The organism is Streptomyces sp. MS191, assembly GCF_008042125.1.
Classification (GTDB): Bacteria; Actinomycetota; Actinomycetes; order Streptomycetales; family Streptomycetaceae; genus Streptomyces.
This window is the reverse complement of record NZ_RDBI01000066.1, coordinates 383698-424225: the sequence shown is the minus strand read 5'-3', so window position 1 is coordinate 424225 and position 40528 is coordinate 383698. Positions and strand designations below refer to the sequence as shown.

At 68.4% G+C, this 40528-nt stretch carries 38 protein-coding genes and 2 pseudogenes; 21 read left to right on the top strand and 19 right to left on the bottom strand.

Translation table 11 applies throughout. From position 1 onward, the window contains the following. The first annotated feature begins 192 nt into the window (after positions 1–192). The 3 genes from EAO71_RS30540 to EAO71_RS30530 all read left to right on the top strand — a co-directional run bounded on the left by EAO71_RS30540 (position 193) and on the right by EAO71_RS30530 (position 2724). Positions 193–1089, top strand: coding sequence for a hypothetical protein (locus EAO71_RS30540; RefSeq protein ID WP_147981026.1), 897 nt, complete (start codon positions 193–195; stop codon positions 1087–1089). Between the two features lie 17 nt (positions 1090–1106). Then, the gene (locus EAO71_RS30535) at positions 1107–1487 is read left to right on the top strand and encodes a hypothetical protein (protein ID WP_187282885.1); all 381 of its coding nucleotides are present in this window, start codon (positions 1107–1109) and stop codon (positions 1485–1487) included. A 283-nt stretch (positions 1488–1770) separates the two neighbouring features. Then, on the top strand, positions 1771–2724 hold the full coding sequence (locus tag EAO71_RS30530) for a hypothetical protein (protein ID WP_147981024.1): 954 nt from the start codon (positions 1771–1773) through the stop codon (positions 2722–2724). Positions 2725–3450: 726 nt separating this feature from the next. On the opposite strand, the gene EAO71_RS30525 is transcribed toward EAO71_RS30530, so the two are convergent. The 3 genes from EAO71_RS30525 to EAO71_RS30515 form a co-directional block, all read right to left on the bottom strand. Then, on the bottom strand, positions 3451–4269 hold the full coding sequence (locus EAO71_RS30525) for a barstar family protein (RefSeq protein ID WP_147981023.1): 819 nt from the start codon (positions 4267–4269) through the stop codon (positions 3451–3453). A 276-nt stretch (positions 4270–4545) separates the two neighbouring features. Then, positions 4546–5745 carry a tyrosine-type recombinase/integrase gene (locus EAO71_RS30520; protein WP_147981022.1) on the bottom strand — a complete coding sequence of 400 codons (1200 nt, stop codon included), beginning with the start codon at positions 5743–5745 and terminating at the stop codon, positions 4546–4548. Further along, on the bottom strand, positions 5720–6238 hold the full coding sequence (locus EAO71_RS30515; protein WP_147981021.1) for a hypothetical protein: 519 nt from the start codon (positions 6236–6238) through the stop codon (positions 5720–5722). Before EAO71_RS30515 ends, EAO71_RS30520 begins: the two co-directional genes overlap by 26 nt. A gap of 187 nt (positions 6239–6425) precedes the next feature. Here EAO71_RS30515 and EAO71_RS30510 point away from each other — a divergent pair, with 187 nt between their 5' ends. Then, the gene (locus tag EAO71_RS30510; RefSeq protein WP_147981020.1) at positions 6426–6590 is read left to right on the top strand and encodes a helix-turn-helix domain-containing protein; all 165 of its coding nucleotides are present in this window, start codon (positions 6426–6428) and stop codon (positions 6588–6590) included. Positions 6591–6699: 109 nt separating this feature from the next. Then, positions 6700–7659, top strand: a complete 960-nt coding sequence (locus EAO71_RS30505) for an AAA family ATPase (RefSeq protein WP_147981019.1) — start codon at positions 6700–6702, stop codon at positions 7657–7659. Positions 7660–8146: 487 nt separating this feature from the next. Here EAO71_RS30505 and EAO71_RS30500 read toward each other — a convergent pair whose 3' ends face one another. The 4 genes from EAO71_RS30500 to EAO71_RS30485 form a co-directional block, all read right to left on the bottom strand. Beyond that, a complete protein-coding gene (locus EAO71_RS30500; RefSeq protein ID WP_147981018.1) occupies positions 8147–10141 on the bottom strand; it encodes an ATP-binding protein in 1995 nt (664 codons plus the stop codon). A 168-nt stretch (positions 10142–10309) separates the two neighbouring features. Next, positions 10310–13780, bottom strand: a complete 3471-nt coding sequence (locus EAO71_RS30495; RefSeq protein WP_147981017.1) for a DEAD/DEAH box helicase family protein — start codon at positions 13778–13780, stop codon at positions 10310–10312. Between the two features lie 65 nt (positions 13781–13845). Next, the gene (locus EAO71_RS30490) at positions 13846–15063 is read right to left on the bottom strand and encodes a restriction endonuclease subunit S (RefSeq protein ID WP_147981016.1); all 1218 of its coding nucleotides are present in this window, start codon (positions 15061–15063) and stop codon (positions 13846–13848) included. Then, on the bottom strand, positions 15064–16581 hold the full coding sequence (locus EAO71_RS30485; RefSeq protein WP_147981015.1) for a type I restriction-modification system subunit M: 1518 nt from the start codon (positions 16579–16581) through the stop codon (positions 15064–15066). It lies immediately after the preceding gene. A gap of 658 nt (positions 16582–17239) precedes the next feature. Here EAO71_RS30485 and EAO71_RS30480 point away from each other — a divergent pair. Beyond that, complete coding sequence (locus tag EAO71_RS30480; RefSeq protein WP_147981014.1) at positions 17240–17725, top strand: hypothetical protein; 486 nt, start codon at positions 17240–17242, stop codon at positions 17723–17725. A 268-nt stretch (positions 17726–17993) separates the two neighbouring features. Next, on the top strand, positions 17994–18266 hold the full coding sequence (locus EAO71_RS30475; protein ID WP_147981013.1) for a hypothetical protein: 273 nt from the start codon (positions 17994–17996) through the stop codon (positions 18264–18266). A gap of 224 nt (positions 18267–18490) precedes the next feature. Here the strand turns inward: EAO71_RS30475 and EAO71_RS40335 are convergent, their stop codons facing one another. The 6 genes from EAO71_RS40335 to ychF all read right to left on the bottom strand — a co-directional run bounded on the left by EAO71_RS40335 (position 18491) and on the right by ychF (position 22088). Further along, the gene (locus EAO71_RS40335) at positions 18491–18862 is read right to left on the bottom strand and encodes a DUF7848 domain-containing protein (RefSeq protein WP_459112786.1); all 372 of its coding nucleotides are present in this window, start codon (positions 18860–18862) and stop codon (positions 18491–18493) included. Next, on the bottom strand, positions 18859–19041 hold the full coding sequence (locus tag EAO71_RS30465) for a hypothetical protein (RefSeq protein WP_261992447.1): 183 nt from the start codon (positions 19039–19041) through the stop codon (positions 18859–18861). Before EAO71_RS30465 ends, EAO71_RS40335 begins: the two co-directional genes overlap by 4 nt. Positions 19042–19123: 82 nt before the next feature. Further along, positions 19124–19954, bottom strand: a complete 831-nt coding sequence (locus tag EAO71_RS30460) for a helix-turn-helix domain-containing protein (protein ID WP_147981011.1) — start codon at positions 19952–19954, stop codon at positions 19124–19126. Next, complete coding sequence (locus EAO71_RS30455; RefSeq protein WP_147981010.1) at positions 19951–20496, bottom strand: DUF6879 family protein; 546 nt, start codon at positions 20494–20496, stop codon at positions 19951–19953. Before EAO71_RS30455 ends, EAO71_RS30460 begins: the two co-directional genes overlap by 4 nt. Next, the gene (locus EAO71_RS30450; protein WP_053690302.1) at positions 20480–20671 is read right to left on the bottom strand and encodes a hypothetical protein; all 192 of its coding nucleotides are present in this window, start codon (positions 20669–20671) and stop codon (positions 20480–20482) included. The genes EAO71_RS30455 and EAO71_RS30450 overlap by 17 nt, the downstream gene beginning before the upstream one ends. A 328-nt stretch (positions 20672–20999) precedes the next feature. Then, positions 21000–22088: a redox-regulated ATPase YchF gene (gene ychF, locus EAO71_RS30445; protein WP_147981009.1), complete on the bottom strand. Its 1089-nt coding sequence runs from the start codon at positions 22086–22088 to the stop codon at positions 21000–21002. 183 nt (positions 22089–22271) lie between these two features. Here ychF and EAO71_RS30440 point away from each other — a divergent pair, with 183 nt between their 5' ends. Further along, positions 22272–22979: a DUF6542 domain-containing protein gene (locus EAO71_RS30440; RefSeq protein ID WP_261992421.1), complete on the top strand. Its 708-nt coding sequence runs from the start codon at positions 22272–22274 to the stop codon at positions 22977–22979. 102 nt (positions 22980–23081) lie between these two features. Here the strand turns inward: EAO71_RS30440 and ppgK are convergent, their stop codons facing one another. Both ppgK and EAO71_RS30430 read right to left on the bottom strand, forming a co-directional pair. Next, positions 23082–23825 carry a polyphosphate--glucose phosphotransferase gene (gene ppgK / locus EAO71_RS30435; protein WP_147981008.1) on the bottom strand — a complete coding sequence of 248 codons (744 nt, stop codon included), beginning with the start codon at positions 23823–23825 and terminating at the stop codon, positions 23082–23084. A 99-nt stretch (positions 23826–23924) separates the two neighbouring features. Continuing rightward, complete coding sequence (locus tag EAO71_RS30430) at positions 23925–24941, bottom strand: 4-hydroxy-3-methylbut-2-enyl diphosphate reductase (protein WP_147981007.1); 1017 nt, start codon at positions 24939–24941, stop codon at positions 23925–23927. A 93-nt stretch (positions 24942–25034) separates the two neighbouring features. On the opposite strand from EAO71_RS30430, the gene EAO71_RS30425 reads away from it, so the two are divergent. From EAO71_RS30425 to EAO71_RS30410, 4 genes are all read left to right on the top strand, one after another. Continuing rightward, complete coding sequence (locus EAO71_RS30425; RefSeq protein ID WP_147981006.1) at positions 25035–26378, top strand: APC family permease; 1344 nt, start codon at positions 25035–25037, stop codon at positions 26376–26378. A gap of 187 nt (positions 26379–26565) precedes the next feature. Then, entirely contained in the window at positions 26566–27780 is a 1215-nt protein-coding gene (gene xseA, locus EAO71_RS30420) for an exodeoxyribonuclease VII large subunit (RefSeq protein WP_147981005.1), read from the top strand. A 216-nt stretch (positions 27781–27996) separates the two neighbouring features. Beyond that, positions 27997–28230: an exodeoxyribonuclease VII small subunit gene (locus EAO71_RS30415; RefSeq protein ID WP_147981004.1), complete on the top strand. Its 234-nt coding sequence runs from the start codon at positions 27997–27999 to the stop codon at positions 28228–28230. Positions 28231–28398: 168 nt separating this feature from the next. After that, positions 28399–28989 (top strand): malonic semialdehyde reductase, encoded by a 591-nt coding sequence (locus tag EAO71_RS30410; protein ID WP_147981003.1) that lies wholly within the window; start codon positions 28399–28401, stop codon positions 28987–28989. A gap of 153 nt (positions 28990–29142) precedes the next feature. Here the strand turns inward: EAO71_RS30410 and EAO71_RS30405 are convergent, their stop codons facing one another. Beyond that, complete coding sequence (locus tag EAO71_RS30405) at positions 29143–29676, bottom strand: DUF4245 domain-containing protein (protein ID WP_187282884.1); 534 nt, start codon at positions 29674–29676, stop codon at positions 29143–29145. A gap of 118 nt (positions 29677–29794) precedes the next feature. Between EAO71_RS30405 and glpX the strand changes: the two genes are divergently transcribed. Beyond that, positions 29795–30826 (top strand): class II fructose-bisphosphatase, encoded by a 1032-nt coding sequence (glpX, locus tag EAO71_RS30400; protein ID WP_147981001.1) that lies wholly within the window; start codon positions 29795–29797, stop codon positions 30824–30826. A 107-nt stretch (positions 30827–30933) separates the two neighbouring features. On the opposite strand, the gene EAO71_RS30395 is transcribed toward glpX, so the two are convergent. Both EAO71_RS30395 and EAO71_RS30390 read right to left on the bottom strand, forming a co-directional pair. Next, positions 30934–31302 carry a WhiB family transcriptional regulator gene (locus EAO71_RS30395; RefSeq protein WP_147981000.1) on the bottom strand — a complete coding sequence of 123 codons (369 nt, stop codon included), beginning with the start codon at positions 31300–31302 and terminating at the stop codon, positions 30934–30936. A gap of 243 nt (positions 31303–31545) precedes the next feature. Further along, positions 31546–32241: a DUF1707 SHOCT-like domain-containing protein gene (locus EAO71_RS30390; RefSeq protein ID WP_147980999.1), complete on the bottom strand. Its 696-nt coding sequence runs from the start codon at positions 32239–32241 to the stop codon at positions 31546–31548. A 129-nt stretch (positions 32242–32370) separates the two neighbouring features. Here EAO71_RS30390 and EAO71_RS30385 point away from each other — a divergent pair, with 129 nt between their 5' ends. The 5 genes and pseudogenes from EAO71_RS30385 to EAO71_RS30370 all read left to right on the top strand — a co-directional run bounded on the left by EAO71_RS30385 (position 32371) and on the right by EAO71_RS30370 (position 36049). Next, positions 32371–32733, top strand: a complete 363-nt coding sequence (locus EAO71_RS30385; RefSeq protein ID WP_261992420.1) for a DUF1304 domain-containing protein — start codon at positions 32371–32373, stop codon at positions 32731–32733. Next, positions 32730–33035, top strand: a pseudogene (locus tag EAO71_RS39805) (TetR/AcrR family transcriptional regulator); the annotation flags it as partial. The gene EAO71_RS30385 and the pseudogene EAO71_RS39805, both read left to right, overlap by 4 nt. Before the next feature lie 39 nt (positions 33036–33074). After that, a complete protein-coding gene (locus EAO71_RS30380) occupies positions 33075–33593 on the top strand; it encodes a TetR/AcrR family transcriptional regulator (protein ID WP_315986626.1) in 519 nt (172 codons plus the stop codon). A gap of 147 nt (positions 33594–33740) precedes the next feature. After that, positions 33741–35408: a fumarate hydratase gene (locus EAO71_RS30375; RefSeq protein WP_187282883.1), complete on the top strand. Its 1668-nt coding sequence runs from the start codon at positions 33741–33743 to the stop codon at positions 35406–35408. Positions 35409–35413: 5 nt separating this feature from the next. Beyond that, positions 35414–36049 (top strand): lipoprotein, encoded by a 636-nt coding sequence (locus EAO71_RS30370; protein WP_147980996.1) that lies wholly within the window; start codon positions 35414–35416, stop codon positions 36047–36049. An 87-nt stretch (positions 36050–36136) separates the two neighbouring features. Here the strand turns inward: EAO71_RS30370 and EAO71_RS30365 are convergent, their stop codons facing one another. Then, positions 36137–37669, bottom strand: a complete 1533-nt coding sequence (locus EAO71_RS30365) for a ricin-type beta-trefoil lectin domain protein (protein WP_147980995.1) — start codon at positions 37667–37669, stop codon at positions 36137–36139. Between the two features lie 105 nt (positions 37670–37774). Between EAO71_RS30365 and EAO71_RS30360 the strand changes: the two genes are divergently transcribed. From EAO71_RS30360 to EAO71_RS39300, 3 genes and pseudogenes are all read left to right on the top strand, one after another. Beyond that, positions 37775–39175 (top strand): class II fumarate hydratase, encoded by a 1401-nt coding sequence (locus EAO71_RS30360; protein ID WP_147980994.1) that lies wholly within the window; start codon positions 37775–37777, stop codon positions 39173–39175. A gap of 108 nt (positions 39176–39283) precedes the next feature. After that, positions 39284–39949, top strand: coding sequence for a cytidylyl-2-hydroxypropylphosphonate hydrolase (gene fomD / locus EAO71_RS30355; RefSeq protein WP_147980993.1), 666 nt, complete (start codon positions 39284–39286; stop codon positions 39947–39949). A gap of 289 nt (positions 39950–40238) precedes the next feature. Then, positions 40239–40528 (top strand): annotated as a pseudogene (locus EAO71_RS39300) (hypothetical protein); the annotation flags it as partial.

Sequence of the window (40528 nt, the reverse complement as noted above, 5' to 3'; positions counted from 1 at the left end):
CCACCCAATCGGGTGAAGCGCAGAGCAGCACCGCAACCCTGAAGCGCGACAAGATCGCCCCGCTGTTCAAACAGATCATCGACGCCCTCGGCGATCAGGCCCTGATCCTCTCCGCCCATGGAATCCGGGCGGCCGGATCCGACAATCCACGGACTCTCGTGGGAGGAACGGCTGCCGTTCTACGATCGGATCGTGAACACGGAACGGGCTTCTGCCCTGCTGCTCGTAGCGATGTACCAGCGACTCAACGGTGTTGCAGGCACCGAGGTCGAGGTGAACGAGCTGCCCGGTTGGGAGGACCTGGGAGACGAACGGCTGCTTACGTTGACGGCCCACCTCGAGCAGGCAGGCATGGCCGCTTCGGGGCCCAAGGCGTCAGGGATGTCGTGGTGCCTCTCCCCCGCTGGCGTGGTGAGGGCAGAGAACCTGCTTGAGCAGCGGAATCGTCCGGTCATCCGGTACGACACGGCGCTCAACGGGCTGATCACCGCGGCAACGGACAAGTTCCCGAAGCACAGGCTCGAGGTTCAGAACTTCCTGTCGTCTGAGCATGCGCAGATCCTCGACGACGTGTTGACACTTGACGAGATCTTCAGCGCGATCGAGTACCTCGAGAATGAACAGCTAGTCAGAGTTGAACGCGACGCCAGCCGCCCAACGGCGATCACACTCACTCCCCTCGGCCGGAAATGCGGCTGGAACAGCAACGTAGACGTTCAGGGATTCTTGGCTGGCCAGCAGCCTGTGGGCATTCAGACTTCCTGGTCCGTCGAGGTCTACGGTGGCGCCAACCAGATCGGCCCGGGCAACGTCCAAAATAACAACTTTGGCCTCAACGCTGAGCAGGTCATGAAGCTTGTGCGCGAGGTCAAGGGTTTGGTTCCGTCCATGGACGTGCCGGAGCCTGTCCGTGAGCGGATCACCGAAGACGTGGAAGCCCTTGAACGTGAGGCGGAGCGTGAAGAGCCGCAGTCTGCCCGGATGCGCCGCCTCATCGAAGGACTCCGAGAGAGCCTCGACCCCTCGAAGGCGACCACCGTGGGGGCCGCCACAACCCTCGCACAGAGCATCATGTCGATCTTGGCGTGAGCGGACCAAGATCCGAAATGACACAACGCAGCCACATGGAGGAAGCCTTGAGCGATCACCAGCACAACAACACCTGGAACGTCACGGTGAACGGCGGGGCACCTCAGATGGGCACCGGCAACGTTCAGCACAACACCTTCGGCTACGACCCGCAGCAGCTGGCTACCTTCACCCGAGAAGTCCTGGAGGCCGCTCACAGGGGAGATCTGCCGGCCGAGGTCGAGGCCGACGCAGAGGCACTCCAGGCTGAGCTTGCCACGACTGAGCCTGACGAAGGGCGCGTGCGTCAGCTGACGCGAAAGGTCTGGGAAGGCACCATGAAGTACGCACCGCCCGTGCTTGCGACGGGCGCCGCGCAGGCTGCGGCAGGCTTCCTCGGGATTCCCATCGGGTTCTGACGTTCCTGCTGTGGTCCGGGCGGTACTGGTCTGGCCGACACCATGCGCGCCCTGGTGTCCCTTCGCGGCGGCGTCACCGGCGTACGCGGCGCCGCTGCCGACTGCCTACGCCCGGGCCCAGCTCGTCTCTCCGGCTGTCCCCGTCCCGCTCCCAGCCAGCCCGGACGCTTGGCCGCTGGCGGGGCCTCGGTCCCGGGCCCTTGCCGTTCTTCAGCGACCCACTGGCCAAGCCCCATGCCCAGGAACCCATCCGGGCCGCAAGCCCAACACATACGATCGGCTCGTGACGTTTGAGACCGAAGCGGACCTACTCCTGCTCTGGATACGCGAAAAGACCGCAGGCATGGACAGCCGCATTTCTGTCGACCCTCACAGGTCGTGCGACTGGTCCGAGGCCGCGAAGGGGGAAGTGTTCAGACTGGTCGCGTGGCTTGCCGAGCGCGGCCTCGTCAACCACGACGGACAGCGCTACGGACAGCGGAACGCCGGGTGCAACAGCTTCACGACCAGGTGCACTTTGACACCCAAGGGGGTCCGCGAGGCGGAGCGTCTCCTCCAGCTGCGCGGCAACAAGCTGCACCGGTTCGACACCGCAGCGAACGGTCTGATCGTCGCTGCAATGGACGATGTCCCCGACTATCACATTGTGGTGCAGGACTTCGCTGCATCCGACCGTGCTGTCCTCCTCGGTCAGCGAATCGACGCGGAAACGATCGAGAAGGCCGCGGCCTTCCTGGTGGACAACAAGCTGGCCACCGTGTACTCCCGATCGGTCGCCATTCGTCCCCGAGAGGCTTTCGACCCGTCGTACGCACTCGCCCTGACCCCGTCTGGAATCCAGTGCGGGGACCAACACATCAACGTGAGGAAATTCGTGGCCAACCAGCAGGACGCCCGCCCGGTCACCACCAACATCTACGGCGGCAACAACCAGATCGGGGACCACAACACCCAGAACAACAACATCGGGTTCCCCCCAGACGACCTCGCCCAGTTCGCCCAGCAGGTCCTCGCCGCCGCCGTCACCATGGACGTCCCTGAGCCGATCCGTGAGCGGATCGCGGAGGACGCTGAGGCGCTGCAGCGCGAAGCGGAGAGAGAGGAACCCCAACCCAGCCGCATGCGACGAGCCCTCGAGGGCATGAGGGAGAGCCTGCTCCAGGCGGGCCAGGACCAAGCCGCGCAGAAGCTCATCGAGATGGCCGGGAACTTCCTCATGACGGCCAGCGGCGGCTGACCAGCGGCATGCGACGCAAGCGCGCCCAGTCGTTCATGGTCCCGTCCTCGCCCGCGCCTTCCTCGTGGTCGCGCCATACGGCCAGGCGCGCGGGCAGGACGGAGATCTTGCCATGGCCCGACGCCGTACCGGCCCGACCGACACCGTGCGCGCTCTGGTGCACTCCCTCGATGAAGGTGCCTGCGTGCGCTACGCCACGGCCCTCGACCTGACGACCCACCACCGGGTGAACCGCGGGATGGACGGCGTTAGGGAGGAGTGGATCAACCAGGCGCACAACCTGGTGCAGGTCTGCACGGTCTGTAACGGCTGGTCCGAGGAAAACCGCGGCTGTCGTACGAGGCCGGGTGGAAGGTCCGCCGGCCGGAGCTGCCCAGCGAGGTGCCGGTGAAGTACGCCGACGGCAGGGATTACCGGCTGACCCCGGATGGTGTTCGCTCTACCGTGATGGCGGTGACCCGATGAGACGCCGGGTCTCGACGACTGGCTCCGTACGACGTCTGCGCGGACAGGGGCTGGGACCGCTCGTGCTGTGGTGTACGCCGATCCCGCAGACGTCAGCTCTCGGCTTCGGCCGAATTGCCGTCACGGACACCCCGCGCAACCCAGCTCCCGACCAGCAGGCCGTGCGCGATGGGCACGCACCCGAGTGAACCAACCGAAGGCAAGTTCGCGCGCCGAACTGGACGCCCGGGTCCAGGACCAATGCCTGGAAGCGACCAGTCGTCACCGAAGGATGACGTTCACGCCCCGTTCCTCGAAGATCTCCAGGAGCAGGTCTAACAGCGCAACCTCACGGTCGCCGACCGGGAGGCTCTCTACCAACCGTGCCCGAGCCTCGGCCGAGGACTCCCAGTGCAAAGTGAATGGAGCAGTGGCGCCCCAGCCTCCGCAAAGGCAGTCATCCAGAGCGTCCAGGTTCCAGCCGAAGTATCCGCCGGGTCCGTTGACGGCCTCACCGATCGCGCAGTAGAAGCTGTCTTCGTCGACGATGTGCTGGCCGTCCAAGGTGAACACCTGGTCGACTGGGGCATCGGGCTTTCCCTGGCGTTGGTACGCGCGGGACCACAGCGCCACCGACAGCCACGCGTGTCTCTCCTCGGGTGCGAGTTCGTGCCACATTCCGGTGCGGTTCAGTTGAGCCGTGCGGACCAGGTCCCACGCTCGTTCCGCTCCGGGCAGGGCGTTCTCGCACCACAGCGTCACCGTGATGTCGACGAGGCCGGCTCCACAGGCGGAAGGCTTGACGTCGACGACGGTGACCTCGTTGACGAAGTAGGACCCCATGGTGGCACCGTCGCCGTCGAGAAGGGCGAGCCAGGCGTTTCCCGCCATGGCGCGACGGCTACCGACATGATCGAGGCTCTTCAGTAGGCCACCCTGCGGGAGGCACCCTTCGAGGTGCACTCGGCGTGCGCCCTCCTCATCCGGCAGAGGTGTGAAGAGCCCCTTGGCCTCGCGAGCGAAGCCCCAGAAGTCGCTGTCGTCCTCGTCCGACGTCAGCGCGTACTTTCGCCCCTCGCCGCCCTGCTCTGATGTTCGCATCGCCCCCCCTGAGAGCGCTGATCTTACCGACGCCCGACAACTCGCCGGGCAGTCGTCGGCGCTGCCYCACCCCTGACCCCATCCCATCCATCTCGGAGGCCCATTGACGAGCCACATAGCCCTGTTCACCCATGAGAGTGAAGTGCAGAGAAGCACCTAGACGTTGAAGCGGAACGTTCACGAAGCCCTCTACTTCCCAGTATTCCCAAGGGTTTCCGCCTCTCACGGAGGCGCCGGGTCAGCACCAAGTCAGCACGGTGTCGAGCAGCCAGCACGTCACGCCGCCAGCGCCGTCGACGGCTCCGCCGCCTGGCGGGGAACCGACGGGCGCAGCGCCTCCTGCATGACGTCGCGGCAGCGGTCCCACGCCTCCGGTACGAGGTGCCCGTACGTGTCGACGGTCGTCTTGATGTTGCGGTGCCCGAGCCAGCGGCTCACCTCGTGGATCGGGACGCCGTTCGCCAACGCCGTCGAGGCGAAGAAGTGCCGCAGCGAGTGCGGCGTGTACTTCGGCTTCCCGTCCGGCGTCGTCACTCCGGCGGCCTTCAGCGCCTTGCGCCAGTGGTAGCCGTACGTCGACGCCGTGGGCATCTTGCCCTTGCCGCGCTCACGCGGGGCGAACAGGACCTCCAGACCATCGAGCACGACCGTCCCCCAGCGCTTTAGGTGCAGTCCGATCTCCTGGTCGAGGAAGGTCGGCGTGGGTACGTCTCGGAACTCCTCCGCCGTGCGGTGCTTCAGCGGCACGAAGCGGGTGACGCAGTCGCCCTGGTTCGCCTTGGCGCTGATCTGGCGTCGCAGCCGGAGGAAACCGTCTCGCTGGCAGTCGGCCGAGAAGCCAAGGGTCTCGCTGATGCGCAGCCCCGCACCCGCCTGGAGCCATACGGTGAGCCGGTACTGCTCAGACATGGCCGCTGCGATGGCGTACACCTCGGCCAGTGTCGGGATCTCGTCGGGATCGACCGCAGCGCCCGCCGCCTTGAGAGGCGGCACCTCGTCGCACGGGCTGTCGGGTATCCGGCGCTCCTTCACGGCTGCCGTCATCATGCTGCGCAGGATGTTCAGGCGGTCGTTGACCGTCGCGGCCGTCAGCCCTCGGCCCACCATCGCGGTCTGGAGCTTCTTCACGTCCGCGACGGTCAGGCCAGCGAGGGTGCGGGAGCCCAGCTCCGGTATCAGGTGGTTGAAGAGGAAGCCCTGGTAGTTGCGCCGCGTGGACTCGTTCACCTGGTGCTGCTCCAGCCACTCCTCGGCCCACTTGCGCAGCGAGATCTGGCCGAGCTGGAGGTCGATGTAGACACCCTGCCGCTTGTCGTTCTCCGCCTTGACGCCGAAGCTCTCGGCTTCCTTCTTCGTGGGGAACGACCTCTCCCGCTGCCGCGCACTCCTCCCTCCTGGCTCCCGGTAGCGGACCGTCCACCGGTGCCCGCACCGGGTCTTGTTCCGGCAGTCACACTTCTTCAGTACCTGCGCCACTCTTCATCCCCCTGAGTATCTGTACAGCCTTGTCCGTGAGCTGTCCGCCCGCTTTCCCTTCGACCTTCGTCAGGAACCCCCTCTGCCGGGCGGCGCGCAGGTGCCCCTTCACGGTGGCCGGGTTCAAGTCGAAGCCCACCGCCAGGCGCTGAGCCGGGGCACGCTCGCCCGCATTCACGAAGTGCACGTAGAGGGCAGACAGCACCGCCAGGCGCTCGTCCGTGAGACCGCTCGGGAGAGAGGCCAGCCGCTTGCCAAGCTGGCGGACATCTATGTCAGCAGCCTCCTCAAGGGACCGCATCGCGGCGAAGTCCCGACTCGGCGTCGTATTGATCCGCCGGAGAACGGTGCTGGAGATACCCCGCGCGACCTCCTGCGGATCAGCGTCGACCGCAGGAACCACATGGACCTCACGCGGCCCTACCGATCCGCCGGTTCCCTCGGGCCAGTGCATAGTCACCACCCATGCACCCGTGCGCTTGATGACGGTCACGCCATTTCGCGGCTCGGGCCCTGGTGGCTGAGGTGTCGAGTTCATATCCGAACCGTAGGCAGGCGCCACAGTATCGTCAAGTCCGGATGCGACAGATCCGGACTTGACCACGCCGAACCTACGCGCTCAAAATGTGCAGGTCCACCCACTCATCGACAGGAGCCCGCCTTTGCACCACCACCGCCTCATGACCGTTGACGAGCTGGCCAAGTACCTGGGCAAGAAGCCCGCGTGGATCTACAACAACCACCGGATGCTCGGCATCCCGTCCCGGAAGGTCGGCGGCAGCCTGCGCTTCCGACTGTCAGAGGTTGACCACTGGATCGATCGGGAGTGCCCGGTCTCGGCCTGACGGGGCCCCCTCATTCCCCACTGACCGAAAGGAGGTCACATGATCCCGTCGCGCGGCGGGAGGACATCGGCGCACCTGAGCGCCGCACACGGAAGGACGGCCACCCATCATGGGAGCCATCAAGGACAAGGGACTCCAGCTCCACCAGATCGAGCGCGTCCCGTACGAGGAAGCGTTCCTCATCGGTGATCTCCTCACCACTCGGATCACCATCCTGTCCGGAGAACCCAAAGCCGGTAAGACCCTGCTCGCCGTAGGCATGAGCACCGCCCTACTCAACGGCGACCCGACGTTCCTCGGGCTCCCCGTACACAAGAAGCTCGACCACATCGTCTTCGGCCTCACCGACGACGGTGCGCCAGCCGAACTGAAGGAGCGCATGGACGGGGCCGTTCCCTACGACTCCGTGACCGTCTTCCCTTTCTCCGACACCGGAGACCCGTGGTACTGGGCAGGCATCTACGAGGACCTTGCCCGCATCAAACCCGGACTTTTCGTCCTGGACAACGTCATTGGAGCGCTCGCCCCCGGTGAGGACATCGCGTCATCCGTAACCGCTCAGCGCCTCGTCAACAGTCTTCGACCGATCAGTGGCCTCGGCATCCCGACGCTCCTCGTCACCCACACCCCCAAGGGGACTGGAGAGGGGATGAGCGTCGCATCCTCCCCGATCGGAGGGCGCGCCATGGGAGCCGCCGCCCGTGGCCTCATCGCCCTGCGCAACTCCGGCAAGCAGGGGCGGCGGCTCCAGACCGCCAGCAACCGAGCCACCGAAGAACTCGACATCCCCGTCACCGTGCGCCGCGCCTCGGCAGAGAACGAGATCCCCCAATGGGAGCGGATCGAGCCCGGCCTGAAGGCCGTCAGCCGGCCCAAGGCGGATCCGTGGGACGAAGTCCTCATCGCCCGCCTCCTCGAAGAACAGCCGCAAGAGACAACCATCAAGGCCCTTGCAAACAAGTACGCGCAGGAGGCAGGCAGGAAGCCGGAGACCCTCCGCCCGAAGCTCAGCGCCGCCCTCGCTCACGTTGGCGGCAGGTGGGTTCGCCGGACCGCCGAAGCGGCGTAAGCCGTGGTGGTGGTGACGCGGCCCCCCTTTTGGGAATGCTCACCACCACCAGCTACCTCGCTCCGCTCGGCAAGCCTCGCTCCTCCCCTACTTACGTAAGCACGCCAGCTCGCTGAACGCTGGCGGCCTGCGGCCGACCAGAACACAGTCCACTGGAGAACTGGAAGGACGGGATCCTGAAAGTGATGGCCCCCCTCAAAAGGGGGCCATCTACAGGGGCAAGACGGCTTACGCGCTGACGAACAGCGGCGGAGCCGGAAGCCTGTGCAGGGGCGAAGAAGATCAGCCAGTATGCGGCCAAGGCCGCTCTTCAGGAAGACGGCATGCTCGGCCTGACTTCCCCTTACGTACCAACCTCTTCGCTGCTGCCTTTCCTCGGGGCCGCGGGGCGCCCCTCTCGTCAGGAACTGTCCAGACTCACATCCTGCCCTGACGCCGTTGACCTTCCCCGTCGCCGCCGCGTACGACCGTCGGCCCAGTCCGGGCCTCACGGGGTGGTGGCAGCTCCAATCGATCCGCTGTCCCCAGTCCTCGCCACCGGCACCACGCCGTCGCTGACCAGGTCCACGACCCCGTCGGCGTGCTCCCTGATCAGATAGTCCATGGCGTGCTCGGTCGACGACTGGTACTCAAGCTGCTCGCTGTAGAAGCGCAGCCGTTCCTGAGCGTCCTCGATGATCTCACCCCAAGTGCGCACCCAGATTCGGTACGCGGGCTGGTTGACGGCGCATCCGGGCATCCGGTCCGGCTGGTGGGCGAGCTGGCGCAGGCCCTCTTCCATGGCATTGCCGACGAGCCAGAAGTCCCAGGTCACCTTGGGGTCCCGGAACCTGTCGTCGTTCATGACCGCCTGCGCGTAGCTGTTGATCTGTGAGAACTCGGTCATACCCAAGGTGACACTCGACCTCTTGAGTTCCACCACGAGATGGTGACGTTCCCCCTTCCGCTGCCGGGCAGCACGGGACAGCATCAGATCGACGATCCCCCGGCTCCCGTCCTCCCGCAGGACAGGGGCCGGTGCCGGCGCATCCCGGTCGAGTAGACGACAGTGCTGTCTCAGCACCTCGTTCAGACTGCGATCGCTGACGTGCAATCCGTACTCCTCACCGAAGATCCAGCACTCGTTCTCCAGGATCCGGTGCAGCTCGGTGCGTTCCTTGACCCGTCCCTTGGCCACGGGCTCGAAGACGAGGTGCTCCAGGGCCGACAGGAAGTCGAGACGTCCAGTCGTCGCTGTTGATGCCTTGATCAGGGCAGACAGCGGCGTACGGTCAAGGAGACGGCTGAGTTCCGTCTGCTCCTGCTTGGAGAGCGCGAAGAGCTCCTCGGCGATGCGCAGCACTTCACCCGGCTCGTGAGTCAGGACGGAGCGCAGAAGCGCGAAGGACACCTTCTGTGCCCTCTTACTCGCCGGCAGGTGCCGGACGACCGCCGTCGCCACGGCGTCGAAGGTCTCACGCTCCGCACGCTCCTGGTCGTTGGCGGGCTCGCCCATGTACGGGTAGAAACCTTCCGCGCGCCACTGTTCGACGAGCTCACGACGACGTTCGTCGGCACGGGAGCGGAAGTGCTCACGCATACGCTCCCGGGCTTCGGCCAGCACCTCGGCAGCAGGCCCCTCCGGTGTCCAGTCGGCAAAGGCGAGGTCGCCGACCGAATCATCCTCGAACCCCGACCAGGACAGGTACGCGGTGAAGTGGAAGCCGGGAGCCTGGATCTCCGGCTTCAGCTGCGCCAAGGACATACCTCGGCCGTCACACAGGATCAGAGCCCGGGAATACGGACGCGACCATTCGATGATCTTCAGCTGGGCCGGCGGGTGAGAGCTGCCCGGCGGGGCCGCCACCTCGTACGTATCGACGTGAACCTGCTCCGACGCCGGGTCAAGCCGCGTCCCGTCGTAGGTGATGCAGATGTCCGGGTACGCCTCCAGGTGAAGCGCGAAGGCAGCGGTGAGTGCGGTACGAGCGGCGTCCTCGGTCAGCTTCTGGAGGTCCTCCCCGCCGAACGCCTCGAAGACCGTCCCCGTCGCGTCAGTCGTCGGCTCGGGATCGCTGACGTCAAACTCGTCCATGGAGCTGCGATCGGACTCGATGACCACACGACGGCGGATCCCCTGCATCCTGCTCACGCTGGTCCAGCGCACCTCGCTGCCGAGCGCGAAGGCCCGGACTCGGCCCCGCCCGTTCTTCCCGTGCAGCACGCGCTTCTTGACCTCGCTGACCTGCGTGCGCTTCTTCCAGGACGTACCGATCTGCTCGAAGTAGTCGCTGCACTTCTCCGCCGCAATACCAGTGCCGTCGTCGATCACGGCTACTCGGTCGACTCCGTCGAAGTCGTTGCGCTCAAGCACGACGGTGACGTTCTCGGCATCCGCGTCAAGAGAGTTCCAGATCAGCTCCTCGACGGCTCCGACAGGATGGCGCAGGCGTGCCAGTTCCTCGACGTGCCCCCGCCCTACGGTCAACCGAAGCTTCGCCATGGGTCACCACCTTTCGCGTCATCTCATGGGGTTTAAAGGGAAGCGGAACGCCTCCCTCGTCATCAACTCGGATACCGGGTGAACGTCACTCGATGATGTCAAGCTGCGGCAGCCCGTCCACGACCTTCATCGTTTCCAGGACGACCGTGAGCCGATCGCTTCTCCGCGCTACGCCACGATGGCAGTGGCACGGATGGACTTGATGACCTCCCCCATCCGGTCGATGTCGGCCTCATCGAACAGGTCCTCCGGGCCGCGAGGGGCAAGGGCGTTGAACGGTGGGTCGTACAGCACGGCGACGTCGGCCATGCCGTTGCGGGCCACGTAGTCGACGAGAAGATCCACATAACGAAGCTGGGCGCTGGAGAAGGTCCGCCCCCGCTGGAACTCTTCGAAAGCGTCCCGGGCGGCCTCTCGCTCCAGGCCGGTCAGGGAACGCAGGAAGATGCCGAGCCCGCCGTCGGCGTTCCGGGTGCGATCGAGGTCTGCCTCGGTGCCGATGCCGGCTTCAAGGAATATCCGTTCCAACTCACTCAGGTCGGTGGCCGTGACTTGACGGTTCCGACGGATCTTCTGAATCGCCAGGTGATCTTCGTGCGCGCGCAGGTAGATCTTGAGCTTCTGCTCGAACCGGGTCAGGTCCGTGCCGATGGCCGTGCCCTGCAACTGCGCGACTCTCAACTCGCCCAGCTCATCCTCGAAGTCCGTATAGACGATGTTGCGGCGGGTTTTCTCGATCAGCTTGACCAGGCTGCGCAGCCGTCGCCGCATCCCCTCCAGCATCGGCAGGGTCACGTCCTGCCACCACTCGTCGCCGACGAGTTCGTCGATCAGCTCCTGCTGGGCCCGCACCACTGGGATCGTGTATTGGTCCTGCAGCGCAGAGGCGATCTCCTGCACCTGCGCACGCAGCCGGTCGTAGCTGGGGTCCGCGTTCACTACCGCAAGCTGCACGCGCAGGGCGAGCAGGTCGAAGCGCTTGGCTTCCTCGGTGTTGTCGTCGTCGCGGAACGCAGTAGGAAGGTCGGCGAGATGGTCCACGACCTGGGCGTGGGTCTCCTGTGTCAGCGAGAGCCAGGCATCCAAGCCGGAGAAGGCATCGACGTACTCACGCTTCGGACGCACCAAGAAGTTGTCCGGGTTCATGGCCGTGACTTCCTGGTGCAGCCGCTCGGCCAGCTCCTGCCGCAGCTCGGTGGTGCTCTGCGTGCCATCAGCGGCAGTCGGCCGCGCCTCAGCATGCTCGCCTTGGTCAGACTGCTCCTGACCGTCAGCCCGCGGGACGGGGTCCTTTGCGTCCAGGGCGAACAGCAGGTCCGCACGGCTAGTGAAGATGCGCTGGGCCAGGGACGGTCCGAGCTTGCCTTCGGCCTTCATCAGGTTCTGGTTGAAGAACTCAATGTTCTGGCAGAGGTCGAAGACAAGGAACCCGTCCTTGTCTCGGTTCGGGCCGAACAGGTCCGGGCACAGGCGTGTGCCGCGACCTATCATCTGCCAGAACTTAGTCTTGGAGCGCACCAGTTTGAAGAAGACCAGATTCACGACCTCCGGCACGTCCACGCCTGTGTCGAGCATGTCGACCGAGATCGCTATGTGCGGTGCCTTCGACGGATCGGAGAACTGGTCGATGAGGCTCTGCGCATACTCCTTGCGGTACGTGATGACCTGGGCAAATTCCCCACGCAGGTGGGGGTAGTTGGCATCGAACCGCTCGGCGATGAACTCGGCGTGGGCGTTGTTCGCCGCGAAGATGATGGTCTTGCCGAGACGGTCTCCACCCGCCACTCGGACCCCCTGCTCCATCAGGGTCGCGAGTGCCTTATCCACCGTGTCGGCGTTGAACAGGTACTTGTTGAGTTCCTCGGAGCTGATCTCGTCCGGGACGCTGCCATCCTCTGCCCAGTCGAGTTCGTCCCAGCGCTCCTTCTCCTCGTCGGAGAGATCGGCGTACCTGATGCCGCCGCGCTGGAACTTCAGGGGCACCTCGACGGCCCTGGCCGGCACGAGGTAACCGTCGGCGACGGCCTCCTCAAGGCTGTACACGTCCGTCGGAACACCATCCTCCAGTTGGAAGCGCCGGTAGGTGTTCCTGTCAATCTCGTCCTTCGGCGTCGCGGTCAGACCGACAAGCAGGGCATCGAAGTAATCGAAGATCGCACCGTACTTCTGGTAGATCGACCGGTGTGCCTCGTCCACCACGATCAGATCGAAATGCCCCGGCCCGAAGCGGCGCGTCCCCGATTCGTCCACCTCGTTGATGAGGTTCATCAGCGTCGGGTACGTGGAGACGTACACCCGAGCGTTGGTGTTCTTCTCATCCAGGAGGTTTACGACCGGCGCGCCCGGCAGCTGGTTCTTGAAGGCGTTCGCGGCCTGCTTGACCAGTACCTTGCGGTCGGCAAGGAAGAGCACGCGCTTGACCCAGTTCGCCCGCATCATCAGGTCGGACAGCGCGATCACGGTCCGGGTCTTGCCCGAGCCGGTGGCCATCACGAGCAGGGCGTGCCGCGCCGCGTCGGACTCGAACGCTTCGGCCAGCCGACGAATCGCATGCGACTGGTAGGCGCGGCCAGCGATTTGGTCGTTGATCGGAAGCTTCGCCAGACTCTGCCGACCGACCCTGCGCTGCACTAGGAGCCGCAGCTCCTCCTTGGTGTAGAAGCCCTGAACCTCGCGCGGGGGGTAGTTCAGGTCATCCCAAATATAGGTGTGGTAACCGTTGGTATAGAAGATGACCGGTCGCTGCCCAAACTGCTTCTCCAACGCGTCCGCGTAGAGCTTGGCCTGGTGCTGCCCAACCCTCGCGTCCTTCGTGGTGCGCTTGGCCTCCACGACCGCCAGGGGCTTCCCGTCGTTGTCCCACAGGACGTAGTCGACCTTGCCCTTGCCCGTCTTGGACACCGACTCCGGCAAGCCAGTGATCGGGAACTCCCGGTCGCTCGGCTGATCCAACGCCCAGCCTGCCTCCTTCAGAAGCAGGTCGATGATCAGTGTCCGGGTCTCGGACTCGTTGTAATCGTGCGTGTCGACCCGCGCCTCGTTGGCAGCCTTCGCGGCCTTGATCTCCGCGCGGAGTGCCTGCAGCTCAGCATCGAGGTCCTGGCTCTTCCGCCGCTCAGCCGCCAGCTCCTCCTGCTGCGCGGCAAACTGCTCCGCCATCTTCTTCAGTTCGGCCTGCTTGGCCAGCCGCACACTGGCCGGCTCTGGGCGCGGCACAAGTGTCGGGTCGAAGGTGAGGCCCGGCGCGGGCAGGTTCGCCTTGTCCACGGAATAGGTGCGAGCAAGCCAGTACATGACGTGAAACAGCTCGCCCACGACCCGCATAGCATCGTTCACCGACACCGGCGTCCTCCGGTGCACTGCGGCGTTCCCCTGCCGCCGGATGATGTCCATCTTCGTGCGGATCGCTGGCCCCACTACTCGCACAAACGTTGGCTCCGAGAGCATCGCCGCTATGTCATCCCGGTACGGACGCTGAAGCGCCTCGTCCACCTCGAACATCCACGTGATACTGAGCTCCACCGACCGTCGCGCATAGAACACCGCCGCGCGCGGATCAGCCATCGCCAGCCGCTCCGCGCGTATCGCCTCGCCGCAGAGGTCAGGCCACTCGGCCTTGAGGAAACCGAAGTTGCTCACGTGGTGCCCTTTCCTGGTACTCAAGTCACAAGGGTGGAAGGAACAATCTGGCCCCGCCCAACTCGTCAGACCGCCGCGGCGTCAGCCCACAGCTCACCCCGGAACGCGCGATGCCGGACAGAGACAAACAGTGCATCCAATGCAGCCAAGTGGGTCTCATGGGTCTTCTGGAACATCTTCACTCGCTCAATCCGGCGCGCAAACTCCTTCTGCAGCCCGACCGGAGGCATCATCAGCGGGACCTCCCCAAGCCCTTGAATATTGATGTTGTACTGACCGGCCGAAGTCTTCGACTTGGAGAGCAGCACCGCTCGCCCGGATGCGCTGAGCAAGTGCTCACGCACATACCCCGGGTCGACGGCATCGCGCCGCAGCCGAGCCCTGATCAAGTACGACGCATAGATGAACTCGCTGCCGTCGAACCCGGCTGCGGAAGCGTCCTCCGCAGAGAACACCGCACATCTGCCCACGTACTCGGGGTTTCCGTTCGTGCGGACGAACAGCAGATCCCCATCAACGAGACGCAGCCGCCCAAATTCGGCCTCGGAGACCGGGACCTTCTTGATCTCCGACATGTCCAGCGTCCCGCTCAGCACGTTCGGGATACGCAGGGCGGGATGGCCCTGGGCGCTGGATTTCACGGATGTCCCGTAGCGGAACTCGTCCACCACCTGGGCCATGGGTCCAGTAGGCCAGTTCATGGGATTGGTCCGGGCGTCCCCGAACATATCCACGAACGTCGCCTGCACGAGGGCGCCTAGCCGAGCGATAGCCTCGCGGCGCTTGTCGCGCAGCGCGTCCACCTGGTCCAGCACCTGAGCAATCCGCTGCTGCACGTCAACAGGCGGTAGAGGAAGGCGCAGCGGAGCCAAGTCTTTCTTGTTCAACTGAGGGACAGTGCTGCCATTCACAATGGAGGAAAGATCAAAAGATTGGAACCAGTGATACAGGTATCCCTTGTCGAGCCGCTCGGGGAGTGCTTCAACGGCCATCAAGTTTGGATCGAGAATGCACGCTCGTTCCAGAATTCTCTTTTTGTTTGTCCCGATGGCACCGCCCCGCTTAGGGAGAACAAGCGAACCAGCCGGAGCGGTTGCCGATTTGGCACCTGCTACGGCGCTCCAGCCGCGGGTACGCGACAGGGTTCGCTCATTACCGGGGAGGTTCATATCCGACACCTTGGCAAGAAGGTATCCGCCTGACTGACCAACGAAGTCTTCACCGGCAGGAAGCGATGCGCCAGCGTAGAAATTGGCTACGTCACCGAGTACGGCAGTCTGCATTTACAGAATCCCCTTGAGCTCGCTCATGCCCTGCTGGATCTCGGCCTCGATGCGGGCCAGCTCGTCCATGATCTCGGCCGGAGTGCGGTGCTCGACCTCTTCGTGGAGGATCTCCTTGTAGGGCTGCAGACTCAGGTCGTATCCCCGAGCGACGATGTCGGCCTTGGGCACGCAGAAGCTCTGCTCAGTCCGGGCGCGCTGCTGTTCGCTCCCGTTACGGAGCCTCCAGCGACGCAGCACGTCCGGGAGATTATTCTTCTCGTGTTCGCCGTCGGTAAGTTCGCCTGCCGCTGGGACCGGCCCGAGCCTGTACTCGTCTAGCAGGGGGGTGCGCTTATCGTCCAGGCTCCACCCATCTGCCGTGACCTCGTAGAACCAGAGGTTGTCCGTGCCGCCGCTATTCGTCTTGGTGAAAAAGAGGATCGCGGTTGACACTCCGCTGTACGGCTTGAACACCCCGCTCGGCAGCTTGACCACTGCGTCGAGCTTGTGGTCCTCGACGAGAATCTTCCGCAACTCCTTGTGTGCCTTCGTCGAGCCGAAGAGCACGCCTTCCGGCACGACCACAGCCGCCCGACCTCCAGGCTTGAGCAAGCGCAGGAACAAGGCCAGGAACAGCAGCTCAGTCTTCTTGGTCTTGACGACCGCCTGCAAGTCCTTGGCCGTGGCGTCGTAGTCGAGGCTGCCGGCGAACGGCGGGTTGGCAAGGATCAGTGAGTAGCGCTCCGCCTCACCAGCAGCGCTCTCAGCGAGCGAGTCCCTGTACCGAATGTCGGGACTCTCAACCTCGTGCTGGAGCATGTTCATCGACCCAATGCGCAGCATGGTGCTGTCGAAGTCGAACCCGTGGAACATGCTTTCGTTGAAGTGCTGGCGCTGCGCCGGTTCCAAGAGTGCTTCATGGTGAGTACGGCTGACGTACTCCGCCGCAGCTACGAGGAAGCCAGCCGTGCCACACGCCGGGTCGCAAATCTCGTCCTTCGGCCCGGGGGCCGTCATCTCCACCATCAGCTGGATGATGTGCCGGGCGGTACGGAACTGTCCGTTGTGTCCCGCCGTGGCGATCTTGCTGAGCATGTACTCGTACAGATCACCCTTGACGTCCCGGTCGCCAAGCGGGATCTCATCGAGCATGTCGACGACCTTCGCCAGCAGGTTCGGTGTCGTGATCGCGAAGCGGGCGTCCCGCATGTGGTGCGAGTACGTCGATCCTTCGCCGCCGAGGTTCCGCAGCCACGGGAACACACCGTCCCGCACGAGAGCGAGCATGTTATCTGGCGCTTCATTGGTGAAGCGCGACCAGCGCAGCCGGTCCGTCTCGACGGTGTAGATCGGGCTCTCGATCGGTCGGCCGATCCGGTTGGCTCTGTTCTCCTTCGCCGTCTGGAGATCGTCTAGGCGGCGGATGAACATCAGGTACGTGATCTGCTCGATCACCTCCAGGGGATTCGAGATCCCACCCGACCAGAAGGCGTCCCAGACGCGGTCGATCTTGCTCTTCAGCTCACCCGTAATCACAGCCGAAGGCTAGCCGACCCCACTGACATGGCGCACAAAGTTGCCCATCCGCGACTGAGCCAGCACGGTCGGTGTGCCGCTACTACCCCAGCGTGTCGGCGGTCCCGCTCAGCCGTGTCAAACCTGTACCACCTGCGATCCGGGTGGTAGGCAAGGCCGGGAACTCCCCCTGGCGCAGCGAAGGTCCACAGGTAGGTGACGGGTGAAAGTCGCTGGGCACAGATGTGGGGACGACTCCCGTGGCGCATTGATCAACGAGCGCCCTCCGCACCGCCCAAAGCACCCCTGTCATCTAGGCGAAGAAGGCCAAGTGACCTTCAACGGCCCCCTCTCCCCTCAGCTTCCGGATGTCGTTAGCGCAGCGCGGTGATGCAGCGAAGCTTTGGACCCACCGCACCACACACTCCTGCGAGCCCCTCAGGAGCCTCCGCCCAGGGCACGAAGGGGAACAGTGACGGAACAGCGGCGAAAGGCAGAGCGGCCCCAAGGAGCCGGCAGCGGGAAGCCGGTAGACGACTGTGGCGGCCGCAGGCCGCACCTTCAATAAGCCTCGAAGACGGGCAGACACACTCCAGCCTGGCGGGCGTCCCTGAATTTGGTCGGGCGACGTCAGGCGATTGCCTGACAGGCGAGGGGTGGGTCCGGTAAATCTGTGCCCGTGACTGACTCCACGCCCCTCAATGGCGGCGAGCCCACCTCCCTCCGCGAGAAGGTCGAAGGCTGGGTCGAGAAGGGCAAGGGCTGGGCCGAGGAGCACCCTAGGACGATCCGCTACGCCAAAGCCGCAGGCGCGGTTGTAGGTGTGGTCACTGTTGCGGTCCTCGCGCAGCACAGCAGGGCCGAGGACGAAGACGAGTACCCCAACTACGTCGAGGGTCTCGCAGACGCCGAGGGCGTTGGGGATGCCGAGGGTGTCGCCGAGCAGGAACAGTCCTCCGCCTCCGACAGGGCGAGCGGTCCTCGGGACTCCGCTAAAAATCACCTACGGAATCTCCACCCCGGCTGGAACGCCAGCGAGGAGAAGAAGGCGCAATACAAGGAAGAGACAGGGGAAGACCTGCCTTCCGGTACCACCTGGGTTTCCCCAAAGTCCGATGCGGATGAATCATCGGAGGACGATGACCCGGGCGAAGCGGCAGCCTGAGCGCCTAGGTGCAGGTCGCCGCGGCCTCCATTCTTGTGCAGTGTCGACCAAGGCTCTGTACAGCGCTCGCGCCGCCGCTGACCTGCGGAGATGTGTGCGCTTGACTGCGTGAGCGCGAGGCACTCGTCGGCCCTGGAACCGTGGCAGAATCCGAGCTGCTAAGACGCGGCGGCCGGGGAGGGCGGCTTCAGGGGGTCATACCCCCGCCCCTTTGGCTTCGTGCCTCCTGCCCTCCTGAACGGCTCGCTCCGGCCGTACGCTCCTCCGCGTGATCAAGTTGACGTGGGCCCTGGTGGCCGAGCACATGGACGAGTGGACTGGAGATGACATCGCGCAGGGAGCAGCCGTCCTCGAAGCCAGAGTGGGGACCGTGGTCGCCGCGAGCGGCATGAAGCCGGAGGCTGTAGAGCACTGGCGGACCGACTTCCTCACGCCTGTAGTCGACCCCCTGCGCACCGAGGGCACGGCTGTGCTCACGCGGGGCGAGTCATGGAGCAAGGCAGCCGGGCCACTCTTGGCGTGCGCATCATCGGTCGGGTGATCGTCTGGCCCGTTGCCCCCTCGACTGCTACTCACTAACGTGGGACAGCGCTGCATCGGTCGCGGTGCCACCCGCACAGTCTTGAGCGATGGAGGGCGCGGCAGGATCGGAGGCTGTTAAGGGCATAGTCGGGTTGAGCCCGAATCGGTGCAGCATCGCAGCTACCCACTCGTCGCTTCTCTCCGGCGCGTTGGCCAGCTGTCGCTCGATCCATTCCTCTTTGGTCATGGCTTTCTCACCAGGGACCCCGTGCCTTGCACCGGCTGTGTGGCACTGTCCGGGCCACTTACCGACGGGGCACAGAATGGCCCATCGTCGTTGTCTCTTCTCGGAGCGCGCTCTCCCTCTGCCGCGTCAGGCTGTTCGTCAGCCTCAGCCCTCACCACAAAGGCGAACGACGTACACAGACGTCGGTAGCCGCGGTGCCCACTGCGGCCGGTGTGGCCCATGCATGCGATGTCGACGGCCGCGCCGTCCTGAGTCGGCTGGGCCGTCCACTCGCAGCCGTAGCTCAGGCACTCGGCCTCAAAAGTCACGTCGGTGTCCGGGTGCTGGGTGATCCGGTGCGTCACGTACCGGAGGACAGCTCGGGTCATTGTTCGCCCTCGTGCGCGTCATGCAGGTGCGCCCGCAAGGTCACGTTCATGTCCGAGACCTTGGAGTAGTCCCCGGCCGATCCGGCGTTGACCCGCTGCACCGCGAAGCCGAGACAGTCCCGGCAGCCCGGGACAGGTTCCGGCCGTGCCAGCGGCAGGAACAGGGTCACCGCCGGCATCGTCGTCTGTTTCCCGTGCATCTCGTACGCCTCCCCGCATCTGGTCGAGGAGGCCATCGTCAGCCGGTCCGGCGGGCTGGATCTAGTGCGTTTCCTGTTCTCGCAAGAACGCGTCCCGGATGCCCTCGACCATGTCGCGCATCGCGTCCCCGGCCAGAGATACCGAGGTGAAGCGGTCGAACTTCTCGACGTACAGGGAGACGTCCCGTGGGTCAGTCACCACCATCTCGGCGTGCGTCGTCTCGACCGTCACCACACGGTCGTCCCGGATAACGAAGGAGTGACCGGGAACGTCGCGCTGCGGCCTGTCGAGGGGCACCACCCGCACGTCCACGTTCGGAAGGCGGGAGACCGAGACGATGCGGTCCAGCTGGCCCGCCATCATCGCGGGCGGGAGGAGGCGCCAGCGCAGGACGGGTTCCGTCACCACGAAGTGCACGGTCTTGGTGGCGTCGTAGAGGACGCGTTGCCGCTCGATCCGGGCGGAGACCGTACGGGCGAGCTGTTCGTCCGTGAGCCCCTTCGGCTCCAGCACCGCCCGAATGTACTCAGGCGTCTGGAGCAGGCCGGGAACGAGGGACGGCTGGAAGAGGCGCAAGTGCGTCATCGAGGACTCAAGCGCCCTGATCTGCTCCTGCTTCTTGTGGTAGCCCATGCGCCGAAAGAGGCGCCACGCGGTTGCCTCTGTGGCCTGTGCGCGGGCTACGGCAAGGTACTCGGCCTTGATCTCTGGGGACACGTCCAAGGCCGTGAGGATGCGCTCCACGTCCGCCGTCGCCGGGGCTACACGGCCGTTCTCGATCTTCGACAGCTTGGCAGTCGACATGACAGCGCTGCGAGCGACGGCTTTGGCTTCCCTGCCGGATGCCTGCCGTAGTGCCCGCAGCGCGGCGCCCAGTTCTGCCTGATTCACGCTGCTCCGTGCTTCTCCCACCACTCGGTGAAGGGCACCGACGCGGCCAGGGCGACACTTCGATAGGTCGCGTACTCGGACTCCTTACTCGTGGACACCGCACCCTCCGCCAGGATGAACGTCGGACCGGTGAACGCGCCGTTCTCGTCGTAGTTGAGAACAACCGGCTCACGGCCGTCGAAGAGCCAGAAGTCGGGCGCACCCTCCAGTGGGTTCGTGCGGTCGGTCGTGTCGAGGATGTGGAATTCCTCGCCCGCGGTCATGTTCGTCAGATAGCCCCAGCCCAGCTCGTAGCGGAGGTACGGCGAGAGCGGGCGGGACAGGACGTGGACGCGCACCATGCGCTTCCCGCTCTCTGTCGCCTTGCTCACGGTTTCCAGCCAGCCCGCGTTGTAGTCCGCGGGCTTGGGCTCCCCTGCGAGGAAGGAGCGGAAGGCTGCGGGGTTTCCGGAGTTGCTGTAGTCGTCGAGGGTCTCCAGCCGGAACGCCTCCTCCTGGAAAGTAGAGAAGCGGGCGGCCAGGTCGTTAGATGCGCTGATCACGGATTGCCTTCCGGATGAGGTCCATCGGGATCTCCACCAAGGCTTCGCCCTCCGGCACGTCGAGGCCGTGGCCGCTCGGCACGCCTCCCTGCACGATCAGGGTTCCCTTGTCGGTCGCGTACAGGGTGGGGCAGTCCCCGTTCTCACAGGTCGTGGCCAGCTTCGTCAGCCTCATACGGTGCCCCCTTGTTCCCGTGCTCCGGTGTCCCGTTCATCGTTCCCAGCTGGCGGCCTGTGCCACAAGAGCTTCGAGTTTCCGGAACAGGAAACCGCTCCCCCGTCGCACCGTTCGTGTCACTCCCAGGGACTGCCTCTCGTCCCCCACTAGGGCCCAGGTCAGGGCTTCCGCGAGCCGCCGAGAGGGTCAGCACCAAGTCAGCACAGGACCAGGAAAATCCCGGAAACAGCCGGAGAAAACCAGAAGGGGCCAGACTCAAAGATCTGGCCCCTGACCTGGGGTTTCCTGCTCCGACCAGCAGTTCAGCCGATCAAGGAATCAGGCACTACACGTTGAAGCGGAACTCCACCACGTCGCCGTCCTGCATCACGTACTCCTTGCCCTCCATGCGGGCCTTGCCGGCCGCGCGGGCCTCGGCGACCGAGCCCGTCTCGATCAGGTCGGCGTAGGAGATGACCTCGGCCTTGATGAAGCCCTTCTGGAAGTCGGTGTGGATCACACCGGCCGCCTCGGGGGCCGTCGCGCCCTTCTTGATCGTCCAGGCGCGGGCCTCCTTCGGGCCTGCCGTGAGGTAGGTCTGGAGGCCCAGGGTGTCGAAGCCGACGCGGGCCAGGGTCGCGAGACCCGGCTCCTCGGCGCCGACGGACTGGAGGAGCTCCATGGCGTCCTCCTCGTCGAGCTCGGCGAGATCCTGCTCCAGCTTGGCGTTGAGGAAGATCGCCTCGGCCGGGGCGACCAGCGCGCGCTGCTCGTCCTTGAAGGTGTCGTCCGTCAGCTCGTCCTCGTCCACGTTGAAGACGTAGAGGAACGGCTTCGTGGTCAGCAGGTGCAGGTCGTGCAGCAGCTCGGCCTTGTCCGAGCCCTGGAGGATGCCCTGCGAGAAGAGGGTGTCGCCGCGCTCCAGGATCTCCTTCGCCGCCTCGACCGCCGCGACCTTCGGGGCCACGTCCTTCTTGATCCGCGCTTCCTTCGCCAGACGCGGCAGGACCTTCTCGATCGTCTGGAGGTCGGCGAGGATCAGCTCGGTGTTGATCGTCTCGATGTCGTCCTTGGGCGAGACCTTGCCGTCGACGTGCACGACGTTCTCGTCCTTGAAGGCACGGATGACCTGGCAGATCGCGTCGGACTCACGGATGTTCGCGAGGAACTTGTTGCCCAGGCCCTCGCCCTCGCTCGCGCCGCGGACGATACCCGCGATGTCGACGAAGTCGACCGTGGCGGGCAGCTGCCGCTGGGAGGCGAAGACCTCGGCGAGCTTGCCGAGGCGGGGGTCGGGGACGCCGACCACGCCGACGTTGGGCTCGATCGTGGCGAACGGGTAGTTGGCCGCCAGCACGTCGTTCTTGGTCAGGGCGTTGAACAGGGTCGACTTGCCGACATTCGGCAGACCGACGATTCCGATCGTGAGCGACACGTTGGCGACTTCCCTAGCGGTGTGGAGGCGGGGTGGGGCGTACGGATGATGGGCCGATCCCCCAGTTTACGGGCGTGCGGAACCGGCCTGCGACGGCGACCTTCGGTCGAACTCGGCGGCAACGTCACCCAAAGGGCGTGTCCCGTGGCGGTGACCCGGCCCCTCCCGACCTACGTTGGTGGAGTGGAGCAGCACAGGACAAGTCAGCCGCAAGGCCGCCGACGGCCGCAAACACCCCTCACGCCGCCGGGCGCGCTCGTCGAGGGTGCCGCCGTCTACCGTGTCGACCCCGGCGCCGGGCAGCGTCCGGGCCGGGTCCGGGTCGAGCCGGTGGGGGCGCCGGTGCGCCGACCCGCGCCGCCGGTCGTCGTGGCCCTGAGACGGCTGCCCAACCCCCGGCTGACCGGCCTCGGCGCCGGGCTGTTCGCGTCGGCCACGATGCTGGTGATCGGCTTCCTCGACTGGCTCCTGTTCGACGGGTCGCCGGTCGTCTTCGGTGTGCTGTTCCTGCCGGTCAGCGCGCTGACCGCGCTGTGGGTCCGGACCGCCGACCTGGTGACGGCCCCGATCAGCGTGCCCATCGCCTTCGCGGTCGGCGTGGTCCCCATCTCCGGGGGATCCGGCGGCGTCGGCGGGCAGGCCATGGCCCTGGTCACCGCGCTCGCGGTGCACGCCGGGTGGCTGTACGGGGGCACCCTCGTCGCCGGACTGATCACCTGCGTCCGGAAGGTACGGGACATGGGCCGCCGGCAGCGGGCCGCCGGGGTCGCGCGCGCCGGCGCACCGGGCGGGGCGAGGCCGGGCCCCAGGTCCGGCGCGAAGCCCGGAGCCAAGGCCAAGTCCGGAGCCAAGTCCGGCGCGGGTGCCGGACCCCGGCGCCCCGCTCCGTAGCGGCAGGTTTACGGGGCCGGCCCGGGGCTCGGAGAAGTACGCGGGCCGGTCCGAACCCCGGGAGGAAGTACGCAGGCCGTACGGGGCCCGGGCCCGCGGCCCCTAGCGCGCCGCGGCCGCCATCGCCGCGCCGACGATTCCCGCGTTGTTCTCCAGTTCCGCCGGGACGATCTCCGCCTTGAGGTCCTCGAGCAGCGGAAGGAACTTGTCCGCCTTCCGGCTCACGCCGCCGCCGATGATGAACAGCTCCGGCGAGAACAGCATCTCCACGTGGTCGAGGTACCTCTGCAGGCGCTTCGTCGCCCAGTGCTCCCAGCTGAGGTCCTCGTCCTCCTTGGCCTTCGTCGAGGCGCGCTTCTCCGCGTCGTGGCCCTTCAGCTCAAGGTGGCCCAGCTCCGTGTTCGGGACGAGCCGGCCGTCGACGAAGAGCGCCGAGCCGATGCCCGTGCCCAGGGTCAGCAGGATGACGGTGCCCTTGCGGCCCCGGCCCGCGCCGAAGGTCATCTCGGCGACGCCGGCCGCGTCCGCGTCGTTCAGGACCGTGACGGGCAGGCCCCCGAGACGGTCGGAGAGCAGCTTGCCCGCGTCGATCCCGACCCAGGACTTGTCGACGTTGGCGGCCGTGCGGATCGTGGAGCCCGTGACGACGCCGGGGAAGGTCACCCCGACGGGACCCGACCAGCCGAAGTTCGCCACCACCTCCGCGACGCACCCCGCCACGTCGTCGGGTGTGGCGGGGTGCGGGGTCAGTACCTTGTGGCGCGGCTCGGCCAGATCTCCGCGCTCCAGATCCACGGGAGCGCCCTTGATTCCCGAGCCGCCGATGTCCACTCCGAAGACGTTCATGGACCCCACGTTAGGGGCAGACGGCGGGAGTTACCGCCCGACGCCCCACTTGCGGGTGTGCCCGTCCGCGGGCCCGCCGGCTCCGGTCGGACCGCCGGACTACTCGCCGGCGCGGTCCCGCAGGAGCGCCTCGGCCTCGGCCCGCAGGTCCTTGTTGCGGAGTTCCTTGGGCAGCGAGAAGGTCAGCGACTCGTCGGCCGTCTTGACGATCTCCACGTCGGCGTAACCGCGCTCGGAGAGCCAGGCCAGGACCTCCTCGACGAGCACGTCCGGCACGGAGGCGCCCGAGGACAGGCCGATGGTGGAGACGCCCTCCAGCCAGGTCTCGTCGATCTCGCTGGCGAAGTCGACGAGGTACGCCGCCGGCACGCCGGCCTGCTTGGCGACCTCGACCATGCGGATGGAGTTCGAGGAGTTCTTCGAGCCGACGACGATCACCAGCTCGGCCTGGCCGGCGAGCTCCTTGATGGCCATCTGCCGGTTCTGGGTGGCGTAGCAGATGTCGCTCGAAGGCGGGGAGATGAGCTGCGGGAACTTCGCCTGCAGCGCGTCCACCGTCTCCATGGTCTCGTCGACCGAGAGCGTGGTCTGGGAGAGCCAGACGACCTTCGACGGGTCGCGGACCTCGACCTTGGCCACGTCCTCGGGGCCGTCGACGAGCTGGATGTGGTCAGGGGCCTCGCCGGAGGTGCCGATGACCTCCTCGTGGCCCTCGTGGCCGATCAGCAGGATGTCGAAGTCCGCGTCGGCGTACCGGACGGCCTCCTTGTGCACCTTGGTGACCAGCGGGCAGGTGGCGTCGATCGTGGCGAGCCGGCCCTGGCGGGCCTCCTCGTGGACGGTCGGTGCCACGCCGTGGGCGGAGAACATCACGATGTTGCCCGGCGGCACCTCGGTCGCCTGGTCGACGAAGACGGCGCCCTTCCGCTCCAGGGTCTGCACGACGTACTTGTTGTGCACGATCTCGTGGCGGACGTAGATCGGCGACCCGTACTGCTCCAGGGCCTTCTCGACGGCGATCACGGCACGGTCGACGCCCGCGCAGTAACCACGGGGAGCGGCGAGCAGGACACGCTTGGGGCGGTTGGGCGCGGGCGTAGCAGTCATGCGTCCCATCGTAAGGCCGCGCGGAACGGCGACCACATCGTCCGCCCCGCCCCCCGGCCGCGTCGCCGCGGCGTGATCGACACCGTGGCCGAGACTGGGCGAATGGCCGAGGATCCACAGGTGTCAGCGCACACCGGACTGCGTCGGAATCTTGGATTCCGCGACCTTGTCGTCTACGGGCTGCTCTTCATCGCGCCCATGGCCCCGGTGGGGGTCTTCGGCACCCTGGACGCGAAGTCGCACGGCGCGGTGGCGCTGGTGTACCTGGTGGCGACGGTCGCCATGGGCTTCACCGCCTTCAGCTACGCGCAGATGGTGCGGGTCGCCCCACAGGCCGGTTCCGTCTTCACGTACGCCCGCAAGGGGCTCGGCGAGGGCCCGGGGTTCGTCGCCGGCTGGATGGTGATGCTCGACTACCTGCTGATCCCGGCCGTGGCCTACCTCTTCGCGGGGATCGCGATGGAGGCGCTGGTCCCGGAGGTGGACCGGTGGGTGTGGACCGGGATCGCGGTGGTGGTCACGACCCTGCTGAACCTGTGGGGCGTGCGGGCGGCGGCGCGGGTGGGCTTCGTGGTGCTCGCCCTGGAGATCGTGGTGCTGCTGGTCTTCGTGGGATCGGCGGTGGCGGTGCTGGCCGAGGACGGGGCGCGGCGCGACTGGTGGTCGCCGCTGACCGGCGACACGATGTTCTCGTTCTCGTCGGTGCTGGCCGCGGTGTCGGTGGCGGTCCTGTCGTACCTGGGCTTCGACGCGATCGCCTCCTTCGCGGAGGAGGTGACGGGCGGCTCGGAGAAGGTGGCCCGCGCGGTGCTGTTCTGCCTGGCGCTCGCGGGCGTGCTGTTCGTGCTCCAGACGTACCTGGTGGCGCTCATCGGGCCGGTGTCGTCGGCCGAACTGGCGGCCGAGCCGGCGAAGCAGGGCTCGGCGTTCTACGACGCGGTGGACGCGTCCGTCGGAACCTGGCTGCACGACCTGGTGGCGGCGAGCAAGGCGATCGGCGCGGCCTTCGCGGCGCTGGCGGGGCAGGCGGCGGCCGGTCGGCTGCTCTTCGCGATGGCGCGGGACCGGCGGCTGCCGCACGTGCTGGCCCGGACCGACTCCGGGGTGCCGCGGGTGGCGCTGCTGCTGGCGGCCGCGGTGACGATGGTGGCGGCGGTGTGGGCGGCGCGGCGGGACGACGGGCTCGACCACCTGGTGTCGGTGGTCGACGTCGGGGCGCTGACGGCCTTCGTCCTGCTGCACGCGAGCGTGGTGGGCTGGTTCGCGGTGCGGCGGATGGAGGGGCCGCCGCGGTGGTGGCGGCACGTGGTGGCGCCGGTGGTCGGGGCGGGGATCCTGGTGGCGGTCATCGTGGAGGCGTCGGTGTCGGCGCAACTGGTGGGCGTGATCTGGCTGGGCGTGGGGCTGGTGGTCCTCGCGGTGCAGGGCGCGGCGCACCGGGGATGAACGACGGGCGGGCCGCTTCCCGCGTCGGGGGCGAACGGCGGGCGGGCCGGGCGAGGCGCCGCGGGAAGGAGCGGGCGGGCCGCGCCGCAGCACGCGGCTGCCGCTTCCCCCGCCGGGGGCGAACAGTGGGCGGGCCGCGCGTCCGCGGGCGCCGTGACATGTCCGTGGGCGCCGCTAGTCTCGGCGCATGGGTCTCAACACGTCCGCAGAAGCGCCGCTGCCCGTAGGTGAGGTCTCCCGGCTCATCGGGGGGTGGATCGACCGGCTCGGGGCCGTGTGGGTCGAGGGGCAGATCACGCAGCTCTCCCGGCGGCCGGGGGCCGGGGTGGTGTTCCTGACCCTGCGCGACCCCTCGTACGACATCTCCATCGGCGTCACCTGCTACCGCCAGGTCTTCGACGCCGTGGCCGACGTCGTCTCCGAGGGCGCGAGGGTCGTCGTGCACGCGAAGCCGGAGTGGTACGCGCCGCGCGGGCAGCTCTCGCTGCGGGCCGTGGAGATCAAGCCGGTCGGCATCGGTGAGCTCCTGGCCCGGCTGGAACAGCTGAAGCGGAGCCTGGGTGCCGAGGGTCTGTTCGCCCTCGACCGCAAGAAGCCGCTGCCCTTCCTCCCCCAGCTCGTCGGCCTCGTCTGCGGACGCGCGTCCGCAGCCGAGCGGGACGTCCTGGAGAACGCCCGGCGCCGCTGGCCGGCCGTCCGCTTCGAGGTGCGCAACGTGGCCGTGCAGGGGGTGAAGGCCGTGCCCCAGGTCGTGCAGGCCGTGAAGGAGCTGGACGACCACGACGAGGTCGACGTGATCATCGTGGCCCGGGGCGGCGGCAGCGTGGAGGACCTGCTGCCGTTCTCGGACGAGCAGCTGGTCCGGGCCGTCGCCGAGTGCCGCACGCCGCTGGTCTCCGCGATCGGCCACGAGCCGGATTCGCCCCTGCTCGACCTGGTCGCCGACCTGCGGGCCTCCACCCCGACCGACGCAGCCAAGAAGGTCGTCCCGGACGTCGGCGAGGAGCTGGACCGGGTGCAGGGGCTGCGCGACCGGGCGCTGCGGAGCGTGCGGGGGCTGCTGGAGCGCGAGGAGCGCGGTCTCGCGCACGCCCTGGCGCGGCCGGTCATGGAGCATCCGCAGCGGATGGTCGAGGTGCGCGAGGAGGAGCTGGACGCGGTGCTCGCGCGGAGCCGCCGGACCCTGCGGCACCTGCTCGACCGGGCCGACTCGGAGCTGTCCCACACGCGGGCGCGGGTCCGGGCGCTGTCACCGGCGGCGACCATGGAACGCGGGTACGCCGTGCTCCAGCGCGCCGACGGCACGGTCGTCCGGGACCCGGAGGAGGTCGCGGCGGGCGAGGAGCTGAGGGCCCGCGTCGCGGCGGGCGAGTTCCCGGTGCGCCGCGTCGACGGTTCCTGATCCGCGGCGCTTCGTGACCGGCGACGGTTCGTGACCGGCGCGCGGTGCGCGAACGGCGACGCCGCACGCTCGACGGCCGGTCCCACACGGCCCGTCCACACAGCCCGGTCCCACACGGCCCGGTCCACACAGCCTGGTCCCACACGGCCCGGTCCACACGGTCCGGGACCACACATCGAACGCCACACATCGGTTCCCACACGGAGGGTGACAGTCATGGCAGGCACGACGGAAGAGGCCGCGCTCGGCTACGAGCAGGCACGGGACGAGCTGATCGAGGTCGTACGGCGCCTCGAGGCGGGCGGGACCTCCCTGGAGGAGTCCCTGGCGCTCTGGGAGCGCGGGGAGGAGCTGGCGAAGGTGTGCCGGCGCTGGCTGGAGGGAGCCCGGGCGCGCCTGGACGCCTCGCTCGCGGCGGAGGAGGGGGCAGGTCCGGACGGGGAGGCCTAGGGAGCGTCGGCGGAGGCGGCCCGGACGCCCGGCTCCGGACGGAGGGGGTACGCTGGAGCCTGTGAACCGGATCACTATCCGTATTGGTTAGTTGAAAATTAACCTATCGGGGGCGTACCGTCGGGGACATCGCTCGAACACCCCCTGCTTGTCCGGAAGGTACGCAGCATGTCTCTCGTTCTCGACCCCGCCGCCCAGGACCTCCTCTTCCGTGAGGCCCGCACCGCCAACACGTTCTCCGACGAGCCGGTGACCGACGAGCAGGTCCAGGCGATCTACGACCTCGTGAAGTTCGGCCCGACCGCCTTCAACCAGACGCCGCTGCGCATCACGCTGGTCCGCTCCCCCGAGGCCCGCGAGCGCCTGGTCAAGCACATGGCCGAGGGCAACCAGCCCAAGACCGCCGCCGCCCCGCTGGTCGCGATCCTGTCCGCCGACAACGAGTTCCACGAGGAGCTCCCGGCCCTGCTCCCGCACTTCCCGCAGGCCAAGGACATGTTCTTCGCCGAGCGCCCGGTCCGCGAGGGCTCGGCCCTGCTGAACGCCGCCCTCCAGGCCGCGTACTTCATCATCGGCGTCCGCGCCGCCGGCCTGGCCGCCGGCCCGATGACCGGTCTCGACTTCGCCGGCCTCCAGAAGGAGTTCCTGGACGCCGACCACACGCCGCTGATGGTCGTCAACATCGGCAAGCCCGGCGAGGACGCCTGGTTCCCGCGCTCCCCGCGCCTGGACTACGACGACGTCGTCACCACCGTCTGAGTCGCCACGGCCCGACGCCTCGCGCGCCAGGGCACGACGGAGCCCCCGAGCGCATCGCGCCCGGGGGCTCCGTCTCTTCCACTCACCGTGCCGTTCGACCACCGCGCCGCTCCCGCGGCCGGCGGCCGGCCCCACCGCCTCGTGCGGCGCGGCTCACGCCTTCTTCGACTGGAGCGCGCCGGCCATCTCCGCCAGGCGGTCGAACGAGGCCGTGCCCGTCACCACGGTCGTCGCCTTGCCGTCCGTACGCACGAGGGCGTCGTACTTCGGGCCCTCCCAGCGCTGCCAGACCTGACCGGCCACCGTCTGCGTCCGGCCGGAGTCCTTGGCCTGCTGCGTCACCTCGGGGACGAACTCCTTGGGCGCCGCCGTCGACTGGTGCAGCGAGACGTACTGGGTGTCCGGGTCCAGGAAGCCCAGCTGCCAGGCGTTGTCCTGATCGCGCTTGTACGAGACGACCGTGGCCTTCCAGTCCTCGCCCAGACCCTCCGGGGCCAGCACCGGATAGGGCGCCGCCCGCTGGGCCGTCAGGAGCTCGACCCGGTAGTCCTTCGCCTTGACCGGAGCCGCCGTCTCGTCGTGCGGGATGAAGAGATACATCACGCCCGCGGCGACCATGATCACCGCCAGGGACTGGAACATCCCGCGTACCGTCTGCCTGCCTCGCATACCTGCCACGCCCCCCATGGTCGCATCATGGTGTTGTGCTCATACGTGGGCCCCTCTGCTCAAATTGTCGACGTACCGATAGAGTCGCAGCACCCTCTTTACTTCCGGCCGTCGCCGTACAGAAAGGTGCGCTCCGATGACCGAGCATCATCTGCCGTCCGAGCTCGAGGTCTCTCCCGAGGCCCCCGACCGCAACCTCGCCCTGGAGCTGGTCCGGGTGACCGAGGCGGCCGCCATGGCCGCCGGCCGCTGGGTCGGCCGAGGCGACAAGATCGGTGCCGACGGCGCGGCGGTCAACGCCATGCGGACCCTCGTCTCCACCGTCTCGATGAACGGCGTCGTCGTCATCGGCGAGGGCGAGAAGGACGAAGCCCCCATGCTCTACAACGGGGAGCGCATCGGCGACGGGACCGGCGCCGAGGTGGACATCGCCGTCGACCCGATCGACGGCACCACGCTCAACGCCAAGGGCATGCCGAACGCGATCGCCGTCCTGGCCGCCGCGGACCGCGGCACCATGTTCGACCCGTCCGCGGTCTTCTACATGGACAAGCTGGTCACGGGCCCCGAGGCCGCCGACTTCGTCGACATCAACGCCCCGGTGTCGGTCAACATCCGCCGGGTCGCCAAGGCCAAGGGCATGGCCCCCGAGGACGTCACGGTCGTCATCCTGGACCGCCCCCGCCACGAGGGCATCGTCAAGGAGATCCGCGAGACGGGCGCCCGGATCAAGTTCATCTCCGACGGCGACGTCGCCGGCTCGATCATGGCCGTGCGCGAGGGCACCGGCGTCGACATGCTGCTCGGCATCGGCGGCACGCCGGAGGGCATCATCTCGGCCTGCGCGATCAAGTGCCTGGGCGGTGTCATCCAGGGCAAGCTGTGGCCGAAGGACGAGGCCGAGCGCCAGAAGGCGATCGACGCGGGCCACGACCTGGACCGTGTGCTCTCCACGAACGACCTGGTCAGCGGCGACAACGTGTTCTTCGTCGCGACCGGCATCACGGACGGCGAGCTGCTGCGCGGCGTCCGCTACCGCTCCGAGACCGCGACCACGTCCTCGCTGGTGATGCGCTCGAAGTCCGGCACGATCCGCCAGATCGACTCCACGCACCGGCTGTCGAAGCTGCGCGCGTACAGCAAGATCGACTTCGACCGCGCGAAGTAACCACGCGGCGGACGTACGGCGCGGACGCGCCGACGGCCCGACGGAAAGGGGCGCCCCCATGTGCGGTGGGGGCGCCCCTTTCCGTACGGGGCGGGAGACCGGGCGGCTCAGCCGGCCGCGGCGATCCGCTCCGTCGTCGCCTTCTTGAGCTCCACCTCGCGCCGCCGGCGCCGGGCGAGCACCACGCGGCGCTCGGCCGCGGTCAGTCCGCCCCACACGCCGTACGGCTCCGGCTGGAGCAGGGCGTGCTCCCGGCACTCGACCATCACGGGACAGCGGGCACAGACCCGCTTGGCTGCCTCCTCACGCGCCAGGCGGGAGGCGGTCGGCTCCTTGGACGGGGCGAAGAACAGTCCGGCCTCGTCCCGGCGGCACACCGCCTCCGTGTGCCAGGGGCCCGCCTCGTCCTCCCGCGCGGGGGCACGCTGAGGAGGAACGGCGGCGACCTGGAGGGGCTGATGCGGCGGATGCAGCACGGGTCTACTCCTGACGACGGCTTCGCGAGCGAGAGACGATGCAGCAGCCCTACCCGCTGTGCGCGCGCCTATGCACTGCGTGCCGCCGACTTCCGGAGTGCGGAACCCCGGCGACGGATTCCGGTCACTCCCGCCCCTCGCGTCCGGCGGTGACGGTGGCACCCGCGACAGGAGGACGGGGCGCTCCCGCGGTGCGGCCGGTCACCAGCGACGCGCCCGCCGGCCCGGCGCCTCTCCCGGCCGTCAGTGGCCGAGGTGCTTGCGCAGCTGCTTCTGGACGTGGTTCTGGAGGTCGGTGATCCACTTGCCGCGCTTGGGCTTGGCCTCGACGTTGCCGAACACCGAGTAGCCGTTGATGACGACGACGGGGGCCTGCGGGTCCGCGCCCTCCAGGGTCACGACGTCGAAGTTGCCGAAGATCCCGGTGCCGCTGCCGCGCAGGCTGATGTTCTCCGGCACCCGCACCTCCACGTTCCCGAAGATCGAGGTGGCGTTGATCGTGGTCAGGCGCTGCGCGAAGAGCGCCTCGGTCAGGTCGATCTCGATGTTGCCGAAGAGCGCGAACGCGTTCGTGCGGCGGCCGACCCGCCAACGGCCCTTGCGGGTGGTGCTGGAGAAGATCGCGACGAGGTTGTCGGAGGGGCCCGGGTCCTCGTCGGGACCGTACGCGTACGCCGGGTCGGGCTCCTGGCGCGGGCGGGCCCCGGCCGGGAGGTCCCGGACGATCGGCTCCAGCTCCCCCACGGTCTTGGCGCGGTAGACGGCGTCGATCCGGTCCGAGTGCTCCTCGGCGTCGAGCCGCCCCTCGGCGAGGGCGTCCCGCAGGATGTCCGCGATCCGGTCCCGGTCGGCGTCCGAGGCCCTCAGGGCGTCGCCGGGCGCGACGGGGGCGGGCTCGGCGGGGGCGACCGGCTTCTGGGGCTGCTTTTCGAGGTCCACGAGCCCAGATTAGCGAAACGCGATAGATCGCGACTAGGCCCTGTCCGGGCGATCTTCTCGGCCCGCGACGCCCGCCCTCACCGACGCCTTCAGGCACTTCCCGGACACCTGTCCATGTATTCTGGACAGGTGTCCATTACTGTGCATGTCCTCGTCGGCCTCGTCGCCGCCCTGCACGCCTACATCCTCGTTCTGGAGATGTTCCTCTGGGAGCGCCGGCCCGGGCGCGAGCTCTCCGGTTTCGACGCGGAGACCGCCCGCAGGACGGCCCCCCTCGCCGCCAACCAGGGCCTCTACAACGGCTTCCTCGCCGCCGGCCTGGTCTGGGGCCTGATCGCCGCCGACCCCACCGGCCACCAGGTGCAGGCCTTCTTCCTGTCCTGCGTGGTGATCGCCGGGATCTACGGCGGCCTGACCGCCAACCGCCGCATCCTGTTCGCCCAGGCCCTGCCCGGGGCCCTCGCCCTGGCCGCCGTACTGTGGGCCGGGTGACCAGCCCGACCGAGGATCCCCGCACCGCCCGCACCCGCGCCAAGCTGCGCGCCGCCCTCCTGGAGGAGTGCGCCACGCGCCCCCTCGACGAGGTCGGCGTCGCCGCGCTGGCGCGCCGGGCCGGGGTCGGCCGCGCCACCTTCTACCTGCACTACCCCGACCTCCAGGCGCTCGCCGTCGATGCCTGCGCCGACGTCGTGCGCGAGGCGGTCGACGCCCTGCACGCCTGGCGCGGCACGCCCGACCCGGCCGTCCCGCCGCCCGCGCTGCCCGCCTTCTTCACCGGCCTCGCCCCGCACGCGCCGACCGAGGATCCCCGCACCGCCCGCACCCGCGCCAAGCTGCGCGCCGCCCTCCTGGAGGAGTGCGCCACGCGCCCCCTCGACGAGGTCGGCGTCGCCGCGCTGGCGCGCCGGGCCGGGGTCGGCCGCGCCACCTTCTACCTGCACTACCCCGACCTCCAGGCGCTCGCCGTCGATGCCTGCGCCGACGTCGTGCGCGAGGCGGTCGACGCCCTGCACGCCTGGCGCGGCACGCCCGACCCGGCCGTCCCGCCGCCCGCGCTGCCCGCCTTCTTCACCGGCCTCGCCCCGCACGCGCCGCTCTACCGGGGCCTGCTGCGTCCGGGCGGCGGCGGCCCCCTCGGCGACCTGCTCCACCGCGAACTGCGCGCCTACAGCCGGCGCGWGCGGGAGCTGGCCGGTGCCCCGGAGCCCGACCTGGTCGCGTCGGCGGTCTCGGCGGCCTTCGCGGGTCTGCTCGCCGACTGGCTGCACGGCCTGATCGACGCCTCCCCCGACCGGATCGCGGGCCGGACCTGGCGCCTCCTCATCGCCCTGCACCGCACCCCGATGCCCTGACCCCCGTACCTCCACGCGGCCCCGCCGGCGTCGCTCCCCGCAAGTGAGCCTTACCTCACAGGAGCGGGGCCTCCGCCGCGTTCTACGCTGGAGGGCGCACCGCCAACGGAGGCGGTGCGCCGTCTTGCCGAGTGAGGAATGGCCCCCATGCCAGAGTTTGCGTACTCCGATCTGCTCCCCCTGGGAGAGGACACCACGCCCTACCGCCTGGTGACCTCCGAAGGTGTCTCCACCTTCGAGGCCGACGGCCGTACGTTCCTCAAGGTCGAGCCGGAGGCGCTGCGGCAGCTCGCCGCCGAGGCCATCCACGACATCCAGCACTACCTGCGCCCGGCCCACCTGGCCCAGCTGCGCCGCATCATCGACGACCCGGAGGCGTCGGGCAACGACAAGTTCGTCGCGCTCGACCTGCTGAAGAACGCGAACATCGCCGCCGCCGGCGTCCTGCCCATGTGCCAGGACACCGGCACCGCGATCGTCATGGGCAAGCGCGGCCAGAACGTGCTCACCCGGGGCGGCGACGAGGAGGCGCTGAGCCGCGGCATCTACGACGCCTACACCAAGCTCAACCTGCGCTACTCGCAGATGGCGCCGCTGACCATGTGGGAGGAGAAGAACACCGGCTCGAACCTGCCCGCGCAGATCGAGCTGTACGCGACCGACGGCGGCGCGTACAAGTTCCTCTTCATGGCCAAGGGCGGCGGCTCGGCCAACAAGTCCTTCCTCTACCAGGAGACGAAGGCCGTCCTCAACGAGGGCAGCATGATGAAGTTCCTGGAGGAGAAGATCCGCTCGCTCGGCACGGCCGCCTGCCCGCCGTACCACCTGGCGATCGTCGTCGGCGGCACGTCCGCCGAGTTCGCGCTCAAGACCGCGAAGTACGCCTCCGCGCACTACCTGGACGAGCTGCCCGCCGAGGGCTCGGAGCTCGGCCACGGCTTCCGCGACAAAGAGCTGGAGGAGAAGGTCTTCGAGCTCACGCAGAAGATCGGCATCGGCGCACAGTTCGGCGGCAAGTACTTCTGCCACGACGTCCGCGTGGTCCGGCTGCCCCGCCACGGCGCCTCCCTGCCCGTCGCGATCGCCGTCTCCTGCTCGGCCGACCGCCAGGCCGTCGCGAAGATCACCGCCGAGGGCGTCTTCCTGGAGCAGCTGGAGACCGACCCGGCCCGCTTCCTGCCGGACACCACCGACGAGCACCTCGCCGCCGACGGCGACGTCGTGAAGATCGACCTGAACCAGCCGATGGACGCGATCCTCGCCGAGCTGACGAAGCACCCGGTGAAGACCCGGCTCTCGCTGACCGGCCCGCTGGTGGTGGCCCGCGACATCGCGCACGCCAAGATCAAGGAGCGGCTGGACGCGGGCGAGGAGATGCCGCAGTACCTGAAGGACCACCCGGTGTACTACGCCGGTCCGGCCAAGACCCCCGAGGGCTACGCCTCCGGTTCCTTCGGTCCGACGACGGCCGGCCGGATGGACTCCTACGTCGAGCAGTTCCAGGCGGCGGGCGGCTCCAAGGTCATGCTGGCCAAGGGCAACCGCAGCAAGCAGGTCACCGACGCGTGCGGCAGCCACGGCGGCTTCTACCTGGGCTCGATCGGCGGCCCGGCGGCGCGCCTCGCGCAGGACTGCATCAAGAAGGTCGAGGTCGTCGAGTACGAGGAGCTCGGCATGGAGGCGGTCTGGAAGATCGAGGTGGAGGACTTCCCGGCGTTCGTCGTGGTGGACGACAAGGGCAACGACTTCTTCCAGAACCCGGCTCCCGAGCCGACGTTCACGCACATCCCGGTCCGCGGTCCGGGTCTCGGCTGATCCCGGTGGGACGCACGAGACACGCCGTCGTCCCGGCCGCGCTGCTGGCGGCCGGACTGCTCCTGACCGGCTGCGGCACCGAGCCGGAGCCGCTGCGGGTCAGCGAGCCGAACGCCCCGCGGCCGACGGAGTCCGCCGAGCCGGCCCGGGCCGCGGCGCGGGGTTCGCTCGGCGGGCCCGGCACCGCCTGCCCGCTCCCGGTGTCGTTCGGCCTCGCCGCGGACTGGAAGCCGAAGGCCGTGCGGGTCGGCGACGACGAGCTCTCCGCCGCGCTCGGCAGGCAGGGCCCGGCGACCATGGTCTGCGAGATCGACGCGAAGCCGGCCGGGAACATCGGCTACCTGCGGGTCTGGACCGCGGACGGGTCGGCGGCCCGGCCCGTGCTCGAGGGCTTCGTGAAGGCCGAGGAGAACGCCTCCGCGGTCGTCTACAAGGAGACCCGGGCGGGGGCGCTGTCCGCCGTCGAGGTGACCTACACGGTCCACAACGAGCTGATGGACGAGTCCAAGGAGGAGCGCGCCTTCGCGGTCTCCACGCCGAAGGGGACCGTGATCGTCCACCTCGGCGGCCTGGACACCGAGGAGCACCGCGAGATGCTCCCGGCGTACGAGCTGGCCCGCTCCAGCCTCAAGGCGCTCTGAGCGCCTCCGGCCGTCGTGCGCGGTGACGTGGCCCCCGCCCCGGGAAGGGCGGGGGCCACGTCGTGTGCCCGCGGGCGCGTGGCCCCGTCAGGCGAACCGCTGGCTCGCCGAGCCGTTGCAGGCCTGGAGCCGCAGCGGCTCCTTCGCCGCGGCCTGGGTCAGGCAGAGTCCGGTGGCCGCTGCCGGGCGGACGGTGGCCCCGTCGCGGACGAACTTCTGGTTGCCCGCGCCGGAGCAGTTCCAGAGGATCAGCGCCGTGCCGGCCTGGTAGCGGGCGCCGGGCACGTCGACGCACCGGTCCTGGGTGAGCTGGGTGTGGAGGGTCCGGCGGGCGGAGTCGTACCACCAGCCCTGGTTGCGGCCGCCGTGGCAGTCCCAGCCGAGGACGGCGGTCCCGTTGGCGCTGGCGGCGCCGCTGACGTCGGCGCAGTTGCCGGTCGCCTCGTTCCGCAGCGGCCGGTAGGCGTCGTCCCAGGCGAGCGGGAAGAGCGTCGGGGTGCCGGCGGAGTCGACGTCTGCGCAACCGGCCTCGCGCAGGCCCGAGGAGTAGAGCTGGGTGAGGCAGGAAGCGAAGGCGGCGTGGCCGCGGGCGTTGGGGTGGAAGGACTGGCGGACCGAGTTCTCGTCCGGGGTGCCGGGCTTGGAGAGGTCGATGTACAGGCCCCTGGCCCAGGGGTCCTCCATGCAGACCTCGTGTCCGTGGAAGAGACGCGAGTTGTCGAGGTAGGTGGCCCCGGTGTTCGCCGCTGCCCGGCGCATGCCGCGCTCGAACGCGGGGACGGCGGTGTTGCGGCCCCAGACGGTGTCGGAGTCGTAGCCGAGGCCGCCGCAGCTGAGCTTGCCGGGGAAGTTCGGGTTGTCGCGGAAGTCGGGGCCGATGGGGCTCGGGTAGCCCATGACGACGAGCTTGTAGTCGCCGTCGGCGTAGCCGGCGTCGCGCATCACGGTCCTCAGGTCGCGCACGGTCTGCTCGACCTTCGGGACGAGACCGTCGACGCGCGCCTGCCAGCCGGGGGCGTACTTGGGCTCGCAGGCGCCCTGCAGGGTGAGGTAGCGGGTGACGCAGTCGGTCATGACCGGGCCGAACTGCAGGTCGTCGTTGGCGCCGGCGACGAGCAGCACCATCTTGATGCGGGTGTTGCGCGCCTTGACGGCGAGGTTGTCGCTCTGGACGAGCTCGTCGGCGTACTGCTTCGAGCCGCCGATCCTGATGTTTCCGCTGTAGGCACCGGAGCAGGACACGTTGAAGGTGAGGTCCGCGGGGATTCCGGTGCGGTGGATCGCGGCGTCGGGCGAGCGGTGACACCAGTTGTCGGGGCCGTTGGTGGGCGGCTCGTAGGTGCCGACGCCCTCGCCGGAGATCTCGCTGTCGCCGAGCGAGATCAGCCCGGTCCTGCGTGCGGCGAGCGGGCGCTCGGCCGGGTCGCCGTAGATCCGGGTGGCCTCGGCCGCGCGGACCGCCTCCAGTTCGGGCGGGAGTGGGACGGAGGCGACGCGGACGGCGCCACCGCTCGTGTCGGCCGCGCCGGCGGGGCTCGCGGCTGCCATGGTGCCGAAGGCCGCCGCCGCGGCGGCCGTGGCGGCGATCGTCCAGCGGAATCTGCGCCTGGTGCGCGTCATTGCGCCTCCTGGAGGTGGGGTTACCCACGGTTCTACTGGCCGGTACGCGCCGGGGGAATAGGCAGAACAAGACAACTGCTCAGCTTTTACAGGAGGTTGAGGAACATGACCGAGTACGAAGACCACCGGATCGAGCACGACTCCATGGGCGAGGTGCGGGTCCCCGCACACGCCAAGTGGCGGGCTCAGACACAACGCGCGGTGGAGAACTTCCCCCTCTCGGGCCAGCGCCTGGAACGGACCCACATCGAGGCCCTCGCCCGGATCAAGGCCGCCGCGGCCAAGGTCAACGCCGAGCTGGGCGTGATCGACGAGGACCTCGCGCGGGCCATCGAGGAGGCCGCCGGCGAGGTCGCCGAAGGCCGCTGGGACGAGCACTTCCCCGTCGACGTCTTCCAGACCGGATCGGGCACCTCGTCCAACATGAACACCAACGAGGTCGTCGCCACCCTCGCCGGCGAGCGGCTCCCCGAGGGCCGCGACGTCCACCCCAACGACCACGTCAACGCGTCCCAGTCGTCCAACGACGTCTTCCCGTCCTCCATCCACATCGCCGCCACCGCCGCCGTCACCCGCGACCTGATCCCCGCACTCGAACACCTGGCCGATTCCCTGGGGCGGAAATCAGCCGAATTCGCGGACGTGGTGAAGTCCGGCCGCACGCACCTCATGGACGCCACCCCGGTCACCCTCGGACAGGAGTTCGGCGGCTACGCGGCCCAGGTCCGCTACGGCGTCGAACGCCTGCGCTCCGCCCTCCCCCGGCTCGCCGAACTCCCCCTCGGCGGCACCGCCGTGGGCACCGGCATCAACACGCCACCCGGGTTCTCCGCCGCCGTCATCGCCGAGGTCGCCCGGGCCACCGGCCTGCCGCTCACCGAAGCCCGCGACCACTTCGAGGCCCAGGGCGCCCGGGACGCGCTGGTGGAGACGTCCGGCCAGCTCAGGACCATCGCCGTGTCCCTCACGAAGATCTCCAACGATCTGCGCTGGATGGCCTCCGGCCCCCGCACCGGCCTCGCCGAGATCAACCTGCCCGACCTCCAGCCCGGCTCGTCGATCATGCCCGGCAAGGTGAATCCGGTCATCCCCGAAGCCGTCCTCATGGTCGCCGCCCAGGTGACCGGAAACGACACCACCGTGGCCGTCGCCGGCGCGGCCGGCAACTTCGAACTCAACGTGATGCTCCCGGTGATCGCCAAGAACCTCCTCGAATCGATCCGGCTGCTCGCCAACGCCTCCCGCCTGCTCGCCGACCGCACCGTCGACGGGATCACCGCCAACGCCGAACGCGCCCGCGAGTACGCCGAGTCCTCCCCCTCCGTCGTCACCCCGCTGAACAAGTACATCGGCTACGAGGAGGCCGCGAAGGTCGCCAAGAAGTCCCTGGCCGAACGGAAGACGATCCGCGAGGTGGTCCTGGAGGGCGGCTACGTCGAACGCGGCGCGCTCACCGTCGAACAACTCGACGAGGCCCTGGACGTCCTGCGGATGACACGCCCCTGAGACCGGGTCCCGGGCCCGCCCGGGCCCGGCCCGGCCCGACCCGCGACGGCTGACTCATCCGTGACCTGTGCCGCAGCGGTGACGGGGGCACGGTCCTAAGATCTGCGCATGACAGGATCGGGCGGCCCCCAGCACTGGGCGCCTGGGGAGCACATCCTCTGGCGCTACCGCGGCAACGGCTCCGACGCCGTGCACATCTGCCGGCCGGTGACCGTCGTCCGCGACACCCCCGAGCTGCTCGCCGTCTGGCTGGCACCCGGCACCGAGTGCATCCGGCCGGTGCTCACCGACGGCACGGCCGTGCACGAGGAACCCCTCGCCACCCGCTACACCGCGCCGCGCACCACCGCCCGCGGGCACTGGTTCGGCACGGGCGTCCTCAAGCTGGCCCGGCCCGGGGACCCCTGGTCGGTCTGGCTGTTCTGGGAGCGCGGCTGGCAGTTCCGCAGCTGGTACGTCAACCTCGAGGAGCCCCGCACCCGCTGGTCGGGCGGCGTCGACTCGGAGGACCACTTCCTCGACATCTCCGTCTACCCGGACCACAGCTGGCTGTGGCGGGACGAGGACGAGTTCGCCCAGGCCCAGCGCTCCGGCCTGATGGACCCGGCCCAGGCCGCGCGGGTCCGCGGCGCGGGCCGCGCCGCGGTCGAGGTGATCCGTTCGTGGGGCGCGCCGTTCCGCGACGGCTGGGAGGACTGGCGCCCCGATCCGGCCTGGACCGTGCCCGAGCTGCCGAGAGACTGGGATCGCACTCCGGCGCACACGGCACCGTGAGACCCTTGATGCGCCCCCGGGGTGCAAACGTAGGATCGTCCTCCGCAAGCCCGTGACCAACGAACGATGCATCAACCACTCAGAACCGCGCAGGACCTGACCACAAGTCATCCATGAGGGGGAGAGCAGTGCCGGACGTGCGCCCGGGTGTAACGACCCCCGTCACAGCCGCTGCTCGCGGGGCATCCAGATCCGGCGCCCGCCCGGGGTTTATCCCCGGCGAAGGCGCGGCATCGGCGAGAAGAGCGAGTGCATCGCACCACCGGCCCGGACGGACGGAACCCCACGCGTGACGGAGCATCCCACCTCCCACGAAGGCCGGCAGCCGCTGGCTGCCCGGCCGCAGGAGCGCGCCCGCCCCCGCCCCGAAGCGGCCCCGGCGAGCCCGTCCGCCGCGGCCGTCCCGGGCCCGACGCCGGACGGGGTCACGGCGAGCGCGGCCGCGGGCGGGGTGGCCTGGGCGGGCACGGGAACGCCGGCGGGCACGGCGGCGGTGTGCTCGCCGTCGGGTGCCGGTCTGCGGCGGGCGTCGCCCGAGGCGGCGGCCGGGCCGCTCTGCTGCGGGGGCAGGCCGCCGCG

Excerpts from the sequence above, each read along its gene's own strand:
- EAO71_RS30360 (WP_147980994.1), top strand. The coding sequence starts at position 37,775 with ATGACCGAGTACGAAGACCACCGGATCGAGCACGACTCCATGGGCGAG.
- EAO71_RS30465 (WP_261992447.1), bottom strand. The coding sequence starts at position 19,041 with ATGCCGGCGGTGACCCTGTTCCTGCCGCTGGCACGGCCGGAACCTGTC.
- EAO71_RS30525 (WP_147981023.1), bottom strand. The coding sequence starts at position 4,269 with ATGCGAACATCAGAGCAGGGCGGCGAGGGGCGAAAGTACGCGCTGACG.
- EAO71_RS30430 (WP_147981007.1), bottom strand. The coding sequence starts at position 24,941 with ATGGGACGCATGACTGCTACGCCCGCGCCCAACCGCCCCAAGCGTGTC.
- EAO71_RS30410 (WP_147981003.1), top strand. The coding sequence starts at position 28,399 with ATGTCTCTCGTTCTCGACCCCGCCGCCCAGGACCTCCTCTTCCGTGAG.
- xseA (WP_147981005.1), top strand. The coding sequence starts at position 26,566 with ATGGGTCTCAACACGTCCGCAGAAGCGCCGCTGCCCGTAGGTGAGGTC.
- EAO71_RS30415 (WP_147981004.1), top strand. The coding sequence starts at position 27,997 with ATGGCAGGCACGACGGAAGAGGCCGCGCTCGGCTACGAGCAGGCACGG.
- EAO71_RS30405 (WP_187282884.1), bottom strand. The coding sequence starts at position 29,676 with ATGGGGGGCGTGGCAGGTATGCGAGGCAGGCAGACGGTACGCGGGATG.
- EAO71_RS30535 (WP_187282885.1), top strand. The coding sequence starts at position 1,107 with ATGACACAACGCAGCCACATGGAGGAAGCCTTGAGCGATCACCAGCAC.
- glpX (WP_147981001.1), top strand. The coding sequence starts at position 29,795 with ATGACCGAGCATCATCTGCCGTCCGAGCTCGAGGTCTCTCCCGAGGCC.
- EAO71_RS40335 (WP_459112786.1), bottom strand. The coding sequence starts at position 18,862 with ATGACCCGAGCTGTCCTCCGGTACGTGACGCACCGGATCACCCAGCAC.
- fomD (WP_147980993.1), top strand. The coding sequence starts at position 39,284 with ATGACAGGATCGGGCGGCCCCCAGCACTGGGCGCCTGGGGAGCACATC.
- EAO71_RS30510 (WP_147981020.1), top strand. The coding sequence starts at position 6,426 with ATGACCGTTGACGAGCTGGCCAAGTACCTGGGCAAGAAGCCCGCGTGG.
- EAO71_RS30500 (WP_147981018.1), bottom strand. The coding sequence starts at position 10,141 with ATGGCGAAGCTTCGGTTGACCGTAGGGCGGGGGCACGTCGAGGAACTG.
- EAO71_RS30425 (WP_147981006.1), top strand. The coding sequence starts at position 25,035 with ATGGCCGAGGATCCACAGGTGTCAGCGCACACCGGACTGCGTCGGAAT.
- EAO71_RS30450 (WP_053690302.1), bottom strand. The coding sequence starts at position 20,671 with ATGAGGCTGACGAAGCTGGCCACGACCTGTGAGAACGGGGACTGCCCC.
- EAO71_RS30375 (WP_187282883.1), top strand. The coding sequence starts at position 33,741 with ATGCCAGAGTTTGCGTACTCCGATCTGCTCCCCCTGGGAGAGGACACC.
- EAO71_RS30365 (WP_147980995.1), bottom strand. The coding sequence starts at position 37,669 with ATGACGCGCACCAGGCGCAGATTCCGCTGGACGATCGCCGCCACGGCC.
- EAO71_RS30490 (WP_147981016.1), bottom strand. The coding sequence starts at position 15,063 with ATGCAGACTGCCGTACTCGGTGACGTAGCCAATTTCTACGCTGGCGCA.
- EAO71_RS30505 (WP_147981019.1), top strand. The coding sequence starts at position 6,700 with ATGGGAGCCATCAAGGACAAGGGACTCCAGCTCCACCAGATCGAGCGC.
- ppgK (WP_147981008.1), bottom strand. The coding sequence starts at position 23,825 with ATGAACGTCTTCGGAGTGGACATCGGCGGCTCGGGAATCAAGGGCGCT.